Source organism: Rhizobium sp. 25PS6, from assembly GCF_032464655.1.
In the GTDB taxonomy this organism is placed as follows: domain Bacteria; phylum Pseudomonadota; class Alphaproteobacteria; order Rhizobiales; family Rhizobiaceae; genus Rhizobium; species Rhizobium laguerreae.
This window is the reverse complement of sequence record NZ_JAWDIV010000018.1, coordinates 1-56,834: the sequence shown is the minus strand read 5'-3', so window position 1 is coordinate 56,834 and position 56,834 is coordinate 1. Positions and strand designations below refer to the sequence as shown.

54 protein-coding genes, 1 tRNA gene and 1 pseudogene (1 of these 56 running past the window's edge) are annotated in these 56,834 nt (G+C 61.8%); 35 read left to right on the top strand and 21 right to left on the bottom strand.

All coding sequences use genetic code 11. The annotated features are described in order from the left end of the window. Positions 1-670, bottom strand: the beginning of a protein-coding gene (parE, locus tag RWK44_RS24405) for a DNA topoisomerase IV subunit B (protein ID WP_316029509.1). The gene continues 1,433 nt to the left of window position 1, outside the view; only the first 670 of its 2,103 coding nucleotides appear in the window; its start codon is at positions 668-670; its stop codon lies beyond the left edge, outside the window. 219 nt (positions 671-889) lie between these two features. On the opposite strand from parE, the gene RWK44_RS24400 reads away from it, so the two are divergent. The 5 genes from RWK44_RS24400 (at position 890) to RWK44_RS24380 (ending at position 5,653) form a co-directional block, all read left to right on the top strand. Further along, positions 890-1,789 carry an alpha/beta hydrolase gene (locus RWK44_RS24400; RefSeq protein WP_316029508.1) on the top strand — a complete coding sequence of 300 codons (900 nt, stop codon included), beginning with the start codon at positions 890-892 and terminating at the stop codon, positions 1,787-1,789. A 126-nt stretch (positions 1,790-1,915) separates the two neighbouring features. Continuing rightward, complete coding sequence (gene tpiA, locus RWK44_RS24395) at positions 1,916-2,686, top strand: triose-phosphate isomerase (RefSeq protein WP_131665322.1); 771 nt, start codon at positions 1,916-1,918, stop codon at positions 2,684-2,686. Positions 2,687-2,817: 131 nt separating this feature from the next. Next, positions 2,818-3,339 (top strand): preprotein translocase subunit SecG, encoded by a 522-nt coding sequence (secG, locus tag RWK44_RS24390; protein WP_062944292.1) that lies wholly within the window; start codon positions 2,818-2,820, stop codon positions 3,337-3,339. A 143-nt stretch (positions 3,340-3,482) separates the two neighbouring features. Beyond that, entirely contained in the window at positions 3,483-5,111 is a 1,629-nt protein-coding gene (locus RWK44_RS24385; RefSeq protein ID WP_012757532.1) for a CTP synthase, read from the top strand. Positions 5,112-5,182: 71 nt separating this feature from the next. Continuing rightward, on the top strand, positions 5,183-5,653 hold the full coding sequence (locus RWK44_RS24380) for an SRPBCC family protein (protein ID WP_131665323.1): 471 nt from the start codon (positions 5,183-5,185) through the stop codon (positions 5,651-5,653). 38 nt (positions 5,654-5,691) lie between these two features. On the opposite strand, the gene RWK44_RS24375 is transcribed toward RWK44_RS24380, so the two are convergent. After that, a complete protein-coding gene (locus tag RWK44_RS24375; protein ID WP_131665324.1) occupies positions 5,692-6,780 on the bottom strand; it encodes a citrate synthase/methylcitrate synthase in 1,089 nt (362 codons plus the stop codon). Between the two features lie 83 nt (positions 6,781-6,863). On the opposite strand from RWK44_RS24375, the gene RWK44_RS24370 reads away from it, so the two are divergent. From RWK44_RS24370 to RWK44_RS24345, 6 genes are all read left to right on the top strand, one after another. After that, positions 6,864-8,009 (top strand): citrate synthase, encoded by a 1,146-nt coding sequence (locus RWK44_RS24370; protein WP_131665325.1) that lies wholly within the window; start codon positions 6,864-6,866, stop codon positions 8,007-8,009. Positions 8,010-8,162: 153 nt separating this feature from the next. Then, complete coding sequence (locus RWK44_RS24365; RefSeq protein WP_020050035.1) at positions 8,163-8,681, top strand: FecR domain-containing protein; 519 nt, start codon at positions 8,163-8,165, stop codon at positions 8,679-8,681. 5 nt (positions 8,682-8,686) lie between these two features. Beyond that, positions 8,687-10,543, top strand: a complete 1,857-nt coding sequence (locus RWK44_RS24360) for a CHASE2 domain-containing protein (protein WP_131665326.1) — start codon at positions 8,687-8,689, stop codon at positions 10,541-10,543. A gap of 99 nt (positions 10,544-10,642) precedes the next feature. Next, positions 10,643-12,613, top strand: a complete 1,971-nt coding sequence (locus RWK44_RS24355; protein ID WP_131665327.1) for a DEAD/DEAH box helicase — start codon at positions 10,643-10,645, stop codon at positions 12,611-12,613. A gap of 65 nt (positions 12,614-12,678) precedes the next feature. Beyond that, positions 12,679-13,113 (top strand): GNAT family N-acetyltransferase, encoded by a 435-nt coding sequence (locus RWK44_RS24350; protein WP_222011741.1) that lies wholly within the window; start codon positions 12,679-12,681, stop codon positions 13,111-13,113. Between the two features lie 25 nt (positions 13,114-13,138). Then, positions 13,139-13,843 carry a class I SAM-dependent methyltransferase gene (locus RWK44_RS24345; protein ID WP_222011740.1) on the top strand — a complete coding sequence of 235 codons (705 nt, stop codon included), beginning with the start codon at positions 13,139-13,141 and terminating at the stop codon, positions 13,841-13,843. On the opposite strand, the gene RWK44_RS24340 is transcribed toward RWK44_RS24345, so the two are convergent. Genes RWK44_RS24340 through RWK44_RS24320 form a run of 5 tightly spaced genes read right to left on the bottom strand, consistent with a single transcriptional unit; the run spans position 13,812 to position 19,270 of the window. Continuing rightward, positions 13,812-15,035: a molybdopterin molybdotransferase MoeA gene (locus RWK44_RS24340; protein WP_316029507.1), complete on the bottom strand. Its 1,224-nt coding sequence runs from the start codon at positions 15,033-15,035 to the stop codon at positions 13,812-13,814. The genes RWK44_RS24345 and RWK44_RS24340 overlap by 32 nt on opposite strands. Then, positions 15,032-15,529 (bottom strand): cyclic pyranopterin monophosphate synthase MoaC, encoded by a 498-nt coding sequence (gene moaC / locus RWK44_RS24335; protein ID WP_316029506.1) that lies wholly within the window; start codon positions 15,527-15,529, stop codon positions 15,032-15,034. Before moaC ends, RWK44_RS24340 begins: the two co-directional genes overlap by 4 nt. A gap of 1 nt (position 15,530) precedes the next feature. Continuing rightward, the gene (trpC, locus tag RWK44_RS24330) at positions 15,531-16,343 is read right to left on the bottom strand and encodes an indole-3-glycerol phosphate synthase TrpC (protein WP_316029505.1); all 813 of its coding nucleotides are present in this window, start codon (positions 16,341-16,343) and stop codon (positions 15,531-15,533) included. A gap of 9 nt (positions 16,344-16,352) precedes the next feature. Then, positions 16,353-17,369, bottom strand: coding sequence for an anthranilate phosphoribosyltransferase (gene trpD / locus RWK44_RS24325; protein ID WP_316029504.1), 1,017 nt, complete (start codon positions 17,367-17,369; stop codon positions 16,353-16,355). Positions 17,370-17,377: 8 nt separating this feature from the next. Then, a complete protein-coding gene (locus RWK44_RS24320) occupies positions 17,378-19,270 on the bottom strand; it encodes a peptidylprolyl isomerase (RefSeq protein ID WP_168287292.1) in 1,893 nt (630 codons plus the stop codon). Positions 19,271-19,489: 219 nt separating this feature from the next. On the opposite strand from RWK44_RS24320, the gene RWK44_RS24315 reads away from it, so the two are divergent. Next, positions 19,490-19,771 (top strand): hypothetical protein, encoded by a 282-nt coding sequence (locus RWK44_RS24315; RefSeq protein ID WP_025394620.1) that lies wholly within the window; start codon positions 19,490-19,492, stop codon positions 19,769-19,771. A gap of 99 nt (positions 19,772-19,870) precedes the next feature. Here the strand turns inward: RWK44_RS24315 and RWK44_RS24310 are convergent, their stop codons facing one another. After that, a complete protein-coding gene (locus RWK44_RS24310; RefSeq protein WP_020050024.1) occupies positions 19,871-20,125 on the bottom strand; it encodes a GlsB/YeaQ/YmgE family stress response membrane protein in 255 nt (84 codons plus the stop codon). A gap of 837 nt (positions 20,126-20,962) precedes the next feature. Between RWK44_RS24310 and RWK44_RS24305 the strand changes: the two genes are divergently transcribed. From RWK44_RS24305 to RWK44_RS24295, 3 genes are all read left to right on the top strand, one after another. Next, the gene (locus RWK44_RS24305) at positions 20,963-21,115 is read left to right on the top strand and encodes a hypothetical protein (RefSeq protein WP_025394619.1); all 153 of its coding nucleotides are present in this window, start codon (positions 20,963-20,965) and stop codon (positions 21,113-21,115) included. Between the two features lie 494 nt (positions 21,116-21,609). Next, positions 21,610-22,482, top strand: a complete 873-nt coding sequence (locus RWK44_RS24300) for a transglutaminase family protein (protein ID WP_025394618.1) — start codon at positions 21,610-21,612, stop codon at positions 22,480-22,482. A gap of 176 nt (positions 22,483-22,658) precedes the next feature. After that, complete coding sequence (locus tag RWK44_RS24295; protein ID WP_077978192.1) at positions 22,659-23,486, top strand: transglutaminase-like domain-containing protein; 828 nt, start codon at positions 22,659-22,661, stop codon at positions 23,484-23,486. 26 nt (positions 23,487-23,512) lie between these two features. Here the strand turns inward: RWK44_RS24295 and RWK44_RS24290 are convergent, their stop codons facing one another. After that, positions 23,513-23,734, bottom strand: coding sequence for an alkylphosphonate utilization protein (locus tag RWK44_RS24290; RefSeq protein ID WP_020050017.1), 222 nt, complete (start codon positions 23,732-23,734; stop codon positions 23,513-23,515). Positions 23,735-23,836: 102 nt separating this feature from the next. Next, the gene (locus RWK44_RS24285) at positions 23,837-24,733 is read right to left on the bottom strand and encodes a LysR family transcriptional regulator (protein ID WP_077978191.1); all 897 of its coding nucleotides are present in this window, start codon (positions 24,731-24,733) and stop codon (positions 23,837-23,839) included. Between the two features lie 143 nt (positions 24,734-24,876). On the opposite strand from RWK44_RS24285, the gene RWK44_RS24280 reads away from it, so the two are divergent. Beyond that, positions 24,877-26,301, top strand: coding sequence for an MFS transporter (locus RWK44_RS24280; RefSeq protein WP_316029503.1), 1,425 nt, complete (start codon positions 24,877-24,879; stop codon positions 26,299-26,301). A gap of 344 nt (positions 26,302-26,645) precedes the next feature. Here RWK44_RS24280 and RWK44_RS24275 read toward each other — a convergent pair whose 3' ends face one another. Both RWK44_RS24275 and RWK44_RS24270 read right to left on the bottom strand, forming a co-directional pair. Continuing rightward, positions 26,646-27,371, bottom strand: a complete 726-nt coding sequence (locus RWK44_RS24275; protein WP_316029502.1) for a 3-keto-5-aminohexanoate cleavage protein — start codon at positions 27,369-27,371, stop codon at positions 26,646-26,648. Positions 27,372-27,776: 405 nt separating this feature from the next. Next, positions 27,777-27,866: transfer RNA gene (locus tag RWK44_RS24270), tRNA-Ser, on the bottom strand. A gap of 271 nt (positions 27,867-28,137) precedes the next feature. On the opposite strand from RWK44_RS24270, the gene RWK44_RS24265 reads away from it, so the two are divergent. Further along, the gene (locus RWK44_RS24265) at positions 28,138-28,464 is read left to right on the top strand and encodes a GYD domain-containing protein (protein ID WP_029874139.1); all 327 of its coding nucleotides are present in this window, start codon (positions 28,138-28,140) and stop codon (positions 28,462-28,464) included. Positions 28,465-28,653: 189 nt separating this feature from the next. On the opposite strand, the gene RWK44_RS24260 is transcribed toward RWK44_RS24265, so the two are convergent. From RWK44_RS24260 to RWK44_RS24245, 4 genes are all read right to left on the bottom strand, one after another. Beyond that, positions 28,654-29,601: a formylglycine-generating enzyme family protein gene (locus RWK44_RS24260; RefSeq protein WP_316029501.1), complete on the bottom strand. Its 948-nt coding sequence runs from the start codon at positions 29,599-29,601 to the stop codon at positions 28,654-28,656. A gap of 113 nt (positions 29,602-29,714) precedes the next feature. After that, positions 29,715-30,245: a hypothetical protein gene (locus RWK44_RS24255; RefSeq protein WP_077978176.1), complete on the bottom strand. Its 531-nt coding sequence runs from the start codon at positions 30,243-30,245 to the stop codon at positions 29,715-29,717. A 71-nt stretch (positions 30,246-30,316) separates the two neighbouring features. Further along, positions 30,317-31,954: an arylsulfatase gene (locus RWK44_RS24250; protein WP_077978175.1), complete on the bottom strand. Its 1,638-nt coding sequence runs from the start codon at positions 31,952-31,954 to the stop codon at positions 30,317-30,319. 386 nt (positions 31,955-32,340) lie between these two features. Beyond that, positions 32,341-32,544 (bottom strand): hypothetical protein, encoded by a 204-nt coding sequence (locus RWK44_RS24245; RefSeq protein WP_221943330.1) that lies wholly within the window; start codon positions 32,542-32,544, stop codon positions 32,341-32,343. A 403-nt stretch (positions 32,545-32,947) separates the two neighbouring features. On the opposite strand from RWK44_RS24245, the gene RWK44_RS24240 reads away from it, so the two are divergent. The 4 genes from RWK44_RS24240 to RWK44_RS24225 all read left to right on the top strand — a co-directional run bounded on the left by RWK44_RS24240 (position 32,948) and on the right by RWK44_RS24225 (position 37,165). Continuing rightward, a complete protein-coding gene (locus RWK44_RS24240) occupies positions 32,948-34,054 on the top strand; it encodes a septal ring lytic transglycosylase RlpA family protein (protein ID WP_222061194.1) in 1,107 nt (368 codons plus the stop codon). A gap of 71 nt (positions 34,055-34,125) precedes the next feature. Then, positions 34,126-35,319 carry a D-alanyl-D-alanine carboxypeptidase family protein gene (locus RWK44_RS24235; RefSeq protein WP_222061196.1) on the top strand — a complete coding sequence of 398 codons (1,194 nt, stop codon included), beginning with the start codon at positions 34,126-34,128 and terminating at the stop codon, positions 35,317-35,319. 131 nt (positions 35,320-35,450) lie between these two features. Further along, a complete protein-coding gene (gene tmk / locus RWK44_RS24230) occupies positions 35,451-36,131 on the top strand; it encodes a dTMP kinase (RefSeq protein WP_222011728.1) in 681 nt (226 codons plus the stop codon). A gap of 8 nt (positions 36,132-36,139) precedes the next feature. Beyond that, positions 36,140-37,165: a DNA polymerase III subunit delta' gene (locus RWK44_RS24225; protein WP_222011727.1), complete on the top strand. Its 1,026-nt coding sequence runs from the start codon at positions 36,140-36,142 to the stop codon at positions 37,163-37,165. A gap of 39 nt (positions 37,166-37,204) precedes the next feature. Here RWK44_RS24225 and RWK44_RS24220 read toward each other — a convergent pair whose 3' ends face one another. Continuing rightward, entirely contained in the window at positions 37,205-37,993 is a 789-nt protein-coding gene (locus RWK44_RS24220; protein WP_163880048.1) for a sulfite exporter TauE/SafE family protein, read from the bottom strand. Positions 37,994-38,227: 234 nt separating this feature from the next. On the opposite strand from RWK44_RS24220, the gene metG reads away from it, so the two are divergent. From metG to RWK44_RS24205, 3 genes are read left to right on the top strand one after another with little or no spacing between them, the layout of a single operon-like run. Then, entirely contained in the window at positions 38,228-39,778 is a 1,551-nt protein-coding gene (metG, locus tag RWK44_RS24215; RefSeq protein ID WP_316029500.1) for a methionine--tRNA ligase, read from the top strand. A 4-nt stretch (positions 39,779-39,782) separates the two neighbouring features. After that, on the top strand, positions 39,783-40,565 hold the full coding sequence (locus RWK44_RS24210) for a TatD family hydrolase (protein WP_168283627.1): 783 nt from the start codon (positions 39,783-39,785) through the stop codon (positions 40,563-40,565). 4 nt (positions 40,566-40,569) lie between these two features. Continuing rightward, positions 40,570-41,388: an MBL fold metallo-hydrolase gene (locus RWK44_RS24205; RefSeq protein ID WP_077978167.1), complete on the top strand. Its 819-nt coding sequence runs from the start codon at positions 40,570-40,572 to the stop codon at positions 41,386-41,388. On the opposite strand, the gene RWK44_RS24200 is transcribed toward RWK44_RS24205, so the two are convergent. Further along, positions 41,385-42,011: a TerC family protein gene (locus RWK44_RS24200; protein ID WP_316029499.1), complete on the bottom strand. Its 627-nt coding sequence runs from the start codon at positions 42,009-42,011 to the stop codon at positions 41,385-41,387. The two genes, RWK44_RS24205 and RWK44_RS24200, sit on opposite strands and share 4 nt — an antisense overlap. Positions 42,012-42,268: 257 nt before the next feature. On the opposite strand from RWK44_RS24200, the gene RWK44_RS24195 reads away from it, so the two are divergent. Further along, positions 42,269-42,946, top strand: coding sequence for a hypothetical protein (locus RWK44_RS24195; protein ID WP_316029498.1), 678 nt, complete (start codon positions 42,269-42,271; stop codon positions 42,944-42,946). 66 nt (positions 42,947-43,012) lie between these two features. Further along, positions 43,013-43,390 (top strand): hypothetical protein, encoded by a 378-nt coding sequence (locus tag RWK44_RS24190; RefSeq protein WP_168283631.1) that lies wholly within the window; start codon positions 43,013-43,015, stop codon positions 43,388-43,390. Positions 43,391-43,493: 103 nt separating this feature from the next. On the opposite strand, the pseudogene RWK44_RS24185 reads toward RWK44_RS24190, so the two are convergent. Then, positions 43,494-44,745 (bottom strand): annotated as a pseudogene (locus RWK44_RS24185) (MgtC/SapB family protein). Positions 44,746-45,056: 311 nt separating this feature from the next. Between RWK44_RS24185 and RWK44_RS24180 the strand changes: the two are divergent. After that, on the top strand, positions 45,057-45,878 hold the full coding sequence (locus tag RWK44_RS24180) for a universal stress protein (protein WP_168283633.1): 822 nt from the start codon (positions 45,057-45,059) through the stop codon (positions 45,876-45,878). 83 nt (positions 45,879-45,961) lie between these two features. Here RWK44_RS24180 and RWK44_RS24175 read toward each other — a convergent pair whose 3' ends face one another. Beyond that, entirely contained in the window at positions 45,962-46,486 is a 525-nt protein-coding gene (locus RWK44_RS24175) for a PAS domain-containing protein (RefSeq protein WP_168287283.1), read from the bottom strand. 300 nt (positions 46,487-46,786) lie between these two features. Between RWK44_RS24175 and RWK44_RS24170 the strand changes: the two genes are divergently transcribed. The 5 genes from RWK44_RS24170 (at position 46,787) to RWK44_RS24150 (ending at position 51,187) form a co-directional block, all read left to right on the top strand. Continuing rightward, the gene (locus RWK44_RS24170; protein WP_316029497.1) at positions 46,787-47,566 is read left to right on the top strand and encodes a LamB/YcsF family protein; all 780 of its coding nucleotides are present in this window, start codon (positions 46,787-46,789) and stop codon (positions 47,564-47,566) included. Positions 47,567-47,677: 111 nt separating this feature from the next. Next, positions 47,678-48,385 (top strand): 5-oxoprolinase subunit B family protein, encoded by a 708-nt coding sequence (locus tag RWK44_RS24165; protein ID WP_170268500.1) that lies wholly within the window; start codon positions 47,678-47,680, stop codon positions 48,383-48,385. Further along, the gene (locus RWK44_RS24160) at positions 48,373-49,329 is read left to right on the top strand and encodes a biotin-dependent carboxyltransferase family protein (protein WP_025394593.1); all 957 of its coding nucleotides are present in this window, start codon (positions 48,373-48,375) and stop codon (positions 49,327-49,329) included. Before RWK44_RS24165 ends, RWK44_RS24160 begins: the two co-directional genes overlap by 13 nt. Positions 49,330-49,440: 111 nt before the next feature. Next, a complete protein-coding gene (locus tag RWK44_RS24155) occupies positions 49,441-50,133 on the top strand; it encodes a DUF599 domain-containing protein (protein WP_316029496.1) in 693 nt (230 codons plus the stop codon). A 160-nt stretch (positions 50,134-50,293) separates the two neighbouring features. After that, positions 50,294-51,187, top strand: coding sequence for a LysR family transcriptional regulator (locus RWK44_RS24150; RefSeq protein ID WP_316029495.1), 894 nt, complete (start codon positions 50,294-50,296; stop codon positions 51,185-51,187). 7 nt (positions 51,188-51,194) lie between these two features. On the opposite strand, the gene RWK44_RS24145 is transcribed toward RWK44_RS24150, so the two are convergent. Beyond that, positions 51,195-52,142 (bottom strand): alpha/beta fold hydrolase, encoded by a 948-nt coding sequence (locus RWK44_RS24145; protein ID WP_316029536.1) that lies wholly within the window; start codon positions 52,140-52,142, stop codon positions 51,195-51,197. Positions 52,143-52,444: 302 nt separating this feature from the next. On the opposite strand from RWK44_RS24145, the gene RWK44_RS24140 reads away from it, so the two are divergent. The 3 genes from RWK44_RS24140 to RWK44_RS24130 all read left to right on the top strand — a co-directional run bounded on the left by RWK44_RS24140 (position 52,445) and on the right by RWK44_RS24130 (position 56,559). Beyond that, positions 52,445-52,888 carry a VOC family protein gene (locus RWK44_RS24140; protein WP_168287279.1) on the top strand — a complete coding sequence of 148 codons (444 nt, stop codon included), beginning with the start codon at positions 52,445-52,447 and terminating at the stop codon, positions 52,886-52,888. A gap of 67 nt (positions 52,889-52,955) precedes the next feature. Then, the gene (locus tag RWK44_RS24135) at positions 52,956-54,266 is read left to right on the top strand and encodes an epoxide hydrolase family protein (RefSeq protein WP_316029494.1); all 1,311 of its coding nucleotides are present in this window, start codon (positions 52,956-52,958) and stop codon (positions 54,264-54,266) included. 139 nt (positions 54,267-54,405) lie between these two features. Beyond that, positions 54,406-56,559, top strand: a complete 2,154-nt coding sequence (locus RWK44_RS24130) for a mechanosensitive ion channel family protein (RefSeq protein WP_316029493.1) — start codon at positions 54,406-54,408, stop codon at positions 56,557-56,559. The last annotated feature ends 275 nt before the right edge of the window (positions 56,560-56,834 follow it).

Sequence of the window (56,834 nt, the reverse complement as noted above, 5' to 3'; positions counted from 1 at the left end):
CGCGGGTGCCGCGGCGATTGTGGACGTCGCCCAACTCTTCGAGACCGCCCTGCGGCAGGCCGCGGGAGAAGCGCTGGCGGTAGAGCTTGCGGTTTCGCGCCACCTCGACCTCGAGGTCGTCGGAGAGCGCGTTGACGACCGAAACGCCGACGCCGTGCAGGCCGCCCGAGGTCTCATAGGCCTTGCCGTCGAATTTGCCGCCGGCATGCAGCTTGGTCATGATGACTTCGAGCGTCGACTTGCCCGGCACCTGCGGATGGTTCTCGACCGGGATGCCGCGGCCGTTGTCGGAGACGGTGAGATAACCCTCGAGGTCGAGATAGACCTCGATGAAATTGGCGTGCCCGGCGACCGCCTCGTCCATCGCATTGTCGATGACTTCGGCAAAGAGGTGGTGCAGCGCCTTTTCATCGGTGCCGCCGATATACATGCCCGGGCGCATGCGCACCGGCTCGAGGCCTTCGAGGACGCGGATCGACGAGGCGCCGTAATCATCGGAGTTCGATGCGGCGGGCGCCGGGCGCGCGGAGGCTCCGGCAGCAGGGGGTGCTGGCGCTGCGGCGGGCGCAGCCGTCACCGGCGGCCGTTCGGCGGGCGCAGCAGGCTTCTGCGCCTCCTCGCGTTTTTCAGAGAGGGGCATTCCGGAAAAGAGGTCGTTGCTATCGTCCATGGAGCCGTTCAGATCTTCATCCTGTCTTAGGTCGGGCTTGGGCGGGCATCCGCCGCCGACCCAAAATCACCGCATTTCATGCCACGTTTGCGAATCAGGCAGATTTTGCCAGAAAGCACCTCTATACGCGACACCGCCTGATTTGGCGGGCTTTTCCCAAATGATTTGCGTTGCCGGGCGCAGAATGGCAAGCGGCGGCAGGCTTCAGGAACCATCCGAATGCGAATGTCCACAAGTCATTGCACCATCATCACCGCAATTACGGCGTTTTTCTTGTCCGCGGCCATCCTGTCCGCTGTTGGCCCGGCAGAGGCGGCCGACGCTTTGCCGCCTTTCAAGGACGACCTGTTTTCCAAGCAGGCCGTGCTGCAGACAGGCGACGGCGGCGCCTTCGAGGTCATCGACTATGACGAGATGCGCGATATCAACGGCCGCGACCAGATCCCGCAAAAGCGGGTACAGCAGAAATATGTGTCGCTCGGCATCCGCAAGGCGCAAGCGGACGAGACGCTGTCTCTCGACGGCATCAAGCTCGATGTCACCAGGCTGGGACCGGCCGGGAATGCCGCCTTTACGGTGATTTTCATCCATGGCCGCGACGGTGACCGGCGGCTCGGAGCCAACGACTACAGCTTCGGCGGCAATTTCAACCGCCTCAAGAACCTCGTCGCCGGCAATGACGGCGTTTATTATTCGCCGACGGTCAAAAGCTTCGACAGCAGCGGCGTTGCGGCGATCGCCGGCCTGATCCGCTATGCCAGCGCGCAATCGCCCGGCCGGCCGATCATCCTTTCCTGCGCCTCGATGGGCAGCCAGGTCTGCTGGGGCGTTGCGCGCGACGGTGACAGCGTCAAGCGGCTGAAGGGCATGCTTGTTATGAGCGGGGTCACCGATCCCGATTTCATCAGAAGCGCCTTCTACAAGGCGAAGCTGCCGCTGTGGTTCGCCCATGGCAGCCGCGATCCGGTCTATGCCGCCGCTAACCAGCAGGCGCTGTTCGAAAGCCTGCACAATGCAAAGTATCCGGCGCGTTTCACGCTGTTTCAGACCGGCAATCACGGGACGCCGATCCGGATGATCGACTGGCGTAAGGTGTTGAACTGGATTCTGGCTGCTTAGCGGACGATTTTCGGCAGAAATATGCGCGAGATCGCAGAGATTCCCCTTACGTCAAGGGCATGATGCTTTTCTTTGCTGCAAGCTTTTGATATTGCCCAAGGCATAAGCAGATTGTGGAAGGCCGGCATGACACCTGATGTACGCCCGCTTGTGGCGGGAAACTGGAAAATGAATGGCATGCGTGCCTCCCTGGATCAGATCAAGACGATCGCCGAGGGTGTTCGCCCGCCGCTGGCCGACAAGGTCGAAGCGCTGATCTGCCCGCCAGCGACGCTGCTCTACGTGGCGACGGCGCTGTGCACCGACAGCCCGCTGGCGATCGGCGCTCAGGACTGCCATCAGAACCCATCAGGCGCGCATACCGGCGACCTCTCGGCCGAGATGATTGCCGATTGTTTCGGCACCTATGTCATCGTCGGCCATTCCGAGCGGCGCACCGACCATGCCGAAACGGATCATCTGGTGCGCGCCAAGGCGGAGGCTGCCTTCGCCGCAGGGCTGACGGCGATCATCTGCATCGGCGAGACCGCGGATGAACGCCGGACAGGCCAGGCGCTCGACGTCATCAAGCGCCAGCTTTCCGCCTCGGTTCCGGACGGCGCCACCGCTCAGAGCACAGTCATCGCCTACGAGCCGATCTGGGCGATCGGCACCGGCGTGACGCCGACATCAGGTGATGTCGAAAAGGCGCATGCCTTCATGCGGGCAGAGCTTGCGGCCCGCTTCGGCGACCAAGGCCGCAAGATGCGTCTTCTCTATGGCGGCTCGGTCAAGCCGGCCAATGCCCATGAGCTGATGGGCATTGCCAATGTCGACGGCGCGTTGATCGGCGGAGCGAGCTTGAAAGCGGCCGACTTCCTCGCCATCTACCGGGCCTATGAGGCGCTGCTCGCCTGAGGCATTTTTTATTCCTGGGTTTATTCCCGAGTTTATTCCTGGCTGAAGGGCTTGGAATAGATGAAAGCCTCATGTAAAGAGCCGCCAGAATTCTTAACTTTGTCCGTCTCCAGGCGGGCAGGACTGGACCCATGCAGACCGTATTGATTGTCATCCATCTCATGATCGTGCTCGCCCTTGTCGGCGTCGTGCTCATCCAGCGCTCGGAAGGCGGCGGCCTCGGCATCGGCGGCGGTTCCGGCTTCATGTCGGCCCGCGGCACGGCCAATGCGCTGACGCGCACGACCGCGATCCTTGCGACCCTGTTTTTCCTGACCTCGCTCGGCCTCGGCATCCTGACGCGTTACGAGGGCCGTCCGAGCGATATTCTTGATCGCATTCCGGCAACAGGCGGCCAGGGCAACGGCATTCTCGATTCGCTCGGCGGCGCACAGGCTCCGGCAACCCCGCCGGCCGGCAACGGCGTTCCGAGCAGCGGCGCGGCAGCACCCGCACCGCAGGCTCCCGCCGCTCAGGCGCCAGCAACTGGGGCGCCGGCAACTGGCACTCAGGCCCCGGCGGCCACCGCGCCTTCAACGACCGCTCCGGCAACGCCCGCAGCTCCGGCCGCGCCGGCACCGGCTCAGCCCTCCGGCGTCCCGACGGGACAGTAAACAGGTCTTCGACATAAACCGCCGGCAGGCCCTCGGGTCTGCCGGTTTTCTTTTGTTCAGATTCCTGCGCCACGCATCGAAAGTTCTGGAAAAGAATTTTTGGGCTGGTGGAATCGTTTTTGAAAAGGTATCCGGTGAATCCCATGGCGCGATACGTATTCATCACTGGCGGCGTGGTTTCCTCTCTCGGAAAAGGAATTGCGGCCGCGGCTCTCGGAGCGTTGCTGCAGGCCCGTGGATATCGGGTTCGGCTTCGCAAGCTCGACCCTTATCTGAACGTGGATCCGGGCACGATGAGCCCGACCCAGCATGGCGAGGTGTTCGTCACCGACGACGGCGCGGAAACCGATCTCGATCTCGGTCACTACGAACGCTTCACGGGGCGTTCGGCGACCAAGACCGACAACATCACCACCGGCCGCATCTACAAGAACATCATCGACAAAGAACGGCGCGGCGACTATCTCGGCGCGACGGTGCAGGTCATCCCGCACGTCACCAACGAGATCAAGGATTTCGTCATCGAGGGCAATGACGACTACGACTTCGTCATCTGCGAGATCGGCGGCACGGTCGGCGACATCGAAGCGATGCCGTTCATGGAGGCGATCCGCCAACTCGGCAACGACCTGCCGCGCGGCACCGCCGTCTACGTTCACCTGACGCTGATGCCCTATATCCCGGCGGCCGGCGAGCTCAAGACCAAGCCGACGCAGCATTCGGTGAAGGAACTGCAGGCGCTCGGCATTCATCCCGATATCCTGCTGGTGCGGGCTGACCGCGAAATTCCGGAAGCCGAACGCCGCAAGCTCTCGTTGTTCTGCAACGTTCGCCCGTCTGCCGTCATCCAGGCGCTCGACGTCGCCAACATCTACGATGTACCGATAGCCTACCACAAGGAAGGCCTCGACGACGAAGTGCTCGCGGCCTTCGGTATCGAGCCGGCGCCGAAGCCGCGGCTCGACCCGTGGGAAGAGGTCTGCAACCGCATCCGCACGCCGGAGGGCGAGGTGACGATCGCGATCGTCGGCAAATATACCGGCCTCAAGGATGCGTATAAGTCGCTGATCGAGGCGCTGCATCACGGCGGCATCGCCAATCGCGTCAAGGTCAACCTTGAATGGATCGAGTCCGAGGTCTTCGAAAAAGAAGATCCGGCGCCCTATCTCGAAAAGGTGCACGGTATCCTCGTGCCGGGCGGCTTCGGCGAGCGCGGTTCGGAAGGCAAGATCCACGCTGCCCGCTTTGCCCGCGAGCGCAAGGTGCCGTATTTCGGCATCTGCTTCGGCATGCAGATGGCGGTCATCGAGGCGGCGCGCAATCTCGCCGACGTGTCCGGTGCCTCCTCGACCGAATTCGGCCCGACGAAAGAGCCGGTGGTCGGCCTGATGACCGAATGGGTCAAGGGCAACGAGTTGCAGAAGCGCACGGCAGCCGGGGATCTCGGCGGCACGATGCGCCTCGGCGCCTACAAGGCGGCGCTGAAGAAGGGCACGAAGATCTCGGATATCTACGGTTCCACCGATATTTCCGAGCGTCACCGCCACCGCTACGAGGTCAATATCGACTACAAGGACCGGCTCGAAAACTGCGGCCTCGTCTTCTCCGGCATGTCGCCGGACGGCGTGCTGCCGGAGACGATCGAATATCCCGATCATCCCTGGTTCATCGGCGTACAGTACCACCCGGAACTGAAGAGCCGGCCGCTCGACCCGCATCCGCTGTTTGCCAGCTTCATAGAAGCGGCGACGGAACAGAGCCGCCTCGTCTGATGCATGCAAACCAGATCGCGTTGTTTGAGGCGCGATCTGGATAACATCCATGCCTGCGCTAACTTGCCGGCATGACCCCTTCACGCAGCACGACCGTCTCACGCTTCATCGCAGCGCCGCGCGAGCGCATCTACGGCGCCTTCCTCGATGCAGATGCGGTCGCCACCTGGCTTCCGCCCGATACGATGAAGGGCATCGTCCATGCCTTCGAGGGTAGGGAAGGCGGCGCCTTCAGCATGTCGCTCGTCTATCCCGACGACGAGACATCGCAGCCGGGCAAGACCTCCGACAAGACAGACAGGTTCGAAGGCCGCTTTGCCAAGCTCGTGCCGGATGAACGAATCGTCTGGGCAACGGTCTTCGATTCCGAGGACGAGGTTTTTTCCGGCGAGATGACCGTCAGCACGATGTTGTCGCCTGTGGATGGAGGCACCGATGTGACGATGGTCTGCGACAATATTCCGCCCGGGATCCGCCTCGAAGACAATGAGGAAGGGTGCCGCTCGACGCTCGGCAAGCTGGCCGCTTTCGTCGGCGGTTGAGAATCGGCGGCAGGACATGCTGCCGCCGAATTCAACCTTCACGCAGCGGCCGGCAGCGGCCCGATATAGACCGAGCGTGGCCGGATCAGCCGGCCGTCGAGCGCCTGTTCGCGCGCATGCGCCAGCCATCCGACGGTGCGGCCGACCGCGAACACGCCGGTGAAGGCCTCGCGGGGAAAGCCGAGGGTTTCGAGCAACAGCGCGGTATAAAATTCGACATTGACGTCGAGCGGCCGGTTCGGCTTGCGTGCCTTCAGGATTGCCAATGCAGCAGTCTCCACGGCTTCCGCCAGAGCGCCGCGGGCGCTGTTTACCTGTCCGGTTGATATCAGCGGCTTCAGCGCTCCCTTCAGCGCATCGGCGCGCGGATCGCGGACGCGATAGATACGGTGGCCGAAACCCATCAGCCTTTCGCGGCGGTCGAGTGCTTCCTCGAGCCACGGGTGAGCATTCTCCGCCGTTCCGATCGCATCCAGCATGTCGAGCACGGGACCGGGCGCGCCGCCATGCAGCGGCCCTTTCAGCGCGCTCAGTGCGGCAAGCACGGACGACGTGAGGCCGGCCTGCGTCGAGGCGATGACGCGCGATGCGAAGGTCGAGGCATTGAGGCCATGGTCCGATATCGTCACGAGATAGGTGTCGAGTGCTGACGTCTGCTCCCTGGTCGGCAATTTTCCGGTCAGCATGCGCAGGATATCGGCCGCCTGCGGCAGCGAGGCGTCCGGCGCGATCGGTCTTTTGCCGCGTTGCTTGCGAAGGATCGCCGGCAGGAAGACGGCGGGCGCCGCCAGAAGGTTGAGAGCGGTATCGAAATCCTCGCCGTCGGGCAGGCGGGCGATCAACGCCCGCATCGCATCAACAGGAGGCAAAGCGAGCAGGGCGGCATCGGCGGCCTTGATATGGCCGAAAATCCTTGTTCGCGCCTGCGCCAACCAGTCGCGCAATTCCGCTTCGTCGAAGCTTTTTTCCATCAGCCCATCGAGCAATAGGGCGGCGACGCCTTCATAGGTGCCGTTTGCAACCAGGTGATCCAGCGATACGCCGCGGATGATCAGTCGCCCCGCTTCGCCATCGACATCCGAAAGCTGTGTTTCGGCAGCAATGACATCTTCCAAGCCGTTTTTCATGTTGTTTCTCCTTTACGGCCCGGATGATCCGACCTAGTCTCATTGACGTCAATCTTGATGCAATTGATCAACATGAGGTTCCGATGTCGTGGCTGACTGCCGAGGAGGCGCTGCGGGCACTGAAGACCAAGCCGCAGACGCTTTACGCCAATGTCAGCCGCGGGCGCATCCGCGCCAAGGCGGATCCCGCCGACCCGCGCCGCAGCCTCTACCAGGCTGCCGACGTACAGCGGCTTGCCGAACGCCATGCCGGCCGCCGCAAGACCGAAACCGTCGCCGCCGAGGCGATCCGCTGGGGCGATCCAGTTCTGTCCTCGGCAATTTCCACCATCATCGGCGGACGGCTTTTCTATCGCGGAAAAGATACGGCCGGTTTCGCTGAAGTCGCGACGCTGGAGCAGACGGCGGCGCTGCTGTGGAACGGTGCGGAGCCACTCTCCCCCGGCAGCGAGACCAGACATGCCTCTCCGTCGCTTCAGGCGGCGTTCCTGGCGCTGGCAGGGCGAGTGACATCGGATCTGCCGTCGCTCGGCCGCTCGCAGGCAGCACTTCGGCGTGAAGCAAGCCGGGTTCTCTACACGGTCGCCGATGCGCTGGCGCCTGGGCCTTCCGACCGGCCGCTGCATCTCAGGCTTGCGGCAAGCTGGCAGCGGCCGGAGGCTGCCGATTGCCTGCGCCGCGCGCTGGTGCTGCTTGCCGATCACGAACTCAACGCATCCGCCTTCGCGGCGCGGGTCACGGCATCGGCGGGTGCAGCACTTTCAGCCACCGTGCTGTCTGGTCTGGCGACGCTGACAGGGCCGCTGCACGGCGGCGCCTGGCAGGGCGTCGACGCTTTGATCGAGAACGCCTCCACTCTTGGGGCGGCGCAGGCGATTCGCCGCACGCTTGCCCAGGGCAATCGCCTGTCAGCCTTCGGTCATCCGCTCTATCCCGATTGCGATATCAGGGCCTTAGCGCTGCTTTCGCACTTCCCCCTTCCGCCGCAGTTTGATGAGGTCCGGCGAGTGGGCGAGGAGATGGTCGGCGAGAAGGTCAACGTCGATTTCGTGCTTGCGGCGATGGCCGCCGCTTTCGACCTCCCGAGGGAGGCGCCGATCATCCTGTTCTCGCTTGCCCGTTCTGCCGGTTGGCTTGCGCATGCGATGGAACAGATCGACAGCGGCGAATTGATCCGGCCGCGGGCGCGTTATACCGGACCGACGCCTGAAACGGATAGTAGAGCGTAAGAATTCCTCCGGCGATTGCGCCGAACTGCTTTTTTTGCCTAGGGAAATATTTGAATTCGGCTATCATGCCTTAAATCGAAAAAGACAGTTGGGAAGAAGACGGTTGGCGGGCGCTTTCGAAAAGACCTGTTCGCACGGTCAAGGGGACTTTCCATGAATACGACGCTTCGCAATCTTTTTGCCGCCGCACTCGCTGCCGGCCTCATTCCGCATGGGGCGGCCTTTGCGCAGTCTGCCGGCTGCACGGTATCGCGTGATGCCGGCGCCCGCCAGGTGCTCAGTTGTCCCGGCGGCGTGACGGTGACAGCGGAGGCCGGCGCGGCCTACAGCCTCGTCGATCGCAACCGTGACGGCAGCCCCGATTCGGCATCGGTGCGCCGCAAGGCAATTCTTGTCGATGTCGATAACGCCCAGCACGCCGGTGGTTTCCAGGTCGTGACGCCGCAGGCGATCGCAGCCGTGCGCGGCACCCAATGGGCTGTCGATGTCGCAGGCGGCCAGACCTCGGTGCTGGTCGTCAGAGGCAGCGTCGCGGTTCGCCGGCCGGCCGGCGAGCCGGTGGTGTTGTCGCCGGGCGAGGGCGTCGACGTTACCGCCGGAACCGAACCCCTCGTCGTGCGTCGCTGGCCGGCGCCGCGCGCCGCTGCCCTTCTTGCCCGTCTCGGCCAATAAATCCCATGAACCATCGCCTGTTGACTGTGATCGCGCTGCTGCTCGCCGGTCTTTGGGGGGCTGCGCTCGGCTATGTCAATTTCAATGCCGGAAGCGGCCTTCTCGACCGGATGGAGGCCTCGCTTGCCGATATCCGCAGCGCCATCGTCGGGGCGAAGACGCCCCCTCCGGTCGTCTCGATCGTCGCGATCGACGACCGCACCGCTGGGGCGCACGGCTATCCGCTCGATCGGGCGACACTTGCGCGCCTCGCCAACGCGATCACCGCGTTGAAGCCGAAGGCCCTGGCGATCGACATTCTGCTGGTCGATCCGGGGCCGGAGGCAGGTGATGCGGCGCTGACATCAGCCCTTCGCCAGGGGCCAAGCGTGATTGCGGCCGCGGCCACCTTTGCGCAAAGCAGCCAACGGGTCACCGATGCGGCCGAGGATCCGCTTGCCGCCATCCCGGAGGCAAACCAGCTGCTGTTGCCGCTTCCCCGCTTTGCCGAGGCCGCCGCGGTCGGCATCGTCAACGTCGCAACCGACCAGACCGGCACGCCGCGCTTCATTCCGCTGATCTCGCGTGCCGCAGACCGGCTGGATCCGGCTTTTCCGCTGCGTGCCGCGTCGGTGGCGCTCGGCGTCGATCCCACCATCGAACGCGACGCCATCATGCTCGGAAAGCTGCGTATTCCCACTGATATCGGCCAGCGCCTGCCGGTGACATTCTATGGCGGCCACGGCAGCATCGCCACCTTCAGCGCCGCCGATGCGCTGGATGGCAAGCTTTCGGCGGATGCGGTGGCAGGCCGCATTGTCGTCATCGGTTCGACTGTCACCGGCGGCGGCGACGTCTTCCCGACGCCGTTCGATCCCGTCATGCCCGGCGTTGAGGTGATGTCGACGGCGATCACCCATCTTGTTACCGGTGACGGCATGGTGCGCGACCGCAGGATGCGGCTGATCGATGCCGCCACCGCCGTCGGACTGCCGATCGCGCTCGTGTCGCTGGTCGCCTGGCGCCGGAGCGCGGCAGGTTATGTCATCATCGTGCTGACGCTGATCGTCTGGGCGATGCTCAATCTGTCGGCCTATGCGCATGGCTACTGGCTGAGTGCGGCGCTGCCGATCGCCGCAGCGCTGCCGCCGGCGCTGGCGTTCGGCGCGGCCGAACTCTTGCTCGACCGTGGCCGCGCCCGTCATTTCGCCGAGCAGAGCGCGCTCCTGCAGCGCATCGAGGCGCCCGGCCTCGGCGAGTGGCTCGCGCGCGATCCGAATTTCCTCGCCGCGCCGGTGCGCCAGAACGCCGCCGTCATCTTCATCGATCTCTCGGGCTTCACGGGCCTCAGCGAAAATGTCGGGCCGGTGGCGGTGAGCGAGATGCTGAGCGGCTTCTTCGAACTGGTCGACGAGGAGGCGCGCGCCCATGGCGGCGCCATCACCAGCTTCATGGGCGACGGGGCGATGATCCTGTTTGGCCTGCCACAGCCTGCCGATGACGACGCCGCCCGCGCCGTTGCCTGCGCGGTCAGCCTCTGCGAGCGCACAAGGGCCTGGCTTCAAGCGCAAGCGGGCTTTGCCCAGAAGAAGATCGGCTTCAAGGTCGGCGCCCATTGCGGCCCGATCGTTGCCTCGCGACTAGGCACCGGCGACCGGCAGCAGATCACGGCTGCAGGCGATACCATCAATGTCGGCAGCCGGCTGATGGAGGTCGCCGCCCGCCATGGCGTCGAACTGGCGCTGAGCGCCGAAATCGTCCGCGCCGCCGGTCCCGATAGCGTGCTTACGCAGTCCGGCCGCATGGAGGGACCGTTGGAAACGGAGCTGCGCGGGCGGGCAAGCCGCATCGACGCCTGGCTGTGGCGGAACCGCACGCTTTGACAATCGCCGCGGGAGCGGCTAGGAACGGCGCAAATACCCCGCCGGCTGGCTCCGGCCATGGCGCATCAACGCGCCTGACAGCTCCGAAAGATCGAACTCATGACAGAATTTAACGGCGTCGTTCCGGCGATCGCCAAGGCGTTGCAGAAGCGCGGTTACGCCGAACTCACCCCGGTGCAGAAGGCGATGCTCGATCCGGCGCTCGCCGCTTCCGACGCGCTGGTTTCGGCCCAGACCGGTTCCGGCAAGACCGTCGCCTTCGGACTGGCGCTGGCGCCGACGCTGCTTGAAGGCAGGGAGCGCTTCGGCAATGCCGGCGCACCGCTCGCCCTCGTCATCGCCCCGACGCGCGAGCTTGCCCTGCAGGTCAAGCGCGAGCTCGACTGGCTCTTTGAGATGACCGGCGCGGTGATCGTCAGTTGCGTCGGCGGCATGGACATCCGCAGCGAACGCCGGTCGCTCGAGCGTGGCGCCCATATCGTCGTCGGTACGCCCGGCCGGCTTTGCGACCATATCCGCCGCAGGGCGCTCGACATGTCGGAACTGAAGGCCGCCGTGCTCGACGAGGCCGACGAGATGCTCGATCTCGGTTTCCGTGAGGATCTCGAATTCATCCTCGATGCGGCGCCGGACGAACGCCGGACCCTGATGTTTTCGGCAACGGTGCCGGCTGCGATCGCCAAGCTGGCCAAGAGCTACCAGCGCAATGCCGTGCGCATCAGCACCGCGGCCGAGGAAAAGCAGCATATCGACATTGAATATCGCGCACTGATGGTCGCCCCGAGCGACCGCGAGAACGCGATCATCAACGTACTGCGCTACTACGAGGCGACCAATGCCATCGTCTTCTGCTCGACGCGCGCGGCCGTCAATCATCTGACGGCGCGGTTCAACAACCGCAATTTCGCCGTGGTGGCGCTGTCTGGCGAACTGACGCAGAACGAGCGCACCCACGCGCTGCAGGCGATGCGCGACGGGCGCGCCCGGGTCTGCATCGCGACCGACGTTGCCGCCCGCGGCATCGACCTGCCGGGGCTCGATCTCGTCATCCATGCCGACCTGCCGACCAATCCGGACACGCTGCTCCACCGCAGCGGCCGCACCGGCCGAGCCGGACGCAAGGGCATCAGCGCCATGATCGTGCCGCTGAATGCACGGCGCAAGGCAGAGCGCCTGCTTGAGAATGCCGGTATTTCGGCTGCCTGGGCGCGCCCGCCTTCGGCCGAGGAGGTCAGTGAGCGCGACGACCAGCGTCTGCTCGCCGATCCGATCTTCCACGAAACGCCGCAGGAGGAAGAGCAGGGGCTGGTACAGCAGCTTCTCGCCAGCCATGGCGCCGAAAAGCTTGCCGCCGCTTTCTTACGTCTTTACCGCACCAATCACTCGGCGCCGGAGGATCTGCTCGAGGTCACCGTGCAGGACGATCGCAGCCGCAAGCGCCGCGACAATGCCGAGCCGTACGAGCCGGCGCAGAAGGGACCGCGCGAAGATTTCGGCGCCAGCGTCTGGTTCTCCGTCTCGGTCGGGCGCAAGCAGAATGCCGAGCCGCGCTGGCTGATCCCGATGCTCTGCCGCAACGGCAATGTGACGAAGCGCGAGATCGGCGCGATCAAGATGCAGCCCGAGGAAACTTTTGTGGAGATCGCCGCGGCGAGCGCCGAAAGCTTCCTGGCGGCGATCGGTCCGAACAAGGCGCTCGAACGCGGCATCCGCGTGACCAAGCTTTCCGGCACACCGGATTTCAGCCGGGCGCCTGCGCCGAAGCCTTATGCCGGCAAGCCATCCCGCGACGAGCGGCCCGACGACGCGTTCCGCGCCGAGCGGCCGAAGAACAAGTTCGGCAAGGGTCCGGGCGGCGGATATGCCGCGGCCGACAATAGCGGCGGGGACAAACGGGATAGCAAGCCCTGGAGCAAGAAGCCGGGCACCCCCCCTTTCGATGGCCCGAAGTCCGACAAGCCGAAATACGACAAGCCGAAATTCGAAGGCCCCAGATCCGACGCCCCCAAATATGAGGGTAAGGGCGGCGCCGGACCGAAAGCTAAGTTTTCAAAGAAGAAGCCCGGCTGATTTTGCCGGCAGCCCTTCGCCGGTCTGGCGGAGGGCTTTGGGCCGTATCCCTTAGGGAGGCAAGGATGGTGATGGAAACGGCGATCCTCAGCGTCCCGGTTTTCAGTACGCTCTGCAATGAGGCCTTCCGGCTGCGGCGCGCCGTTTTCGTGCATGAGCAGAAGGTTCCCGAAGCCGAGGAATTCGATGCCGACGATCTCAGCGCCCATCATCTCGTCGCCGTCACGGCAGGCGAGGTCTCCGGCACATTGCGGGTCATTTACGCCGAGGAACATGTGAAGATCGGCCGGGTTGCGGTTGCCGGCCAATGGCGCGGCCAAGGCATTGCGGCCGCAATGATCGGGCGTGCAATGGAACTGCACAGCGTTGCCCGCGACAACCGCTTCTATCTGACAGCGCAGGCCGATAAGCTGCCGCTCTACGAGCGTTTCGGCTTCGTCGCCTATGGCGCGGAATTTCTTGACGGTGGCATGCCGCATCTTGCCATGAAGAATTACTGAGCTTCGCCGGCAGGAGCAGACGACGATGAAACGCACGCGCACGCCACAACCCGATCTGGCCGCCTTCATCAAGGCCAACCTGCCGATATCACCCGTTCCATCCATCCCCGAGATCTGTCTCCATACGGCAGGACCTGCGAGCGGGCTCTGGCGGCTTGCCGGTCGCAGAGAGGCCGATCCGCCGCCTTACTGGGCCTATCCCTGGGCCGGCGGCGCGGTGCTTGCCCGCCATCTGCTCGACCGGCCGGAAATGGTGAGCGGCCGCCGGGTGCTCGATCTCGGCGCCGGCTCCGGGCTCGTGGCCATTGCCGCGGCGAAGGCCGGCGCAGCCACGGTGACCGCTATCGACATCGATGCCAATGCCATTGCCGCGATCGGCCTCAACGCAGCGATCAACGGTGTGAACATCGTGGCCTGGGCCGCCGATATCATCGCGGATCAGCCACCAGCGACTGACCTTCTGGTGGTCGGCGATCTGTTTTACGATCCCTCGCTTGCCTTGCGGGTGATGGCCTTCTTGCGGCGTTGCCAGGCGAGCGGCGTCGAGGTGCTGATCGGCGATCCCGAGCGCGCCTACCTGCCGCGGGGTGAACTCAGCCGGATCGCCACCCATGCGGTTGCGGATTTCGGCGGGGACACTGGCGGAGGTGCCGTGCCGGCGGGCGTCTTTGCCCTCTTCGGCAAAGCTGGAGGCGAGATTATGCCAGGAGGTCGGGCCGCAACAGCATGACCGGGCAGGGCGATCCGGCCGGCAATTCCGGCGCATGCGGTGGGCGGATGACGAGGCAGTCGGCTTCGGCGAAGACCTTCATCATCGAGGAATCCTGCTTGCCGAAAGGCTCGGCGAGCCAGTGGCCGGCGGCGGATTTCGAAAGTTTCGCCCTGATATAGTCCTGCCGGTGGTCGTTGGCGCGCAGTGTGACGGCCGTATCCACCGTTACCTCGCGCCGCACCGGCGGCAGGGAGGCGAGCTTGCGGATCAGCGGCTCCAGGAAGAGCAGAGAACAGACGAGGCTGGAGACCGGATTGCCGGGCAGGCCGAGCACATGGATCTCGCCGAAGCTGCCCACCATCAGCGGTTTACCGGGGCGCATGGCGATGCGCCAGAAATCGAGCTGCATGCCGGCCTCGATCAGCGTGGCCTGCACCAGATCATGGTCGCCGACCGAAGCGCCGCCAAGCGTGACGATCACATCGACCTTGGCGTCCCGCGCTGCGTCGATCGCCGCGCTGATCCTGGCCTTGTCGTCAGGCACGATGCCGAGATCGAGTACATCGGCGCCGGCTTTGCGGGCAAGGGCTGCAATACCAAACGTATTGGATGCGATGATCTGCGAAGGGCCGGGCGTGCTTCCGGGCGGCAGCAGTTCGTCGCCGGTTGCGAGGATGGCGATCAGCGGGCGCCGCAGCACTTCGACATCTGGCCGGTTCATGCAGGCAGCGACCGTCAGCCGCGAGAAATCGAGCACGGTGCCGGCCGACAGAACGGCTTCGCCTTCGGCGAAATCCTGACCGCGCGGACGCACATGCTGGCCCTGCCGCACAGGGAAATTGGTTCTGATTCCGCCCTCGATTTTCTCCGCATCCTCCTGCAGCAGGACGCTATCGGCGCCTGACGGAACAGGCGCGCCGGTGAAGATACGGACGGCTTCACCCTGGCCGACGCTTCCCTCGAAGCCGTGGCCGGCGGAAGACGTGCCGATGACCTTCAGCTCGGCGCCCGGCTCCGGCGCGTCTTCGCGGCGTAGCGCATAGCCATCCATGGCGGAGGCATTGAAGGGCGGCTGGGTCAGGCCGGCCGTCAGATCGACGGCCAGGACGCGGCCCTCAACCTCGGCAAGCGGCAGCGTCTCGGACGCAGCAATGGGCTTTGCGCTGGAGAGCAAGCGGTTCAGGGCCTCGGCGACCGGGAGTAGGTTCATCTCGCCTCCGGATGACGGAAATCGCCGGATTTTCCGCCGGACTTTTCAAGAAGTCTGATGCCGCCGATCTCCATTGCCTTGTCGGCCGCCTTGGCCATGTCGTAGATCGTCAGACAAGCGACCGAGACGGCTGTCAGCGCCTCCATCTCCACACCGGTCTTGCCGGTGAGCTTGGCGGTTGCCGTAACGCGCAGGCCAGGTAAGGCGGTATCGTCCTCGATCTCGACCGTGACCTTCGTCAGCATCAGCGGATGGCAGAGGGGGATGAGATCGGCGGTGCGTTTTGCCGCCATGATGCCGGCAAGGCGCGCGGTGCCGATGACATCGCCCTTCTTGGCATTGCCTTGGCGGATGAGAGCAAGCGTTTCCGGCGCCATCTTCACATGGCCCTCGGCAGTGGCGATGCGCACCGTCTCAGCCTTGTCGGAGACATCGACCATATGCGCCTCGCCCGAGGCGTCGATATGAGTCAGACCGGGCTCTGCGCCGCTCATATCATTCGGCCGCGATGGCGGCTTCGCCAAAGAGCAGCGCGCGGGTGGCTGCGGCGACGTCGTCCTTGCGCATCAGACTTTCGCCGACAAGGAAGGTATTAATGTCGACGGCCTGCAGGCGCTTGCAATCGGCATGGGTGAAGATGCCGCTCTCGCCGACCAGGAGCCGGTCATCAGGCACCATGGGGGCAAGCGCCTCGCTGACGGTGAGGCTGACCTCGAAGGTACGCAGATTGCGGTTGTTGATGCCGATGAGCGGCGAGGAGAGTTTTAGCGCCCGCTCCATCTCCTCGGCGTCGTGGACCTCGACCAGCACGTCCATGCCGAGGGCGAAGGCCTCGTCCTGCAGGCGTTCGGCTTCACCGTCCGATAGCGAGGCCATGATCAGCAGGATGCAATCGGCGCCCCAGGCGCGGGCCTCGTGCACCTGATAGGTCTCGAACATGAAATCCTTGCGCAGCGCCGGCAGCGCGCAGGCAGCACGGGCGGTGGTCAGAAATTCCGGCGCGCCCTGGAAGCTCGGCCTGTCGGTCAGCACCGAAAGGCAGGCGGCACCGCCGGCCTCATAGGCGCTCGCCAGCGACGGCGGATCGAAATCCGGGCGAATGAGACCCTTCGAGGGGCTCGCCTTCTTGATCTCGGCGATCAGGCCGAAGCGGCCGGCATCACGCTTGGCAATGAGCGCCTTGTGGAAGCCGCGCGGCGCGGACTGGCCGGCCTGCATTGCCTTCAGATCGGCAAGCGACACTGCCGCCTTGGCAGCGGCGATCTCCTCGCGCTTGTAGAGTTCGATCTTCTTCAGGATATCGGTCATCGGGCAATCCTAGTCGATATCGTTGGAAACGGCGATGAGTTTGTCGAGGGCGAGCGCGGTGGAGCCACTATCCAGCGACTGCGTGGCCAGCGTCATGCCGTCGCGGATCGTCTCGACCTTGCCGGCGATGACGAGCGAGGCGGCGGCATTGGCGAGCGAGACATCGCGATAGGCATTCCTGGCGCCGCCGAGCACTTCGCGAAGCGCTGCGGCGTTGGCGACACCGTCACCGCCCTTAATGTCGGCGAGCACGCAAGGGCTGACGCCGAAATCGGCGGGCGAGAGCTCGAAGGTGCGGATCTTGCCGTCTTCGAGGGCTGCGATTTGTGTGATGCCGGTGGTGGTGATCTCGTCGAGGCCGTCGCCATGGACGACCCAGACGCATTCGGAGCCGAGATCGCGCATGACTTCGGCAAGCGGTACCAGCCATTGCGGCGAGAAGACGCCGAGCAGCTGGCGGCGGACGCCCGCCGGATTGGAGAGCGGCCCGAGCAGGTTGAAGATCGTCCGCGTGCCGAGCTCAACCCTTGAGGGGCCGACATGGCGCATGGCGGAATGATGCAGTTGCGCGAACATGAAGCCGACGCCGGCTTCGGCGATGCAGCGGGAGATGATCTCGGGACCGACGTCGAGCTTGACCCCGAGTGCGGCCAGATTGTCGGCTGCGCCCGATTTCGAACTCAGTGCCCGGTTGCCATGCTTGGCGACGGGCACACCGGCGCCGGCGACGATCAGCGCCGCCAGCGTCGAGATATTGTAGGTGCCGCTGGCATCGCCGCCGGTGCCGACGATGTCGATCGCATCGGCCGGCGCCTCGACGGTCAGCATCTTCGAGCGCATCGCGGTGACCGCGCCGACGATCTCATCGACGGTTTCGCCGCGCACCCGCAGCGCCATCAGGAGGCCGCCGATCTGCGAGGGTGTCGCCTGGCCCGACATCAGGATGTCGAAGGCGGCTCGGGCCTCGTCACGCGTCAGCGGCTCGCGGCTTGCGGCCTTGGCCAGGAACGGCTTCAGATCGGTCATAAAGCCTCCTAGCGGACCGTCGCCTGTTCAGCGAGCGTCTGGTTGATCTGAGCGCCGTACTGCGTCTGCAGCAGGTTGACCATCTGATCGAGAATATCGTCGCCGGCGGCATTGGCCATGGCGGTGATCTGGGCATCGCGATTGTTCAGCACTTCGCCGGTCGGCTGGGTGTTGACCTCGGTGACCTTCAGCAGGATCTGCGTCGAGGGATCGGCGCCGACAGCACTCGCGACCGTGTCGACCGGACCCGAGAAGGCGGCTGTGACGCCGGCGCGGCCGAGGACTGCATCATCGGTGGAGCGGGTGACACCGCTCTTGCTTTCGACGGCAATGCCGAGCGGCGTTGCGATATCGGCAAGAGCAGTGCCTTTCTTCGCCTCGGCCTTCAATGCCTCGGCCTTCTTATAGAGCTCGGCCTTCTGCTGCTCCGCCGTCCAGTCCTCGACGGCCTTCTCGCGCACTTCGGCCACCGGGCGGTCGCGGTCCGGCGTGATTTCGCGGACGTTGAACCAGACATAGCCGTCGTTACCGATCGGCAGCGGCGGCGCATCGACGCCGACCTCGGTCTTGAAGGCTTCGCCGAGCAGCTGCTGCCTGGCTGGGATATCCTTGACCTCTTGGCCATCCTTGTCGGCGCCGGTCATATCGACGTCATCGACAGTCACGGCGGTGAGCTTCAGCTGGCCGGCAATATCCTCGAGCGTCGAACCGCCCGCGCGCAGATCCTCGATGCGATCATGAACGTTGATCACTTCCTGAGAGGCGTTGGAGAGCGCCAGCTGCTTACGGATATCCTCCTTCACCTCGTCGAAATTCTTCGTCGTTTCCGGCTTGATGTTGGTGACGCGCAGGATGACGGGGCCGAAGGAGCCGTCGACGACAGGCGTCGTGCCGCCATCGCGCGAAACCGTAAAGGCCGCATCGGCAACGGCCTGGTCGGGAACCTTGTCCTTGGTGAACTCGCCGAGCAGCACGTCGCTTGCCGTCTTGCCCTGGTCGGAGACCAGCTGGTCGAAGCTGGTGCCGCTCTTCAGCGCCGTTTCGGCAGCGGCGGCGAGATCCTTGCTGGCGAAGGTCAGCTGCTCGATGGTGCGGCTTTCCGGCGTGCGATAGATATCCTTGCTCTTGTCGAAGGCTTCGTGGATCTGGTCGTCGGTGACGGTCGCGGCATCGGCGATATCGGCAGGCTGCAGCTTTAGATAGACGAGCTTGCGGTATTCGGGCGCCCGGTAGCGCTGCTTGACGCCTTCGAACCACGTCGCCAACACGTCGTCGGCCGGTGCCTTGATCGGCTCGATATTGGCATTTGTGAGCAGCAGGTATTCGATGCTGCGGCTTTCGTCACCATAGAGCTTCAGGGCGTCGACCAGCGTCTTCGGTGCGGTGAAGCCGTTGGAGATGGCATCGACCACCTGGCTGCGCACAGCGACCTTGCTGCGCTCCTTGATGTAATCGTCTTGACGGATGCCGGCATTTTGCAGGCGCGAGATGAAGAGTTCGCGGTCGAACCGGCCGTTGACGGCCTTGAAAGCCGGATCGTCAGCGATCAGCTGGGCGAGGCGGTCTTCGGAAAGGCCGAGGTTCATGTCCTCGGCGAGCTGGTCGAGCGAGGCGCCGGCGACGAGCTGGGCGAGCACCTGCTGCTCGACGCCGAAGGCGCGGGCCTGCTCGGGGGTTAGCCGCGTGCCGAACTGCTGGCTGAGGCTTGCCACCTGGCGCTGATAGGCGAGGTGGAATTCGTTGACGTCCACATGCTGATCGCCGACGGTCACGACCGCGGTGCTGTTGCCGCCTGACAGCAGCTCATGCGACACGCCCCAGACGCCGAAGGACGCGACGAGCAGGAGCAGGAGGAGCTTGGCAACCCAGGTCTGAGCAGCTCTTCTCAGGATATGGAACATAGAAACGCAAACCTCGCAGTATCATTGACCCGCGCGCGGGCGGACATTCGACGTTCCTTAAAACAAACCCGACAGGAAATGAAGGGTTTGTCGCGCGAAAAGCTGCACAAGGCGGCGGCTTAACCGCGGCGGCTTTGCGGCGAACAAAAGATCGGTCGCGGCGGAACCTTTCGGCCCGCCATTTCGTTGAAGCGGCATCCCATGAAACAGGAGCAGACCATGGCAGAATTGAAAACCGCTTCCGCCGAATCCACCGCTGCGCGCGTCAAGGCTGATATTGCAGCAGACGATCTGTCGGCGCAGGTCGCAGCCCTTCGCAACGATCTCTCCCGGCTGACGGAAAGCGTGGTCGCGCTGGGGCAGGGGGCGAAGTCGGCAGTGACCGACGAGGCTTCGCTGATGACGGAACGGCTGCGCGACAAGGTGCGCGAAGAACCGCTCGTGGCACTCGCCGTGACGGCAGGCATTGCCTACGTGTTCGGCCTGCTCAGCCGTCGCTGAACGGGAAATTCAGGGTAAGGAAAAGCCGGACGTCATGAACGCCCGGCTTTTAATATTTCCGACGACCGGCAAAAGCGCCGGAGGCCAGCTATCACCGAGTTAGCGGCGGATGACGCGCCCGATCGCAATCAGGATGCAGGCACCGATGAAGCCGGTGATCAGATAGCCCAGCCAACCGGCGAGCGGCTGGATGTTCAACAGACCCAGGATCCAGTTGGCGACGATGGCGCCGACGATGCCGAGCAATATGTTCATGAGCAAGCCCATGCTGCTGCTCATGACTTTTTCCGCCAGCCATCCGGCGATGCCGCCGATGATGATGGCTGCAATCCAACCCACGCCTGCGTTTTCCATGGTTATCTCCCTCCTGGCAAAACGAGTCACAGAATGCACGAAACGAAAGGAATTTCCACTCCCAGTTACCGAGATTGCGTGCGCGTTCAGCAACTTATGTGACTCACGGCTGCAGCAGGGTGACCGGGGAGTGCAGCGTGTGGGAGACAATCTGGAACAGCAGGCCGGCAATGGCGAGCATGGCAAAGCCGAACGGCATAATCAGGCTCTTCCTAAACATCTTCCCTCTCCCCTTTTGCGTAAAGCATAAGCGGAAGCGGACGGAGCGCAACAATATTGTTAACGGATAGTTAAGCTTGGCAATTAATTAAAATGAAATACATCCAAGATCGCAAAAAATACTTGCGGATGTTGAAAGTTTTGTTTTGCATCTTTCCCGTGTTGTTGGCGGATCATCTGTGATCTATGCGCGCCAGACCTTCCGATCTCCCCTTGTCGTCGAAGCGGAAAATGGTGCTGCTATCTCTCCGGATCGCAAACAATAAGGCGCGGAACGCGGTCGGCACCGGTCCAGTGTCACGCCTTAGGGCCAATCCATTTGCCGCGGCGCAATCAGGTCCGGTGGACGATCAGCATGAAGACGAGGAAGGACGCCGTTGCGACCGTCGCGGCGAAGGCAATCTGGTAGTCCATGTCGTAAACCCCATTGGATGGCTCCCGTAAACGCCTGTGTCGTCACCGAGTTCCATGTCGCGAGTTCGCGCATCGCCTGCGGATTGATTTTGGCGAAGAATGCGTCATCTTCTAAATTTAAGAGTTAGAGCATGATGTCGTCCGAAAACCGCTCACACTTTTCGGCATCATGCTCGAATCACTTTTCATTCGGGGAAACACTTGATGCCAAAAGCTGCAATCGCCATCGCCTGTATCTGCCTGCTGACCCTTTCAGGCTGCGGCAATACCGCATACGGGCTGAAGAAGGACGGACAGGAAGCAAGCCACGCCATGGACAATGCGACACATCGGGTGCTTTCGGCCGGCGCCAAGTAGTGATGCAGGCGATGGAATAAAAAAGCCCGCCTGGGGTGAGGCGGGCTTAGGATTAACAGGGAGAATGGACGGATAGGCTCCGCCTCAACTAATAAAGCATTTTCTTAGGCGCATGACTTTACGTCATTCGACGTAACGGCGACGGGCAACGACCAATGCGGCCATGATTCGCAATCGAATCAGACATATCCGGATCGAATCAGAAGTTGCCCCAGTTCTGAGCGCGGGCACGAGCGCGAATAATCCGGTATTCGCGACCGCCATAGAGCGAGCCGATCGTCAGCAGAAGTGTCAGAACGTCCCAGAAGATATGCATGGTGCCCTCTTAAGGTTGGACGGCTCTGCCGTCGATCGGTGAAGATACAATAGCAATCTTTCGCACGTGCTTATATGACAAGAAATCGGGATGAGCGGGAAAGCCGGCAGCGCTTCCGCAGAAGAGAGGCGGCGTTGCCGCCTTGGAGCAGCACAGTGAACAGATTAGACGGTGGCTTATGACGATTTTCTCCGTCCGCCACATCACGTCCTATCGGTACGTCAGGGACGTCGATTTCGGCGAGCATCGCTTGATGTTCCGGCCGCGCGACAGTTTCGACCAGCGACTGATCGAAGCGTCGTTGACGATCTATCCTGAGGAAAGTCATGTGCGCTGGATCCACGATGTTTTCGGCAATTGCGTGGCGCTCGTCGACTTTTCGAGGCCGGCGTCGGAACTTCGTTTCGAAACCTGGATCACGCTCGATCATACGCCGCAGGTCGCCCTGGATCTGAAGGTCGACGAGGCGGCCCTGACCTATCCATTCTCCTACGACAAGGATGAGATCGCCGATCTGACGCCGGCGATGCAGCGCCATTATCCCGACCCGAACGACGAGGTCGGACGTTGGGCCCGCCAGTTCGTCCGCCAGGGGCGACCGACGGAGACCGGGCATCTGCTGATGACGCTCTGTTACGCCATACGGGAAAGCTTCGTCTATGCGCGGCGCCATGAACATGGAACGCAGACGCCGGTGCAGACCTTGCGGCTTCGCTCCGGCACCTGCCGGGATTTTGCGCTTCTGATGATGGAGGCGGCGCGCATCCTCGGCCTCGCGGCGCGGTTCGTCACGGGCTATGTCTATGTTCCCGACCGGGACGGTTCCACCGTGCTCGGCGGCGGTTCCACGCATGCGTGGTGCCAGATCTATCTTCCAGGCGCCGGTTGGACGGAGTTCGATCCGACCAACGGCATCGTCGGCAACCGCGATCTCATTCGTGTCGCGGTTGCCCGCGATCCGCGGCAGGCAGTCCCGTTGAGTGGCAGCTATGATGGGGACGGGAAGGATTTCGACAGCATGACGGTGCAGGTCAACGTCACTACGAGGTAATCTCGATTGCCTCCGAAATTTCCTTTGATCACAATGAGATAATCGTGATTATTCCGAGGTGCCTTGATTACCCCCGAGGCAGCAGCGCGGAGACGGTCGTGTCTGCGGGAACCGGGTAGCGCGATCAACGTTCCATACTCACTCCACCTCTGCGGAGACGCGATAAGGAAGCCACCATGAAGATACGCGCCGGGTTTCATCTGGGCTATGAATGCACGCAGCAGACGCCGATGCTGCTCGTCCTCAATATCCATCCCTCCCGCCGCGCCGATCTTCTCAGCGATCAGACCCTGACATTCGACCGGCCGATCGAGGCCTGGGGCTATACCGATGTGTTCGGCAATGCCTGCAGCCGGATCGTCGCTCCGCCGGGGCTAACGACGATCTCGACGGAGTTCGAGATCTACGACAGCGGCCAACCCGACATCGTTCCCGACGATGCCGTTCAGCACGCGATCAATGACCTGCCGGACGATGTGCTGGTTTTCCTGCTCGGCAGCCGCTATTGCGACACCGACAGGCTTGCGGATTTTGCCTGGGCCAGGTTCTCGTCGACGCCGCTCGGCTGGGCGCGTGTCCAGGCGATCTGCGATTTCGTCCATGACCACATCACCTTCGATTACCTGAAGGCCGACGTCCTAAGGACCGCGCATGGCGGCTTCACCGACAAGGCGGGCGTTTGCCGCGACTTTGCTCATCTGGCCATCGCGCTTTGCCGATGCATGAATATCCCGGCCCGATATTGCACCGGCTATCTCGGCGATATCGGCGTTCCGATCGATCCCAATCCGATGGATTTCAGTGCCTGGTTCGAGGTCTTTCTCGGCGGCCACTGGCATACGGTCGACGCCCGCCACAACACGCCGCGCATCGGCCGGATCCTGATGGGAACCGGCCGCGACGCCACCGACGTCGCCATGTCGACGGCCTTCGGTCCGGCAACGCTCTCCCGCTTCGAGGTAATCACCGAGGAAGTGCCGCAGGAGGCGGTGAAAGCTGATTGATCGGCGGGTCGTGACCGAGGGAAACTTTATGCCTTCTTCAAAAACTCGGTTTTCAGCACGAGGCCTTTGACCTGCTTGGTGCTGCACTCGATCTCGCCCGGATTGTCGGTCAGGCGAATGCCCTTGACTAGCGTTCCACGCTTCAGCGTCTCCGAGGTTCCCTTGACCTTGAGGTCCTTGATCAGCGTCACGGAATCGCCGTCGTGAAGCTGGCTTCCGTTGCTGTCCTTTACAATGATGTCGGTCATAATGTCCCCGCTTGGTGATCCCGGACGGGAAATCATGGCGACGCGGGATAGTCAACCACACGAACGGATCAATCGGCCTGACATCAAATCCGACGCAGCCCTTCAATCAGCTCGCGCGCAGGTGTCCCGAACGCAGCCGCGCAGCCAGCGATGGGCCGGATCGGCATCCATCCTGGGGTGCCAGAGCAATGACACCGTGATCTCAGGCGTCGGGACGGGGAGGGGAAAACTATGCATTCCCGCGCGCAAGGCTCCGGTGTGCCGTTCGGGTACGCTGGCGATCAGATCGGAGTTCCGGGCGAGCTGCAGCGCCGTGGAAAAACCGCTGACGATGGTGGCGATCTGCCGTTCCAGCCCGAGCGCATTCAAGGCGTCATCGATCGGTCCCTTGTCGAGGCCGCGCCGCGAGACGTAGATGTGCTGGCCGCCGGCATAAAGGGAGGGCGTCATCTCGCGCTCGCAAAGCGGATGCCCCAAGCGCACGACGCCGATGAAACGATCGCGGAACAAGGCCTGCGCCCGCACCTCCGGCCCGGTCGTCCCGCCGACGACGCCGGCTTCCAGATCGACGGTCCCGTCGCGAAGCGGGGCGCTGTCCTTGTCCGGCTTCTGCACGAAGCGCAGCCGCACGCCGGGCGCTTGCCGGCCGAGGCGGGCGATGAGATCAGGTCCGAAGCTCTCGGCAAAGCCTTCGCTGGTGCGCAGCGTGAACGTCCGGACCAGTTGTCCAAGATCGAGCGCCTCGGCAGGACGCAGGACCGCCTGCGCGTCCTCGACAATCCGGCCGACCCGCTCGCGCAGTTCGAGCGCGCGCGGCGTGGGGACGAGGCCGCGGCCGGCCCGCACCAACAGCGGATCGCCCGTCGTCTCGCGCAATCGCGCTAAGGCCCGGCTCATCGCCGACGGGCTGAGCCGCAGCCTTTGCGCCGCACGCGCAACGCTGCCTTCGGCAAGCAGCACATCGAGGGTGACAAGGAGGTTGAGATCGGGTGTCGACATGCATCAAGTATAACACGCTTTCATCGTGATGTGGCGTCAGACGCATGAATGAAGTGCAAACCATGCGCCTTTCGCCATATCAAGCAGAGGACTAGGTTTCACCAGTTCCATTCGGGGAACTAAGAGAAAACGGAGTTCACGGGGTGAAATCGATCATTGCAGAGCGAAGCGAGGCCATCGCCGAACAGGCACCCTCCGTACGATGGGCGCTTGCCAGTCTTTCCCTCTCGATGTTGCTGCCGTCACTCGGCACCAGCATCGCCAATGTCGGCCTGCCGAGCCTGGCGCAGGCGTTCGATGCCGCCTTCCAGGATGTGCAATGGATCGTTCTCGCCTATCTCCTTGCCATCACCACCCTGATCGTCAGCGTCGGACGGCTCGGCGACATCACCGGCCGACGCCGGCTGCTGCTCATCGGCATCCTGCTCTTCACGCTGGCCTCGATCCTCTGCGGCGTCGCGCCGACGCTGTGGCTGTTGATTGCCGCGCGCGCTGTGCAGGGCCTGGGTGCGGCCATCATGATGGCTCTGACCATGGCCTTTGTCGGCGAAACCGTGCCGAAGGAAAGAACCGGGAGCGCCATGGGGCTGCTCGGAACGATGTCGGCGATCGGCACCGCTCTTGGGCCCTCGCTTGGCGGCCTGCTGATCGCCGGGCTCGGCTGGCCGGCAATCTTTCTCGTCAACGTGCCGGTCGGCGTTCTGACCTTCGTTCTCGCCTATCGCCATCTGCCCGCCGATATCAGCAAGGGGAAGACGGATCGGAAGGACTTCGACATGGCGGGCACACTGCTGCTTGTGTTGACGCTTTCGGCCTATGCGCTGGCGATGACGATTGGGCACGGCCGCTTTGGCCTATTGAACATCGCTCTGCTCTCGTCCGCCGTCTTCGGCACCGGTTTGTTCGTCTTCGCCGAGGCGAGAGCGGCATCGCCGCTGATCCAGTTCACGGTGTTCCGCAATCGCGTGCTCACCGCCAGCCTAGCGATGAACGCGCTGGTTTCGACTGTGATGATGGCGACGCTGGTAGTCGCGCCGTTCTACCTCTCCCATGCGCTCGGGCTCAATCAAGCTCTCGTCGGCATCGTCATGTCGATCGGCCCCGTCATCTCCATCTTGAGCGGGGTCCCGGCCGGCCGGCTGGTGGACCGTCTGGACGCGGCATTCGTGGTTGTCGCAGGGCTCCTCGCCATGGCGGCAGCCTCCGTCGCCATGGCCGTGCTTTCTGGGATATCAGGCTACATCGCCGCCATCGCCATGCTGACACCCGGCTATCAGCTGTTCCAGGCGGCCAACAACACCGCCGTCATGGCAGATGTCCGCTCCGAGCAGCGGGGCGTCATCTCGGGCATGCTCAACCTGTCGCGCAATCTCGGGCTGATTACCGGCGCATCCGTGATGGGCGCCGTCTTCGCGTTCTCTTCGGGAACACCCGATATCACAGCGGCGCATCCCGAAGCCATTGCCTCAGGCATGCGGATGACCTTCGCCCTCGCGGCAGCACTGATTGTCGCCGCGCTCGTCATCGCGGCCGGGGCTTACCGCCGCCGAGCGCTCGGGGAGAGTTGAGTCCGGCACTGATCGGCGCGAGCGAAACCCAGACCAAGGTCCGATCCATCCCGGACTTCGTGCCCATAGCAACTTGCCGTCGATGCAATAGGTTGCTTCGGCATGCGTGGAGGTGCTCGGAGTTTTGCAGTGACTAAAATGATCGTTGCGGGGATGATACTGGCGCCGCTCATCTTCTGGGGTTCTATCGGCGTCCTGATATACGCGTACTTCTCGTGAGGGCTGTCCGGCGAAACATCGACATCGCCGAGCCCGTATTTCGAAACATTCTGCGCCTTGACGATACCGGCCTCGATGGCGCCGAAGAGGTTCCGGGCTGCCGCCTGACCGCCCACATATCAGGATCAGTTCGAGTGGCCACGGAAGATCGCAACGGCCGCAGTGACGAGCGCGGCATTGTCGTTGGCAATCGTCCCATCCGGGAGGTACTTGCCATCTTCCAGGCCGATACGGGTCGAGTAGCGCCGCTCGCGCGCCAACCTGACGAAGGGCCAGACGGTGTCGTCGAAACCGTGCAGAAGAATGGGCCGACTGACCCGGCTATCCCTGAGCACCTTGATAATGCCGTCCGCGATATCGCATGCGCGCTGCAGATCCAGTTCGTCATCGAGCTCGATGAGCACGCGAAAGACCCGCTCATGATCATCGAGGCCGATGTAGCGCTCCGCATCGGCGACCGATGCCAGTCCGACTTCAATGCCAACACCCTTCTGCCGCAGCAGCTGCATGACACCGGGCGCATCGTCTTCCGACAGGTTCACCGAGGCATAATCCGGCAGGACGGACCAGCGGCGGATGGCTTCGCGCGTTTTCTCCCGATCGCCTTCGATCCACGCACCGGTGGACACACCGATCAGCGTTCCCGGACAGACGCGGCGGATCGCGCCGACAGTGTCGTCGACGGCGGCAAGGCTCTCCTTACCATCGGCTCCGCGCGGATGAACGTGGAGCTCCGCAGCGCCGGCAGCAACCGAAGCCGCGGCATCACGCACCATGGTATCGATCGTTACGGGAAGAAGGGGATGAAAATCGCTCGACCGCGCGCCGTTGATGCAAGCTTGAACGATCATAAAAGGAGCCTCGCGCTTGTTGGGCCGCTTAAGACAGCGGGCATACCAAATGGGAAACCTGAAGACCTAGGGGCGCTGCTGACAAAGTCATTTCCCTTGCCGTTGCCGCCCAATAATATCAAATCAGTCGAGATAGCCGACTGCTGCTTTCGTGCAGGGTCAAGCTGCGCGCACGCCGACCAGAGGACGGCCACGTGATCTCGTGGCAGCGACGTGACGTCAATCTGCCGCCCGACCCCATTCTTAAGTTAATGGCGGTCGCGTCCCGTTGCTGCCTGTATATCATCTCATCGTCAACGCAAAGGAGGAGGCGTGAAACTCATCTATTGCCGCAGGGAAGGCCAACCTTCTCGACGATTGCGATGACGGATGGATCTCGTGCGAATTTTCGGAAAAAACGGCATATGGCGGAAGAGGTGGGATTCGAACCCACGGTACGGTTTCCCGCACGCCGGTTTTCAAGACCGGTTCCTTAAACCACTCGGACACTCTTCCATCTCATTGACAAGGTTGAGACATCAACATTCTGTCGATTTCTGCGAACCGGCCGTTGCTGCCGATTTGCTACCCAATCAGTCGATGGCTGGCCTTTTAGCAGCTTTGATCGCAGCGTCAACTTGCTCTGCAGTATTTGCCGGCATCCTTGGCGCAACGCGCGAATAAGCTCGAGCATGAGCCGAGGCACGTCCGTTCCGCACATTGGAAATGACTCGCGTTCTCCCCAGCTTGAGCGTTTACTGTATTGTCCTGGCGGAGGAAACAAACCATGGCCATGTATCTCACGCGCTTCAGCTACACGCCCGAGACCTGGGCGCGAATGATCGAAAACCCCGAGGATCGCCGAGAGGCGGCACGCAGTTACATTGAATCTGTGGGCGGAAAGCTCCATGGCTTCTGGTACGCCTTCGGCGAGCATGATGGTTGGAATCTGTGGGAGGCTCCTGACAACGTCTCGATGGCGGCTGTCGCACTTGCGATCGGCGCAGGAGGCGCGCTCAGCTCCATGGAGACCACCGTCCTCCTCAGCGTCGAGGATACGATCGCGGCCTTGGAAAAGGCGAAGTCGGTTCGGTACCGTCCACCGGCGGCGTAGGTGCGGCACACCACTTCCGATCATGTTGAATGAGCGCTTCGCAGCATCGTCCCGGCGCAAGCTTTCCGTGAATTGCGGCGAAGGCAACCAGGTGTCCCTATTGGACCAGCACCGCCGTTTATAGCCGACGCAGGTGTCTATCTCCGATTTGTATCCTTCAGCCAGCGCCATCAGCGGATCGCCGCTGCATTATGAACGGACAATACATCGGAAGCCTAGATGGCAAGTTGCTGTATCGACGGGTTGCGCCATGCGTGCGGCCGGCCGGTAACGGCGGCAATAATTGGGCGCGCAAAGATGTGAGCCGCCCTTCATGACTTTGCGTGGAATGCTGATCTGCGGTTGGCGCGGATCATAGCTGTTGGAGAGTTCAGCGCCGACAGGATTCGAGATCGTGCAGCACGGGCTGTCGATCATGCCATGCTCTTGATACCAGTCGGTCGTCCATTCCCAGACATTGCCGGCCATATCGAACAAACCGTAGCCGTTGGCCGGAAAGCTCCCCACGGGAGATGTGCCCTCGAAACCGTCCTCCCGACTGTTTTGCACGGGAAACTCGCCCTGCCAGGTGTTGGCCATATGCCGACCGCCGGGCAACATTTCCTCTCCCCATACGTAGTCCGCCGCCTCAAGCCCCCCGCGTGCGGCAAACTCCCATTCTGCTTCGGTTGGCAGTTCCTTGCCGGCCCAGGCCGCATAGGCTTGTGCGTCCTCGAAGGTGACATGGACGACCGGGTGCTCCAATAAGCCCTTGATCGTGCTTGCCGGCCCTCGCGGATGCCGCCAGTTTGCTCCGCGCACATATTTCCACCAGTTGTAGTGGTTCGTCAGATCAACGGGCGACTTTGGTTTGATGAAAACGACTGATGATGGTGCCAGCATCTCCATAATGGCACCCGGATAGTCAGCCGGGTTGGCCGGCCGCTCCGCCGTGGTGACATAGCCGGTCGCCTCGACAAAGGCGGAAAAATCCCGGTTCGTCACTGGGCATGTGTCCACCCAGAACCCATCGACACGAACCCTGTGCGCCGGGGCTTCCTCCCGATAGTGGCGATCCGAGCCCATCAGGAAATCGCTGCCGGGGATCCATAACATACGACCGCTCGCACGCGCTTTCAAAATCGGTGGTTCCAACATGGCTTCGCCTTGCGTTCAACCCTTACTCATCATATTCGCAAAGACCTTCACTCAAATGACCCCGGCTGGTTGCCGTCATCAACCTCTGGAAGAGAACTCGTCTTCGCCGGCCTTCATCCGCATTTACTGCCGCGATGTTCGAAGAACAAACTCCAAAGCCTTCCTTTGCCGAGTGCCACTCCCAATTCCCTCGATGCCAGATAAGGGATCAAGATCAACAGCATGATTGCGCTCATGGCCAGGAGCTCGGGCAGCCGACTGGCTATATCAGCGATGACAAACGAGAGTGCCCTGCCATGAAGGAACCCAACGACGCACTCTTCAGCAAGCGACATGACGAGGATCAGGGACAGATAGAGTGCCGCCTTGTAGGCCACGACGCCGACGAGTCTCGAACTGCCGGACCGCTCTCCGAGGCCGATCGTATGACCGAGCAGGATGAACTTTCCGAGAATGAGAGCCTTGATTGCGGGTATGCCGAACACGAGAAATTCCACACCCTGACTACCGAGGACGGCCATTTTGTAGAGGAGGATTACCGCGAAACAGACATAGAGATAGGCGCAGAGGAAGGCGTACTCCTTTATCTCGTGCTTCGCTCGCTGGAGGATAGTCGTCGCTTGTCCGTTCTCATTCGCATTCATCGATCTTTTCCGATCACAGGCGGATGGCGCCGAACATTAACGGCGCCATCCTGGCCTTCGTCAACGTCTGATCACTGTCCGCCACCCTGCTGGAGTTTCTCGAGCACATGGTCCAGCGAGAAGCTTCCCGGCGCCTGGCGAGGCGGATATTTTACGTAGGTTTGAAGGTGTTTGGCCACAAATGCCTGGGCCGGAACCAGCGCAAAGGCATGTTCCACGCGCCATCTTGCATAATCCCCAGCTGCATGCTGGGCAATCTCGAACGGATCGGCGCGAAGGTCGATTAGTTTTGGAAATCTCAGTGTGATCAGAGGATCCTGCCACACGTCCAACCCTTCTGCTCGTTGTTCCATGAACACCAGCTTCCACCGGTCGTAGCGCAATCCTGCCAGGTTCCCCTCATCAGTCCAGTAAAAATACTCCTTGCGCGCCCCAGGCCCTGTGCCGTCAAACAGGTTGCGTTGATTGTAGCCGTCAAGATGCACGTTGAATGTCTTGCCCGCCGCTTCATAGCCGGCCAGAAGCTTGGCTGCGATGTCAGGCTCACCGGCTGCTGCAACCAAGGTCGGCAGCCAATCTTCGTGGGAAACAATCTCATTGATCTCGGTTCCCGGCTTGACGATGCCCGGCCAGCGGACCATCCCAGGCACGCGGTAGCCACCTTCCCAATTGGTATTCTTTTCGCCATGGAAAGGCGTTGTGCCGCCATCAGGCCAGGAAAACACCTCTGCACCGTTATCGGTCGTCCAGACAACGATGGTGTTTTCGGCGATGCCAAGTTCATCGAGCTGGTCGAGCAGTTGGCCAACCATACCGTCGAATTCAGCCATGCCGTCGGCAACGATCCCCAAACCCGTCTTGCCTTTCGACTCCGCCTTAAGGTGCGTATAAATATGCATCCGGGTCGCGTTGAACCAGCAAAAGAACGGCTTTTCGGCTTTGGCGCTGCGGTCGATGAAGTCCTTGGCAGCGCCTAGGAATTCCTCGTCGACGGTCTCCATGCGTTTTCTGGTGAGCGGTCCCGTATCCTCAATCGTCTGCTTGCCCACTCTTCCGAAACGCGGATCTTCGGTCGGATCGTCTGTCTCGCTCGCTTTGCATTTCAGCACGCCACGCGGTCCGAATTTTGCGCGAAACTGTGGATCCTTCGGGTAATCGGGGTTCTCCGGTTCTTCTTCGGCATTGAGGTGATAGAGGTTGCCGAAGAACTCATCGAAGCCGTGGACGGTTGGCAAAAATTCGTTTCGATCGCCGAGATGGTTCTTGCCGAACTGGCCGGTAACGTACCCTTGCGGCTTGAGCAGTTCGGCGATCGTCGGATCCTTCTCAGACAGGCCTTCCTTGGCTCCGGGAAGCCCGACTTTGAGCAGCCCCGTGCGAAAACAGCTCTGGCCGGTAATAAAGGCCGCTCGCCCCGCCGTGCAGGATTGCTGCGCGTAGAGATCGGTGAAGATCGCACCTTCGTCGGCGATACGGTCGATATTTGGCGTCTGGTATCCCATCTGCCCGCGATTGTAAGCGCTGGTGTTCCACCAGCCGATGTCATCGCCGAAGATCACAAGTATATTCGGCTTCTTTGCTCCTGCCTGGGCAAGCGCCGGAATGCTGGCGACCGGACAGAATGCCGCTAATGCGATTGCCGAGCCGCCGCCCAGCAAGATTTGGCGCCGGGTACTATTGAGTTCCGTCTTTCCCGTTTTATCGCTCATCTCATGCCTCCCTAACTGTCACAGAGATTTGGCGTCAGAAAGCAACCTAACGCATTCGAATATCCGCGCTATTGCACTTAGGGGCAGTTGCCTTGGCCATGGATATCGTTCGAGGATAATCAGACGCTGGAGGCTGAGCTTGCTGCGCCTGCGTTATGAGCACGATGAAACTGAGTTCCTGGTGCAGAACGGAGGTTGACGGGGAATTGGTCCGACGAAGATCTGCACCACTCGGCCGCTATCGAAATGCCACGCGCATCTCTCGCGCAGACTATGCGCATTTCGACCGAGGTCGCCGCCATAAGCAAGATCGCTGACCTCTCAATGATAGAAGCTCAGCCGGCCCTGCAATGAGAAGGTGGCCTACAACGGGAGATTCAACAGACTTAGCTTCCGTCAGATCCAAGGCCCTTCGGACCGTTGAGCTGGTTCATATCCTCGCCGAGAGATCGAACCGCCTCCATCGTCACGGCGAGGGCCGACATCAGGATTGAGATGTCGTTGTCTTTCTCCGGCTGCGAAAGCTGGCGAGATCGGGCGCGCAACTGCTGGCTGACCGTGTCGAGCCGCGTCAGGGTTTCATCGTTCATGGTGATCCTCCAAAGGTCTAAACCTTCAAAGCCCGCGGCGGACAATTCGTTCCCATACAGAAGGAAGTGCCGCCCACTGCCGCTCGTCAAATACGCGCAGACCGTGTTTCAATATGGAGCTTTTAGGGCGTCCGGAAGCACCCGGATGTTCACCATATGCCCCGCATCGGCACGATGATTTCGGGCCTTATTGCGGCGGCGGAAGGGCGTGTGGAGAAGGCATCCGTTAGTGATTTATAAACCATAATCATTAGAATTGTCGCTATCGCTGCGAAATCGTTCGTAAATTTGCCACGAACTTAGCAAGATTAAAGCCTCGTTAGGCGGGCGGGAATAAGGCGCTATTGCCCCAAGATGGGGCAGGGTTCCTTAACCATAACGATCTTTGAGCGGCGTGGGGCATATGAAACTGGATTACGGGGCGGCGTCTTTCGCAACGACAGCACGGTGGCTGGCGATCTCGGCAATGTGTGCGACGGTTGCAGCTTGCGGCACGACGCAGGCGGTGCCGAAGAAAAAATCCCACGGCAAAGAGTATTTCTCCGAATCCGAATATGGCGTGAAGGCGAGCCCGCGGGTCGCCACCGGCAACAATATCCCGAAGGGCGGTGGCCGCTACATCGTCGGCAACCCCTACGAGGTGAAGGGCAAGTGGTATTACCCGAAGGAAGACTTCGCCTATAGCAAGGTCGGCGTCGCCTCCTGGTATGGTTCGGCCTTTCACGGGCGCCTAACGGCGAATGGCGAAGTCTACGACCAGATGCATCTTTCCGCCGCGCATCCGACCTTCCCGCTGCCAAGCTATGCGCGCGTTACCAATCTCGAAAGCGGTTCTTCCGTCATCGTGCGCGTCAACGATCGTGGTCCCTATCACGAAGGCCGCATCATCGATCTTTCCAACAAGACGGCCGACATGCTGGACCTGCAGCACAGCGGCACCGGCAAGGTGCGCGTGCAATATGTCGGCCGCGCCCGCATGGACGGCCACGACATGCCCTATCTGATGGCCTCCTACGCGCCGAAGGGCAGCCGCATTCCCGGCGTCAATCCGGAAGGCCAGATCGCAACCGGCGTGATGGTCGCCTCCAACAGCCGCAAGATCACCCGTGACCAGCTGCAGAGTTCGGAAGACTACGAGACGCCGGCCAACGTGCCGGTGCCGAGGTCGGCGACTTCCTATGCCGGCTCGACGCCGAGCGCGCGCTACAATGCAGCACCGGCCGCATCACCCGCTCTGGCACCGGCTGCCCATGTTCTGGTGGCGCCATCAGCGCCGTCCTTCAACAATGGCGCTCAGGCGATGGACCAGATGGTCGTGCTGCCAGAGATCGGTCCGATGCCCTACGAGCGGCCGCAGAATTCACTGGCGCTCGGTTATCAGAACGAAGAGGTGAAGACGGTGACCGTCGATCTCGCCTTCGATGCGGTGATGGTGCGCAATGACGGGCTGACCCAAGAGTCCATCCTTGCCGCGGCCAAGCGCCGGCAGGCAAAGTTCGCCGCGCGCTGAACTGGCAATTGCATCGGATTTCCTCGCGTTCTAACCTCTTGAAATACGCCGCTCGATCAATGGAAATTGCGATGCTGAAGCCCGCGCTTCGCCTGCTTGCATGCCTCACGTCGCTCACCACCGGCGCATTTGCAGCCGATGGCGGTGCCGCCGGTTTCGCCACCAAGGCGGCGCAGGCCTATATGATCGAGGCAGCCACCGGCACGGTGCTTCTCGCCAAGAATGAGGACCAGAGCTTTTCGCCGGCTTCGCTCGCCAAGCTGATGACGATGGATCTGGTCTTCGAGGCGGTGACCAAGGGCCAGATCACGTTCGACACCGAATATCCGGTTTCAGAATATGCCTGGCGGACAGGCGGCGCACCGTCGCGGACCGCAACGATGTTTGCCAGCCTCAAATCGCGCGTGCGCGTCGAGGACCTGATCAAAGGTGTCGCCATCCAGGGCGCCAATGACAGCTGCATCATCCTCGCCGAGGGCATGGCCGGAAGCGAGCAGCAATTTGCCGTGTCGATGACGCGACGCGCCCGCGAACTCGGCATGGAGAAGGCGGAGTTCGGCAATTCCACTGGCCTGCCCGATGGCAAGAGCAAGGTGACGGCACGCGAGATGGTGACGCTCGCCGCCGCCCTTCAGCAGACCTATCCGAACCTATATCCCTATTTCGCGCAGCCGGATTTCGAGTGGAACAAGATCTTCCAGCGCAACCGCAACCCGCTGCTCGGGCTCGATCTCGGCGCCGATGGGCTGGCGACGGGCTTTACCGAGGGCGAGGGCTATTCGATCGTCGCTTCGGTTGAGCGTGACGGCAGGCGGCTGTTTGTGGCGCTTGCCGGCATCGCCTCCGACAAGGAGCGGACGGAGGAAGCCAAGCGCGTACTCGAATGGGGGCTGACGGCCTTTGAGAACCGGCAGATCTTCGGCGAGAAGGAAGTGATCGGCGCCGCCAGCGTCTATGGCGGCACGGCGCGCACCGTCGATCTCGTCGCCAAGGCGCCGGTCAGCGTCTATATTCCGATCAGCAATCCCGATCGTCTGTCGGCGCGCATCATCTATCGCTGGCCGCTGACGGCGCCGGTCACGCCGGATACCCAGGCAGGCACGCTGAGGATTTTCGCCGGCAGCCGGCTGCTCAGGGAAGTGCCGCTTTATACCGTGCAGGCGGTCGGCGAGGGCTCGCTCAGCAGCCGGGCGGTCGACGCCATGCTGGAACTCGGCGAATCGCTGTTCTTCTCCTGGCTCTGGGACAAGCCCGCGCCCGTCTGACGAGCTGTTTCCAATGCAATTTGCCGGGAAAGGTTAAACTGTCGCCGCGGCGAAAGGTTTTCCTCCCTGATATCTTCGGATAGATAGAAGGAGCGGGGCGCGTGCGGCGCCTGGAATGCGGGAAGTTGTCATTGTCATCCGGTACGGGATTGTTCGTTACGTTTGAAGGCGGGGAAGGTGCTGGGAAATCCACGCAGATCCGCCGCCTCGCCGAGGCGCTGAAGGGCGAAGGTCACGACGTGCTGATGACGCGCGAACCAGGCGGATCGCCGGGAGCCGAAGCCGTGCGCCATGTGCTGCTGTCGGGGGCTGCCGAAGCCTTCGGTACGCGGATGGAGGCGATCCTCTTTGCGGCGGCGCGCAACGACCATGTCGAAGAGGTGATCCGGCCGGCCCTGGCCGCAGGCAAGGTCGTGCTCTGCGACCGCTTCATGGATTCCTCCCGCGTCTATCAGGGCATCACCGGCAATCTCGAGCCCGATTTCATCGAGACGCTGCAGCGCATCGCCATTAACGGTGTCATGCCGGATTGCACCGTGATCCTCGACATCCCCGCCAAGGTCGGGCTGGAGCGCGCGCAGAAGCGCGCAGCCGCCGACGGTCCCGATCGCTTCGAGAAGGAGCGGCTGGAAACGCACGAGAAACGGCGCGAGGCCTTTCTCGATATCGCCGCCCGCGAGCCGGAGCGCTGCCACGTGGTCAACGCGATGCAGACGGAAGAGGCGATCGCCGCCGAGATCCTGGCGATCGTCCAACAGTTGCTGTCGCCTGCAGGCCGTACGCGAATGCCGGAAGCCGCCCACCATGAGTGAGGCCCATCATGAGTGAAGAGAGGCCCGGACTGCTCGACGGTGCCATCTGGCCGGGGGAAAATACCAAGCTGTTCGGGCATAAGGAGGCGGAAGCCTTCCTTGCGCAGTCCTACCGGTCCGGCAAGGGCCACCATGCCATCTTGATCGAGGGGCCGGAAGGCATCGGCAAGGCAACGCTCGCCTTCCGCTTTGCCAATCACGTGCTCTCGCACCCCGATCCCGAGACAGCGCCGGAGACGATCGGCGATCCCGATCCTGCCTCTCCCGTCAGCCGGCAGATCGCGTCGGGCGCCTCGCACAATCTGCTGCACCTTGCCCGGCCGGTGGACGAAAAGACCGGCAAGGTGAAATCGGCGATAACCGTCGACGAGGTGCGCCGCGCCGGCAAGTTCTTCTCGCAGACGTCGGGCACCGGCAACTGGCGGATCGTCATCATCGACCCCGCCGACGACATGAACCGCAATGCGGCCAACGCCATCCTGAAGATCCTGGAAGAGCCGCCGAAGCGGGCGCTGTTCCTGGTGCTCTCGCATGCGCCGGGACGGCTGCTGCCGACGATCCGTTCGCGATGCCTGCCGCTGAAGCTGGCGCCGCTTGCCGATGACGCGCTCGTCGCGGCCCTTGCCCATCTCGGCATATCAGGCGAGGACGGGGCGGTGCTTTCGGCCGCCAAGGGCAGCGTCGGCGAGGCGCTGAAACTCCTGAACTACGGCGGCGGCGAGATCATCGCCGCCTATGACGAGATGCTTTCCGCCGAAGGGCCGACAGCCCGCAAGGCGATGCATCGGCTGGCCGACGCGCTCTCGGGTCGGGAAAGCGACACGATCTTCGATTTCTTCGTCAGCCATGTCGGCGACGACATCATGAACCGGGCGCGCGCGGCGGCCGGCGAGGGGCAGATCGCCGCGGCGGAGAGGCTGGCGCGGCTCTATTCCGAGATCACCGAGCGGCTCACCATTTCCGATGGCTACAACCTCGACCGCAAGCAGACGATCATCAGCATCCTTGCCGATATCAAGCAGCCGGGCCTTTAAAGCGCGTCACCGCTGACACTTTCCGGCACAGCGCTTTGATCAGCCGGTCAGCAGCTTCAGTGCGACGACGGCAAGCGTGGCGGCAAGGACGATGCGGATGGTGCGTTCGTGCAGCTTCGGCGCCAGAAGGCTGCCGATAATGATGCCGGGGATAGAGCCGATCAACAAGGCAAGCAGCATCGGCCAGTCGATCTCGCCGATCAGCCAATAGCCCGTGCCGCCGATCAAGGTTAGCGGTACCGCATGGACGATATCGGAACCGACGATCTCGCGCACATCGAGCCTCGGATAGAGGACCAGCAGGATCGTCACCCCCAGCGCGCCGGCGCCGACCGATGTCAAGGTGACGAGGACGCCGAGAACGAACCCGAGAATGACGGTGAGAGCGAGGATGGTTGTCGGCTTTGGCGGCGTGCGATCGCCGATGGCGCGGCGCGCCAGTTCGAGGATCGGGCCCCGGAAGACCAGCATGATTGCGGTCATGACGAGAAGCCAGCCGAGCGCCGTGGTGATGGTATTGGTCACGCCGATGCTTTTGCGATCGACGCCGGCCAGCAGCCAGAGCATCAGCAGGGCGGCCGGCAGGCTGCCGGCTGCGAGGCTGCCGACAATCTTCCAGTTGACGCGCCCGTGCATGCCGTGAACGGCCGTACCTGCCGTCTTGGTGATCGCCGCATAGAGAAGATCTGTGCCGACGGCGGTGGCTGGATGGACGCCGAAGAGAAGCACCAGCAGGGGCGTCATCAGCGAGCCGCCGCCAACGCCGGTGATGCCGACGAGAGCGCCGACGAACAGGCCCGAAAGCGAATAGAGCGGCTCGAATGTCAAGCAAGCGCCCCCGACGGCGCGCGGCCACGACCATTCCGGTAGATGAAAACTCGCACTTCGTTCTTGTCCCGCCCTCTTTCCCAAGACGGGTAGATTGGGCGAGAAGCTGAGTCAAGTTCACGACGCTATCGTGCCGTAAATCATCGACAACTGGAAAGTTGAGGTTTCGCTTGACGGTGACATGCGCTAAGAGCGGCTGACCATTTTTATAGAGTTAGCCGGACATTGGCCGCCATGACAGACAAGACACCCTTCTACATCACCACCGCGATTTCCTACCCCAACGGCAAGCCGCATATCGGCCACGCCTATGAACTGATCGCGACGGATGCGATGGCGCGTTACCAGCGCCTCGACGGCAAGGATGTGTTCTTCCTGACCGGCACCGACGAACACGGCCAGAAGATGCAGCAGACGGCGCGCGCCGAGGGGATCACTGCGCAAGCGCTTGCCGACCGCAACTCCGGCGAATTCCAGGCCATGGCGACGCTGCTCAACGCCTCGAACGATGACTTCATCCGCACCACGCAGGAGCGTCATCACGAGACGTCGCGGAACATCTGGAAGCTGATGGCCGACAATGGCGACATCTACAAGGACAGCTATGCCGGCTGGTATTCGGTGCGCGACGAGGCCTATTACCAGGAAAACGAGACGGAACTGCGCGCCGACGGCGTGCGCTACGGGCCGCAGGGCACGCCTGTCGAGTGGGTGGAAGAGGCAAGCTATTTCTTCAAGCTCTCCGAATATCAGGAGAAGCTGCTTGCCCATTACGAAGAAAACCCCGATTTCATCGGCCCAGCCGAGCGCCGCAACGAGGTGATCTCCTTCGTCAAGTCAGGCCTCAAGGACCTCTCGGTCTCGCGCACGACCTTCGACTGGGGCATCAAGGTGCCGAACGATCCGGCCCATGTCATGTATGTCTGGGTCGACGCGCTGACCAACTACATCACTGCAACAGGCTATATCGAGGACCGGAACGGCCCGCGGGCGAAATACTGGCCGGCCGACGTGCACATCATCGGCAAGGACATCATCCGCTTTCACGCCGTCTACTGGCCGGCCTTCCTGATGTCGGCGAAGCTGCCGCTGCCGAAGCGGGTCTTTGCCCATGGCTTCTTGCTCAACAAGGGCGAGAAGATGTCGAAGTCGCTTGGCAACGTCGTCGACCCCGTCAACCTGGTGAACCATTTCGGCCTCGACCAGGTGCGCTACTTCTTCCTGCGCGAAGTCTCCTTCGGCCAGGACGGCAGCTATAGCGAAGAGGCGATCGGCACCCGCATCAACTCCGACCTCGCCAACGGCATCGGCAATCTCGCCAGCCGCTCGCTGTCGATGATCGTCAAGAATTGCGACGGCAAGATCCCGGAATGCGGGGTGCTCAGCGACGAGGACAAGGCGATGCTGGCTGAGGTCGACGCGCTGCATGCCTCGACCCGCGAGGATATGGGCAAGCAGCAGATCCACCGGGCGCTCGCCTCGATCATTTCGGTCGTTTCCGAGACCGACCGTTATTTCGCCGGCCAGGCGCCGTGGGCGCTGAAGAAGACCGATCCGGTGCGTATGGGCACGGTGCTTTATGTGACTGCCGAAGTCGTGCGACAGATCGCCATCCTGCTGCAGCCCTTCATGCCGGAATCTTCGGCCAAGCTGCTCGATCTGGTCGCAGCACCCGACGACAAGCGCGACTTCGCCGCTCTTGGGCAAGCCGGCCGCCTCATTGCCGGAACGGCACTCGAAGCGCCGACGCCGGTCTTCCCGCGCTACGTGGCTCCGGAGGCTTGAGGCCGTGCTGATCGACACGCATTGCCATCTTGATTTCGCCGACTTCGAGGCGGAGCGGGACGAGATCGTCGCGCGCGCGCATCAGGCTGGCGTCGCGCAGATGGTGACGATCTCGACGCGGGTGCGCAAGCTCGAGACGCTGCTTGCCATCACGGAGAAATATCCTTCGGTGTTCTGCTCGGTCGGCACGCATCCGAACAATGCCGACGAAGAGCTGGATATTGAGACGGACGAGCTGGTGCGGCTTGCCAATGCCCATGAGAAGGTGGTGGCGATCGGCGAGGCCGGTCTCGACTATTTCTACGACACGCAAAAGCCTGAGGATCAGCAGACCGGCTTTCGCCGGCACATCGCGGCGGCGCGCGAGACCCAGCTGCCGCTCGTCATCCACAGCCGCAGCGCCGACGAGGACATGGCCGACATACTGACCGAGGAAAGCGGGAAGGGGGCCTTCCCCTTCATTCTCCACTGCTTCTCCGCAGGCCCGGAACTTGCCAAGACCGGCGTCGCACTCGGCGGCTATATCTCCTTCTCGGGCATCCTGACCTTCCCAAAGTCGGACGAGCTGCGCGAGATCGCCAGGACGATCCCGCATGAGCGGCTGCTGGTGGAAACGGACGCGCCCTATCTGGCGCCGAAGCGCTGGCGCGGCAAGCGCAACGAGCCGTCCTATGTCGTCAACACGGCCGAAGTGCTCGCCGATACGATCGGCCTTTCCAGCGAGGAGGTCGCGCGGATCACTACGGAGAACGCTTTCCGGCTGTTCTCGAAGATGCCGAGGATCTAGCGGCGTGCTCTACCGGCGACGTTTCACCATTCTCGGCTGTTCGTCGTCACCGGGCGTGCCCCGCATCACCGGCGACTGGGGCGCCTGCAATCCCGACAATCCGAAGAACCGACGCACGCGTGCTGCCTTCATGGTGCAGCAATTCGCACCCGATGGCGGCGTGACGACCGTCGTCATCGACACCGGGCCGGATTTTCGCGAGCAGATGATCAGGGCAGGGGCTGACCATGTCGATGCCGTTCTCTACAGCCATCCGCATGCGGATCATATTCACGGCATCGACGATCTGCGCGGCTATTTTCACAACACCCGCCGCCGGGTGCCGATCTTTGCCGACCAATTTACGATGGACAGGTTGCGGGAAGCCTTCGGCTATTGCCTGGAAACGCCGCCGGGCAGCAATTACCCGCCGATCGTGCTGCCGATCGTCATCGAAAACCTCGACGCGCCCGTCGAAATTCATGGTCCAGGCGGGACGATCGCCTTCCATCCGCATATCCAGCAGCATGGGGATATCCACTCGCTCGGCTTCCGCATCGGCGATGTGGCTTATTGCAGTGATATCAGCGATTTCCCACCGCAGACCGTCGAGAAGCTTCAGAACCTCGACATGCTGATCATCGACGCGCTGCAATATACCTACCATCCGAGCCATCTGTCGCTGGAACAGTCGCTCGACTGGATCGGCCGGTTGAAGCCCAAACGGGCGATCCTTACCCATATGCACACGCCGCTCGACTACGACGTGGTGATGGCTGAGACGCCGGACCATGTGGTGCCGGCGTATGACCAGATGAGTTTTGAGACCGAGGTCAGGCTCTAAAGCTTGAACCCGCTCGCTTGCACGTAGGGCAGCAGTTCGACGCCGCCGCGGTGGATCATGTCAAGCGAGACATAGAGGATGATCAGCAGGCCGACATAGGCGATCCAGCGATGGTTGGTGAGCAACCGGGCGATAAAGTTTGCGGCAATACCCATCAGCGCGATCGACAGGGCAAGACCGATGACCAGCACGCTCGGATGTTCGCGCGCAGCACCGGCAACGGCCAGCACGTTGTCGAGCGACATCGAGACGTCGGCAATGACGATCTGGGTCGCCGCCTGGAAGAAGGTCTTTTTCGGCGCTCCTTCGCCACCCACCGCTCCGTGATGCTCGCCATGGCCGGCGCGAAGCTCGCGCCACATCTTCCAGCAGACCCAGAGCAGCAGCAGACCGCCGGCCAGCAGCAGGCCGACGATCGCCAGCAGGTAGACTGCGACGCTGGCAAAGAGAATGCGCAGAACGGTCGCGGCCACGATGCCGACGATAATCGCCTTGCGGCGCTGTGTCGCCTCGAGGCCGGCAGCAGCAAGACCGATAACTACGGCGTTGTCGCCGGCGAGAACGAGGTCGATAGCAATGACCTGCAGCAAAGCCGTCATACCGGCTGCCGTAAACATGTCCATATGAATATCCCCAATACGTCAAAGCCGTGCTAGCGTCTCGAAGGTTTGACGTCAACCGCTGAGCGATTTCGCAGGCGGCGTAATTTGCGCGTCTGCGCGTCGAAATGGCAGGCGGCAATGAAACAGCAGGCGATACAGCGGAGCATCGCCATTCCCTTGGAACATTCAACTCAGCCGCCGGTTCTTCAAGTCAGGAAACCAGACTTCGGCCAAACTTCGGATTGGCGGCTGGATCCAAACATCGAGAGGACAGTCCCATGGGCAGCATTTACAACGATACCAACCCGGCCTTTTCAGGCCCGACAGGCGGCAGCAGCCTTGCCGCATTTTTTGACAACCGATCGGACGCCGAATCCGCCGTCTCCCGTCTTGAAGACGCGGGTGTGCCGGTTGCGAGAATAAGGCTGATGCCCGGATATGAGGCGGATGGAAAGAATGCCGGCGCGATGAGCGACGACCGAAGCGGCTTTTTCGACGCGCTGGCAGACTTCTTCTTCCCCGACGAGGATCGCGCGGTCTACGCAGAAGGGCTGCGGCGAGGCGGTTTCCTCGTTCAGGTCAATGATGTCGATGACGCGCTCTACGAGACCGTCCACGATATTCTGGACGACGAGGGCAGCATCGACATGGATGAACGGGCAGATCTCTGGTCGTTGGAGGACAGACAGCAAGGCGCGTCCAATACCGGTTTTGCCGGATCGGCGCATGGCGGCAAAGCCTCGGAAGACCTCGCCGTGTCCGAGAGCGCATTCGACGATGCGCGCCCGGTGGCAATGCGGGACACCGCGCATGGAAGCGCCAAGGTGCGTGCCTATACCTTGCCCGACCCTGGCACGACGTCATCGGACAAAACCAATCGGCAATCCCAAGGCCAGTCCCAAACCCAATCGCAAGGCGGATCTCATCAGAGCCAGGGTTTCCGACGCGACCATTGATATCACGAGGCCCGGCCGCAATGCCGGGCCTCATTTCTTCTCGCTCAACTATTCGAGGACATGTCGATGCAATCATCCATCAACCGCCACGGCCTTCCGCCTGACCCCGACGAACTCATCGCGGAAGGTGATCCGCCCTTCGCCGACGCAGCGGAACAGACGGCGCGTGAGAAGGCCGACGAGAGCCTGAACGCCCTGCAGCATGAGGTCAGGCTGCTGAATGCCCGCATAGGCGTGCTGCGCGAGGATGCCGAAGCGGCGCTGAAAGCCAAGGCGGTATCGGTCGATGCAAGCGCTCATGTCCAGCTTGGCGATTATCCCTGGCTGAAACTTGCCGCGGCGATCGGCGCAACCTTCATTGCAGCCAGGCTGGTTCGGCGTCTTGCGCTCGGCGTCCTGCTTGCGGGATTTGTTGGTCATATCCAGGAGGCAAGACCGCGGTGACGATCGCCAATGGCGGCTACCTGGCGCGGACGAATATCGTTCCAGGCACCGATTTGAGTGGACGAACGTCATTGGAGCCGGTGATCGATATGCGAACAAGCGCTCATGTCAAAACCAAGCCGGCAATTCCGGCCAAGGTCGCGACACCGCCTGCGATCGCGAAACGAACCGCATAGGCGATGCTCCCCATACTTGCTGCAAGGACGGCTTTCGCAAGAAAATTGGCGAAAGCGGCGACCGCTATGGCGCGAGCGGCCGCATCCGCGGGCACCTGGATGGATGGCAATTTCGCAACGGCAAGCGTTATCGCCCAGTCCTGTGATGAATGCAAGGGCGATCAGCGACTGAGTTCCAAAGACGATCAAGGTCATTCGCGTCAGGACTGTCACGACGGCGAGAACGAGCGCGAAGCGCAGCACGACCATCACCTCGAGTGGGTTTCGGGGTGAAAAATCGGTGCTGTCATCCGGGCGCTGCAGCAATGCGGCGAAGCCGCCTGCTATGGCGAGGGTGGCAGCAGCCGGAGCGAGTAATGGAGCAAGATCCCTGAAAACAGCTGGTGCAATGACGCCGCAAATCAAAAGCACGCGGGCGAGAGAAACGGCTCCCGCCAGCATTGCTCCCGCTGAGAGGAGTGGGGCGAGGGCAGGCATCTGCTTCGACTGACGGGCGAAGGAAAGCGTCAGCGCCGTCGAGGAAACGATGCCGCCACTGGTCCCGGTCAGCAGTATTCCGGCGCGGGCGCCGCTCAGCTTGATGAGTATATAACCGGCAAAGGAAACGGCTCCCACCAGGATCGTCATCATCCAAAGCTCGAAAGGATTGATTGTCTGCCAAGGATCAATCGGTTCGTTGGGAAGGATCGGGAGGATGATGATCGTCATGGTCAGCAGGATCAGGGCGGCCCTGAGTTCAAGCCAGGTCAATCGGCGAAGAAATCCATGCAACGGCTCCCGCGCTGCAAGAAGGGCGGTTATTGCCACAGCGCTTGCGGCCGTTACCGTCATATCCGCCACAACCGCGCCAAAGCCCAGCGCAAAGACCGCCAAGGCCGCAATGGTGCCGGTGGCGCTGTAATCCTCTTCTTGTGCCGCCTGCATGCGGCTGAAGAGGAGAACCGTGATGCAAAAGAATATAAAGATAGCTGTCGGCAGAATCGGCCCTGTCACAGGCTGGAGGAAACCGCAGAAACCGCCGAGGAAACTTGATAAGCCATAGGTGCGGATACCGGCCACTCTTTTGCCTGGCGCAGCCTCACGATCCTGCCAGCCGCGCTCAATGCCGACAAGAATGCCGATTGCAAGCGCGAGGCTGAGGCGCTGGAATGCTTCTGTCGTCACCAATGATGTCATCATCCGACGGGTCCAAGCGCGCCAACCGATTCATCGAAGGCAGCTGCGCCGTATATGCCATTGCTGTTCACCCGCAAGCTGCTACTCAGCGGCGTCCGGACGGGTTTGCTCCGTGAAGTGCTGATATTCAATCGGGCTTCGCACTTCATCGCTTAACACGGATCTTTGCCGCTTCGCCCAACGAATTCCGCTTGCTTCCTAGGACGGTCAATATCACGCTCGCACTTTCGTGGTGGAGCGACCTTGATCTTCGTCAAAGCGCGGGAGACACCTCTGCGCTATAATAATCTCCAACCATTCGGAGGACATCGGCCGTGAAAGCGCAATTCCATTTACCGCTGGCCACCTATCCAGACGCAAGCTCTTTCTCGCTCCTTCAGAACGCTGTCGCTGTTTCCCTTCACCAGAAGGCCGGGTTGACGGCAAGTATACCGCTGGTCAGGATCGAACCCTTTCAGCCGCGATTTCCGTCACTCATTGACGTCGACAAAATGCGTGCGGAGGCGGAGCGCTTGAGTAAGGACAATGGAACCGTTCTCGGGCAGACGCTCCGTGATTATGCGAAAAAAGCCGAGGTCGAGGTCGAAATCCAGCCATTCGATGCGAGGGAGCCGTTTGTCGCACAAACTCTTGCCGAGCTGTCGCGCGCATATGATCTTTCCATTTTGGAAGCATCTGAGCTGATGAAGCGGCAGATCGAGAGCGTGCTGTTTGAAAGCGGTAGACCGCTCCTGCTTTTTCCTCCGGATAATTTCTGCGGCCGGATCGAGGCTGTTGCCGTCGCCTGGGATGGAGGAGCCACTGTTGCGCGGGCACTGACAGGCGCCAGATTGTTGCTGGAACAGGTCTCGCGTGTCGTCCTGATTTCCGTTACCGATGATAAGCAGATTGACGAGCGCGCCCGAGACCGCCTTGCAACCGCGCTCCGAAAGGCTGGTCTTGCCGTCGATATCGCAGCCGTGCAAGCGCAGGGAAACTCACCGGCCAGCGTCATTCAAGCTGCCGCCCTGGAACGCAAGGCAGACTTGCTCGTCGCCGGCGCATTCGGCCATTCGAAACTACGCGAATTCCTGTTGGGAGGGGTGACACGGTCGCTGTTGACCCACCTCGAAATGCCCACTCTCCTTTGTCACTAATTCAGAGTGCGCGCGGCGCGTCGCCGATAGCCGCAATCGCCATCACCGAAAGTCTGATGCCACAACCAAAGCTTTGGAACGAATCAATGAACCTTCGCGACGTCTGAAGGCATCGGCTTGGCAAGCTCCCTGACGATAGCTTCAAGCGCATCGGCCGTCGTCCGCAGGCCGGTTGACCGCGCAATTTTCAGTGCCGCATTGCAGTGAGCGGACAATTCGTCTTGCTCCCCGTGATCATTCGTCGGGAAGACGATACCCGCATATTGCGACGGGTTTCCGGCTTCATCCCTGAAGCAACGGCCCAAGGCCGCCACGGCGACTATTTGCCCGCTTCGATCAAATACCCGATAGTCACAGCGATACGGATTTCCTGTGATCACCGATTCTGAAATCGCCTTGGCCACAGATGGCTTGTCGTCCGGATGAATCCGGTCGAGGTATCTGATGACCGGCAACCCCGTGAGGGTCTCTTCCGGATCGAGCCCAAACAGATTTGCCAGCGCCGAATCCGCATAAACCTTGTCGCTCGCCAACTCCCAGGTGAAAATGCCAGGCTCGTCGGTAAAGGAAAATTCGGACGTTCCCAAAGCTCTGTTGACATGATTCATTTCCGCATCCCCGGCCTGCACTCCAATGCTGCCGGGTGGCTACGTCACCTGGCTCTCGAAAGAATACGATGCGCTCGATCAAATGACAGGGCGGTCGACCGTTTCGCCCCCAATCTTAGCCGCCTTTCGATCAGACGCAACGGCAAGGACAGTTTAGGTCGACAACGCACACAAGCTCGCTGCTCGCAGCCGACAGCGTCGTTTTCTTGACGCGCACGGCGAAGATGTGCTCCACCTCGGCTTCGACGTTCCAGCATGCGACGAAGCTGACAAGACCGGCGCGAAGGGTTGACGGAAATCATGACGAAAATCGATCTCAATTCTGATTTGGGGGAGGCGTTTGGACCTTGGCGCATGGGCGACGACAAGGCGATCCTTGACGTTGTCACCAGTGCGAACATCGCATGTGGCGGCCATGCCGGAGATCCGGCGACCATGGTGGAGACGCTTGCCTTGGCCAGCGAACGGGGCGTCGTCGCTGGAGCCCATCCGGGCTTTGCAGATCGCGAGGGTTTCGGACGACGCCTGATCCCCTTGAGCATCCGGGAGGTTGAGCAGCTTGTCGCGACGCAGACCGGCGCGCTGATGGGAGCTGCGGCTCTGGCGGGCGCCCGCGTCCGTTACATCAAACCACACGGCGCACTCGCCAATTGGGCGGCCGACGAACGGCCGGTCGCCGACGCCATCATCCGCGCAACCCGAGCGGTCTCGCCGGAACTTGCCATACTGGCGATCTCCGGGACAGAGCTGGAACATGCGGCCCGCGTTGCCGGGATGACCGTCTTCAGCGAAATTTTTGCCGATCGCGGCTATCTCTCCACGGGTCGGCTCGTTCCGCGTACCTTGCCGGGAGCGATGATCCATGACCCCGCGGAGGCGGCATCTAGATTGATCGGGTACCTATCCAGCGGCCTCATGCCGACGGTCGACGGCGTTCAGATCCCTCTCGATGCGCACTCGATCTGCGTTCATGGGGACAGCCCGGGAGCGCTTGCCATGGCCGTCCACGTGCGCCGGGAACTGCAGAAGGCAGGCATCGAGGTGGGTCCATTCCTTCAACAGACAAAGGAAAACAGGTGATGGCCAAAGGCTATCTTATCGCCCAGGCTGCCGTCACCGATCCGGAAGCCTACGGGACCTGCGCGCGGGCTGCGGATGCGGACTTCATTCTGATCGAAGGCGCCGACTGACGTGTCAGAGGACCCGTCCGCATCGTCCGGCAGCGTTCCGACCTACCGCCCGGTGGGCGGGCACGCGGTGCTCGTCGAATTCGGCGCGACCATCGATAAACGGATCCACGATCAGGTCGTCAAGCTGGATGCCGCCTTGAAGGCGGCACCCTTTGAAGGATTCGTCGAAGCCGTTCCGGCCTATGCCAGCATTCTCATATGCTTCGACCCGCTCGTGGCCGATCATCGGACGACGGAGGCGGCCATTGCCGAGCGTCTGACGGCCGAGGTTCCACAGACGATCGGAGCGATGCGCGAAGTCGACGTCTGCTACGATCCTGATCTTGCGCCCGATCTTGCCGCCGTCGCCGAGGCGAGTGGATTATCGCCGGAAGACGTCATATCCACCCATCTCTCCGGCGACTACAGCGTCTTCATGTACGGCTTCGCTCCAGGATACGCTTACCTCGCAGGCGTGCCCAAAGCCATTCAGCAGCCGAGGAAGCCGGCGCCTATTCGTGGCATCGCCGCCGGAAGCGTGCTGATCGCCGGTCCGCAATGCCTGGTGAGCACGCTCACCATGCCGACCGGCTGGTGGATCATCGGCCGCTCGCCGACAAAGATCCTCGACGCCGCGTCCAACGACCGTCCGTTTCTTTTCGACGTCGGCGACGCGGTGCGTTTCCGCCGCATATCCAGGGCCGAATTCGACGCGAGGTGCCTCGCATGAGCGAAGCCGTTCTTGCAATCAACTTCGCGGGTCCCCACGTCGCGGTCCAGGACGGAGGACGTCACGGATTGATGCGTTACGGCGTTCCGGCCTCCGGTCCGATGGACAGGACCTCGTTTGCAGCCGCCAACGCCGCCATCGGCAACCCTGCTGGTCAGCCGACAATCGAAGTCTCCATGGGCGGCCTGGTTCTCGACTGCATCTCGGGGGAGATTACGTTCGGCGTCGCGGGAGGAGGCTTCATCGTAGAGCATGCCGGCGACAAGCGCGGCGCATGGATGGTCGCCACCTTGAAGGCCGGGGAGCGGCTGGCAATCCGTCCGGGACACTGGGGAAGCTGGACGTATCTGGCCTTCGCCGGTCATATCGAGGCGAAGACCTGGCTGGGCAGCATGTCGACGCACAGTCTCTCCGGCCTCGGCGGCGGGCGCCTTGCAGCCGGACAGACGCTCACTATAGCCGATCCGGACGTGCGGGATGATCGACATGGTCCAATCACATGTCCGGTCATCGCAAGACCGCGATCCGAGCTGCGTGTGGTGGTCGGTCCACAGGATCGGTTCTTCTCGAAAGAAACTTTGTCGAATTTCCTTTCATCCCCTTTCCGCCTGAGCGACGCCTATGACCGCATGGGCGTACGCCTCCAAGGTCCGTCGCTTGCGCCAAGCGTCGCGCTGGACATGCCGTCGGAAGCGATCGTGCGGGGCTCGGTGCAGGTCGCCGGAGACGGTGTTCCCACCATTCTGCTGGCCGACCACCAGACGACTGGAGGATATCCCAAGATCGCCACGGTGGTGGATTCGGATCTGGACGCCTTCGTCCAGTTGCGCCCACGCGACCATATCGGCTTCCTGGCCGTGACACCGCAGCAGGCGATCGAACACATTCGGCTTCGGGCTTCGACGATGTCCCGTTACCTCGCGGCAGTCCGCGACGGACCATGACGCGCGAACATGGGCATGTCGATCTGAAGGGTAGGGCGGCGATAGGCGCTTGGAGCTGCGCTTAGCTCGAAGTACTGTTCAGAAAAAATCCACATTCGGTTCGGGGGCACCATGGATTTTCTGAACATCGCGGCGATCGTTTTCTTCCTTCTCGTCTGGGTGGCCGTCGAGCCTTTGATGGCAGCAGGGTGGCCGAGGAAGAACGACAGCCTTTCCGTTGACATGGTGCGCATTCGCGCGGCCTGGATGCGGGAGGTGCTGACGCGAGACAACAACTTCATCGGCGATGCCGCGATCCTCGGGCACACGATCAATTCGGCGTCCTTCTTCGGCTCCGCCAATCTTATCGTCATCGTCGGGCTCAGCGGCGCGCTGTTCATGGAGCCGAACTATGGATCGGGTGGCGGCCTGATCGCGATGTTTGCGGCTCAGGACCCGGCATGGTTTTTCCAGTGCAAGGTCCTCTTGATCATGGCGACGCTGCTGCGGGGCCTATCCGATTTCATCTGGGCGGTCCGGCAGATCAACTACTGCCTGGCGGCGATCGGGGCGAGCCCATCCCGCGATGAGGAGAGGGACATCGCCGGCTGGACGAACGCCCTGACCCTGGTTTTGAACCCGGCGCTTCGATCGTTCAGCGTCGGTGTTCGGTCTTATTACTTCACCTTCGCAGCCGCCTTCTGGTTTCTCGGGCCAATCCCCTTCGCTGTTGCGACCATCCTCAGCGTCGGCATTTTGATCTGGCGTCAATCCTGGTCGGATGCTGCAAAGGGGATCATGGCCATACGCAAGCTGCTTGACTAGAACAGGATGATTTCAGGCGCGGTCGGCCTAAAATTTGAATCCTGTTCTAAATCTAAGAGTTAGAGTATGATGTCGTCCGAAAACGCGCACACTTTTCGGCATCATGTTCTAAAGCCTAACCTTAGGCTGGGTTGCACATAAGCGGTATTGGCGGTGTCCGATGGATCGTCTCGAAGCGATGCGCATATTGCTGGCGGTCGTCGACGCCGGGAGCATCTCGGCCGGCAGCAGGAAGCTCAACGCGCCATTGCCCAGCGTCAGCCGCAAGGTAGCCGAACTTGAGCGGCAGCTTGGGGCAAACCTCATCGTCCGCACCAGCCGCAATCTGCAGCTCACCGATGCCGGGCGCGACTATGTCGACGCCGCTCGAAAGATCATGGCGGATCTCGATGAGGCCGAACGAAGGGCGTCCGGGGAATATCAAACGCCCCGGGGCGTGCTGACGATCACGATGCCGATCGAATACGGGAGCCGATACGTGCTGCCTGTTGCGCTGAGCTTCATGGACGAATACCCGGAGGTATCGCTGAACCTTCTGTCGGTCGACCGTACGGTTGATCTCGTGTCCGAGCAGGTGGATATCGCGATCCGTCTCGGCGACCTCGCCGACAGCGCCCTCCATGCCGCCAAGGTTGGGGAATTCTGCCTGCTGACCTGCGCGAGCCCTGCCTATCTCAAGCGGCATGGCATGCCCGAGCGTCCCGGCGATCTCATCGATCGCGACGGGATCATCTTCAACAAGCGAACATTCTTCTGGACGTTTGACGTCGACGGCACGCCGATAGAGGCGGCGCCTCGCAACCGGCTCGAGGTGAATACGGCGGCGAACTGTGTTGCGGCGGCCGTCGGCGGGGCGGGGATCGCGCGGCTGTTCGACTATCAGGTTCCAGACGAGCTGGCGTCCGGCGCGCTCGTTCCGATCCTTCGCGATTTCGACGGCCCACCCCAGCCCATCCATATCGTCTACGCGCGACAAGGGCTTCTCGCGTTGAAGGTACGGGCTTTTGTAGACTGGGCACTGCCGCGGCTGCGCGCGTTCCGTATGCGAAGATAATCCAATATTATCTGAATGATGCGATTATCTCTTCAGCCGTTTGTTTCGGATTCTGAAGGTGTGGAAAGTGGCCAATGCCTGGCAGGAGGTCGAGTTTCGCACCGATCTTGCCGGCGAACTCGATGCCCATTTCCTTTGTGATATAAATGTCTTTCTCGCCCCAGATCACCTTCATAGGCGTCTTCAGCCGGTCGAGGTTGGCCTCGAGATACTGCTGGTCGCGGGTGAAACTTGCATAGTAGTGCGCGAATGCATCCGCCGACGTGACGCCATCACGGCTCCATGACCGGATCATGTCTTGCTGGACGTCGATCCGCAGATCGAATTGTTCAGCGGGTGAGAGGCCGCGCCTGTGCACGTTCTGAAGGATCTCGTCGCTTGCCTTGTTCATGTAGGCACGGGTCGGCGAGGCGGTTGGCTCGGCTTTGAGATTCTGTAGGTTCTCCCACATGTGGTGCGGCCGGTCGAACGGCGCGAAGTCTCCGACGATGATCTGCCTGGCGATCGTCGGCTCGTCGAGAGCAAGCAGCAGGACGGGGAGGGCACCGATGTCAGTCGCGTAAATCACGAGCTTCGACCGGTCGATGCCTGCCCGCTCGATATAGGCCTTCAACACTCGGGCGTACGCCCTCGGCGCATAGGAAAACCGTTCCGAAGCCGGGCGCGACGACTGTCCGTAGCCTGGCCAATCGAAAGCATGGACGTCGTAGTCGTGAGCAAGCGTTGTCGCGATCTCCTTCCACACCGTCAGTGTTTCCGGAAACCCATGCAGGAAAAGCACTGGGCCTTTTGGCGTGGGGGCGCGGACAAACATCCTCCTCAGCGTCAGGACTTCGTCGATCTCGATAAAGTCGATGGTGTCTTGCGCGGCTTGCGTAGAAGCGAAGGCTTCAGCCGTGTGGGAAGACGGAGTTGCTGCGACTGATGCAGCATGTGCGGTTTTGTCCTTAGACATAGGATGTCCTTTCTGAACGGCGGTCAGCCAAAGCCCAAAAGCCGGCTGTCTCCACAAATAATTGAGCATGGCGTCAGCCCGCGGTAGCCGGAGAAAGTGAGAGGAATCCTCTCGACGGCGGCAGCGCTGCGACTCGGCTGCCCAAGGCTGACATCTGAGTGAGAGGGTGCCTCTCGCTTTCCCGAGGTGCCGGCCGGCCGTCGACCCGCCCAATATCCACCAACCGCCGATTTGAGACAGCTCGTTGGCGTTTGCTTGCGGACGGCAAAGCGTCGGCCGCGACAATATAAGGAAGAACTGATATGACTGACATTACCCAAAGCAGACAGGTTGCGGCCACCCCCGACAAGGTCCGCGGCCTCCCGGGCCACGTCACTGTCGGCACGAACGATCTGGATGCCGCCTCGGTATTCTACGACAAGCTTCTGGCCGTGTTCGGGATCGGACGAGTCCTCGTCCAGCCCAACCGAGCCATCTACTACGGACATCGCACGCTCGAATTCGGCATCATCAAGCCGTTCGATGGCCGCCCTGCCACCGTCGGCAACGGTGGAATGATTGCTTTCGAAGCTCCGTCCCGTTCAAAGGTCGACGAAGCCCATGCAACTGCATTGGCGGCGGGTGGCTCGGACGAAGGGGCTCCTGGTCCGCGTGGCGAGAACGGCACGGGTCCTTACTGCGCATATTTTCGCGATCCAGAAGGCAACAAGCTTCTGATCTTTCGTTCCGGAGCGGACCAGGCCTGACATTTTCGGCATTGAAGCGGGCAGTGCATCTTTTCCTCTCCTCGATATCACGAAAGGACACGGCATCATGGCAATGCTGAACGTTTTGAAACACCGCGACGTATCGCGCCGCTCACTGCTGTCAGGCTTTGCCGCGGCCGGCATAACCGCCGTTTTCCTTCCTCGCACGTCCAACGCCGCTGATGTTGTCGGCGTCGCGTCCGAGGAGGTTCGACCGTTCAAGGTTGAGGTCTCCGAGGCGGCGCTCGCAGATCTCAGGCGGCGTCTCGCCGAGACTCGGTGGCCCGATGGCGAAACCGTCATGGACCGTTCGCAGGGCGTCCAGCCCGACAGGCTGAAGGAACTGGTGCGCTACTGGCAGTCGCCCTACGACTGGCGGAAGGCGGAGAGCAGGCTGAACAGTTTTCCGCAGTTTCTCACCACTCTCGATGGACTGGACATCCATTTCGTCCATGTCCGCTCCCGTCATGAAAACGCGCTGCCGCTGATCATGACCCACGGCTGGCCCGGTTCGGTCTTCGAGCTGCTTGATGTCATCGGGCCGCTCACGGATCCGACGGCGCATGGCGGCACGGCTGATGATGCCTTCCATCTGGTGATCCCTTCGATTCCAGGGTTCGGTTTCTCCGGCAAACCTCCATCGGCGGGTTGGAATCCCCAGCGGATAGCCGCTGCCTGGGACGTGCTGATGAAGCGACTGCATTATGACCGCTATGTCTCGCAAGGCGGTGACTGGGGCGCGATCATCAGCGACGCCTTGGGCCGCCAGGCACCCGATGGGCTGCTCGCGATCCACGTCAACAGGATCGAGCGGGCCACGACGTTTCCAGCGGACGCAGCCCAGGCTCTCAAAGATGGAGGGCCGGCTCCCGACAGCTTGTCTCAGGATGAGAAGGTCGTCTTCGACGAAGCCCGGAACTTCCTCAACAACGGCTTCGGCTACGCAGCGATCATGAGCACGCGGCCGGAGACGATCGGTTACGGCATTGCGGATTCTCCGGTCGGTCTCGCCGCCTGGCTTTACGACAAGATCGCCGACTGGGTATATACACGCGGCGATCCGGAACAGGCCCTTGGCAAGGATGCCATCCTCGACAACATCACGCTGTACTGGCTGACGAACACCGGCCCTTCCAGCGGTCGCATCTATTGGGAAAACGTCATGTCGGGCGCCAAGCTCACGCCCGTCCAAGTCCCGGTCGCCGTCACGGTGTTTCCCGGCGAGGTCTACAAGCCGCCAAAGCACTGGCTGTCGAAGGCCTATCCGAAACTTATCTACTACAACCGCGCCTCCAAGGGCGGTCACTTCGCCGCCTGGGAGGAGCCGGAACTCTTTAGTCAGGAGATCAGGGAGGCCTTCAAAAACTTGCGGTCTTGAAGTCGCCTAGCCTTTGGTTCGCAGCCTGAATCCCAGAGACCGGTTCGTCGATTGACGTTGGTCGTGCAACGCTTCACAAAGTCCGAAGTTTCGACCAACTCAGCAAAAGCGACGACACCATCGCAGGGACCACGGCCACATGCGCATCATCGACGACAGTCATCCCCGCCGCCGCAGACTGTGCGTATTCCTGACGCTGATATTTTCAACGCTTCTGCTGGCGAGTGCAAACCCCGCCTCGGCGGCTGAGCCGACCAATTCCTCGGCGCCGATCCGGGTTATTATCGAATTGCCGAATGATGATTCCGGACGAGCGCTGGTCAATCGGATCGTCCCTAGCAATCAGAAACCGGCGCAGCCGGTAGCAGTCACGCAAGAGGCGGCACCGACGTCGATTGCCACGTCGCTACAGGATTTGCGCCAGAGGTTGCTCACACTCGTCGATGCCGTTCCGACCCTCCCCGGGCAGATCCAGTCGGCGATCCGGGTCTTCCAAACGGATGATCGTATCGAACCTGTCGGCCTGATCTTGGCGGTCATACTCTTCGTCGCAGGCGGGTTCGTTGCGCAGCGCCTCGCCTGGTGGTCAGGGCGAGGGCTGCTCCATTTTGTGCTGAACGCGCCCGCCGACACCGTCCGGCAGCGGATCAAGCTCCACGCCGCCCGGCTTTCAATGGGTCTTCTCGCCTTGGTCGGTTACCTGATCGGAAGCCTCGGCGCGTTTATCCTGTTTCCATGGCCTGCCGTGTTTCGCGATATCGCGCTGATCCTCCTATCAGCCGCGCTCATGGTGCGCCTTGGCGTGCTTGTGGGCCGCATTGTCATCGCGCCAGGCGCCCGCCTGCCGCATATGCGGCTTCTGACGCTTGTCACCTCGCTTGCCTGGTTCTGGTACTACTGGCTCCTCGGAATCGTCGCAGCGCTGGCGGCTGGCTGGGCCACCATTGAAGTGATCGGGACGATCGGGGCTTCACCTATCTTGGTCGACCTCTTTACCGCAGCATGGCTTGGTGTCGTTTCAATCGCTTTGGTCGTTATGATCTGGCTGCGGCACTTTCGTTCTGACAGACCGCCCGTGAGCCGGCTGATCTGTGTCGGCTTCAGCGCGAGCATCCTGCTATCGTGGCTGTTATGGGTATCCGGGCTCCGCGGTGCATTCTGGACAGTGGTCGTCATCACGCTGCTGCCGCTTACCGTTTCGGTGGCTCATGATATCATTCGTCGAATTGTACAATCCGGGGAGGGGGAGGCGGTCGAGGATCCGGCCATCGTCGGATGGTCCGTTGTCATCATGCAAACGCTGCGCAACGGTCTCATCGTGGTCGCTGCGCTGCTCATTGCCCGCGCATGGAATGTCAATCTCAGTGATCTCGCCGCTGCCGAAACGGTGACCACACGCTTGATCCGCGCCGGAATCCGCATCGTGATCGTGCTGCTGGTGACCGACGTAATCTGGAAGCTCGCAAGCACGCTGATCGACAGCCAGATGGCGGTGGCGTCGCGAAGCGAGCAGGAGGGACATCAGGATGGCCCCGAGGCGCGTCGGCGTCAGCGGTTGAATACTCTCCTTCCCATTCTTCGCAATGTACTCTTCCTGGCGATCGGCGCTGTCGGCTTCCTGATGATCCTGGATGCCGTTGGCATCCAGATCGGACCACTGCTGGCGGGCGCTGGCGTCGTCGGCATAGCGGTCGGCTTCGGTGCGCAAACACTCGTCAAGGACATCATCTCTGGCGTCTTTTATCTGTTCGACGATGCCTTTCGCATCGGCGAATACATCCAGGCGGCGAAATATAAGGGTACGGTCGAAGGTTTCTCGCTGCGATCGATCCGCTTGCGCCATCACCGCGGTCCGGTCACCATCGTTCCCTTCGGCGAACTCGGCGCGGTGCAAAATCTCAGCCGTGACTGGGTCATCGACATCATCACACTCACCCTGAATTATGACAGTGACCTCGAGGAGGTCCGCAAGACCATCAAGCGCATCGGCGCTGAGCTTCTGGAGGATACCGAACTCGGGCCCAACATCATCGAGCCCTTGAAAATGCAAGGGATTGAGCAGATGGCGGATTACGGCGTGCAGATTCGGCTGAAGTTCATGACGAAACCCGGCGAGCAGTTCGGCGTCCGCCGAAAGGCGCTCGCCATGCTCAAGAAGACATTCGCGGAAAAAGGCATCCAATTTGCAACGCCGACCGTCCATGTTTCCGGCGGTCCCGCTGATGCCGCGGCAACCGCTGCCGCCTCGGAGCTGCAAAGACCATCGAAAGTCATCCCGCCACTTGAGGAATAGCAACGGCGAGCTTTCCGTCAATACAGTCTGACCGGGACGTTGCCGCCAAGCACGCGTCGTCCGAGACACGGGTTTCGAAAGAGTCCGTTGGCTGGGATCAGCTGTTCTATGAGGGCACGTCCGCAGATGAACTCGTCGATGTGCTGGATCGTCCAGGCGCAAATTCGATCGGGGCGATTTTAAAAGAGTGGGCTATAAGATGGATGACGAAGGTATGCCATTGTAATCAAAAGGCATCCAATGGTTCCATAATCTATCTTATGCGATGTATGCTT

Bases quoted from the DNA above. Each gene is read 5' to 3' on its own strand.
- RWK44_RS24195 (WP_316029498.1), top strand. From the start codon at position 42,269: ATGGGCAGCATTTACAACGATACCAACCCGGCCTTTTCAGGCCCGACA.
- RWK44_RS24140 (WP_168287279.1), top strand. From the start codon at position 52,445: ATGACTGACATTACCCAAAGCAGACAGGTTGCGGCCACCCCCGACAAG.
- RWK44_RS24250 (WP_077978175.1), bottom strand. From the start codon at position 31,954: ATGAGCGATAAAACGGGAAAGACGGAACTCAATAGTACCCGGCGCCAA.
- RWK44_RS24360 (WP_131665326.1), top strand. From the start codon at position 8,687: ATGAACCATCGCCTGTTGACTGTGATCGCGCTGCTGCTCGCCGGTCTT.
- trpC (WP_316029505.1), bottom strand. From the start codon at position 16,343: ATGACCGATATCCTGAAGAAGATCGAACTCTACAAGCGCGAGGAGATC.
- RWK44_RS24355 (WP_131665327.1), top strand. From the start codon at position 10,643: ATGACAGAATTTAACGGCGTCGTTCCGGCGATCGCCAAGGCGTTGCAG.
- secG (WP_062944292.1), top strand. From the start codon at position 2,818: ATGCAGACCGTATTGATTGTCATCCATCTCATGATCGTGCTCGCCCTT.
- RWK44_RS24175 (WP_168287283.1), bottom strand. From the start codon at position 46,486: ATGAATCATGTCAACAGAGCTTTGGGAACGTCCGAATTTTCCTTTACC.
- RWK44_RS24265 (WP_029874139.1), top strand. From the start codon at position 28,138: ATGGCCATGTATCTCACGCGCTTCAGCTACACGCCCGAGACCTGGGCG.
- RWK44_RS24170 (WP_316029497.1), top strand. From the start codon at position 46,787: ATGACGAAAATCGATCTCAATTCTGATTTGGGGGAGGCGTTTGGACCT.
- RWK44_RS24315 (WP_025394620.1), top strand. From the start codon at position 19,490: ATGGCAGAATTGAAAACCGCTTCCGCCGAATCCACCGCTGCGCGCGTC.
- RWK44_RS24340 (WP_316029507.1), bottom strand. From the start codon at position 15,035: ATGAACCTACTCCCGGTCGCCGAGGCCCTGAACCGCTTGCTCTCCAGC.
- RWK44_RS24235 (WP_222061196.1), top strand. From the start codon at position 34,126: ATGCTGAAGCCCGCGCTTCGCCTGCTTGCATGCCTCACGTCGCTCACC.
- RWK44_RS24255 (WP_077978176.1), bottom strand. From the start codon at position 30,245: ATGAATGCGAATGAGAACGGACAAGCGACGACTATCCTCCAGCGAGCG.
- RWK44_RS24320 (WP_168287292.1), bottom strand. From the start codon at position 19,270: ATGTTCCATATCCTGAGAAGAGCTGCTCAGACCTGGGTTGCCAAGCTC.
- RWK44_RS24385 (WP_012757532.1), top strand. From the start codon at position 3,483: ATGGCGCGATACGTATTCATCACTGGCGGCGTGGTTTCCTCTCTCGGA.
- RWK44_RS24295 (WP_077978192.1), top strand. From the start codon at position 22,659: ATGAAGATACGCGCCGGGTTTCATCTGGGCTATGAATGCACGCAGCAG.
- RWK44_RS24275 (WP_316029502.1), bottom strand. From the start codon at position 27,371: ATGATCGTTCAAGCTTGCATCAACGGCGCGCGGTCGAGCGATTTTCAT.
- RWK44_RS24225 (WP_222011727.1), top strand. From the start codon at position 36,140: ATGAGTGAAGAGAGGCCCGGACTGCTCGACGGTGCCATCTGGCCGGGG.
- RWK44_RS24200 (WP_316029499.1), bottom strand. From the start codon at position 42,011: ATGGACATGTTTACGGCAGCCGGTATGACGGCTTTGCTGCAGGTCATT.
- RWK44_RS24345 (WP_222011740.1), top strand. From the start codon at position 13,139: ATGAAACGCACGCGCACGCCACAACCCGATCTGGCCGCCTTCATCAAG.
- RWK44_RS24365 (WP_020050035.1), top strand. From the start codon at position 8,163: ATGAATACGACGCTTCGCAATCTTTTTGCCGCCGCACTCGCTGCCGGC.
- RWK44_RS24145 (WP_316029536.1), bottom strand. From the start codon at position 52,142: ATGTCTAAGGACAAAACCGCACATGCTGCATCAGTCGCAGCAACTCCG.
- RWK44_RS24350 (WP_222011741.1), top strand. From the start codon at position 12,679: ATGGTGATGGAAACGGCGATCCTCAGCGTCCCGGTTTTCAGTACGCTC.
- RWK44_RS24380 (WP_131665323.1), top strand. From the start codon at position 5,183: ATGACCCCTTCACGCAGCACGACCGTCTCACGCTTCATCGCAGCGCCG.
- RWK44_RS24400 (WP_316029508.1), top strand. From the start codon at position 890: ATGCGAATGTCCACAAGTCATTGCACCATCATCACCGCAATTACGGCG.
- trpD (WP_316029504.1), bottom strand. From the start codon at position 17,369: ATGACCGATCTGAAGCCGTTCCTGGCCAAGGCCGCAAGCCGCGAGCCG.
- RWK44_RS24370 (WP_131665325.1), top strand. From the start codon at position 6,864: ATGTCGTGGCTGACTGCCGAGGAGGCGCTGCGGGCACTGAAGACCAAG.
- RWK44_RS24150 (WP_316029495.1), top strand. From the start codon at position 50,294: ATGGATCGTCTCGAAGCGATGCGCATATTGCTGGCGGTCGTCGACGCC.
- RWK44_RS24260 (WP_316029501.1), bottom strand. From the start codon at position 29,601: ATGTTGGAACCACCGATTTTGAAAGCGCGTGCGAGCGGTCGTATGTTA.
- metG (WP_316029500.1), top strand. From the start codon at position 38,228: ATGACAGACAAGACACCCTTCTACATCACCACCGCGATTTCCTACCCC.
- RWK44_RS24155 (WP_316029496.1), top strand. From the start codon at position 49,441: ATGGATTTTCTGAACATCGCGGCGATCGTTTTCTTCCTTCTCGTCTGG.
- RWK44_RS24240 (WP_222061194.1), top strand. From the start codon at position 32,948: ATGAAACTGGATTACGGGGCGGCGTCTTTCGCAACGACAGCACGGTGG.
- RWK44_RS24285 (WP_077978191.1), bottom strand. From the start codon at position 24,733: ATGTCGACACCCGATCTCAACCTCCTTGTCACCCTCGATGTGCTGCTT.
- RWK44_RS24300 (WP_025394618.1), top strand. From the start codon at position 21,610: ATGACGATTTTCTCCGTCCGCCACATCACGTCCTATCGGTACGTCAGG.
- RWK44_RS24290 (WP_020050017.1), bottom strand. From the start codon at position 23,734: ATGACCGACATCATTGTAAAGGACAGCAACGGAAGCCAGCTTCACGAC.
- RWK44_RS24190 (WP_168283631.1), top strand. From the start codon at position 43,013: ATGCAATCATCCATCAACCGCCACGGCCTTCCGCCTGACCCCGACGAA.
- tpiA (WP_131665322.1), top strand. From the start codon at position 1,916: ATGACACCTGATGTACGCCCGCTTGTGGCGGGAAACTGGAAAATGAAT.
- RWK44_RS24135 (WP_316029494.1), top strand. From the start codon at position 52,956: ATGGCAATGCTGAACGTTTTGAAACACCGCGACGTATCGCGCCGCTCA.
- RWK44_RS24310 (WP_020050024.1), bottom strand. From the start codon at position 20,125: ATGGAAAACGCAGGCGTGGGTTGGATTGCAGCCATCATCATCGGCGGC.
- RWK44_RS24375 (WP_131665324.1), bottom strand. From the start codon at position 6,780: ATGAAAAACGGCTTGGAAGATGTCATTGCTGCCGAAACACAGCTTTCG.
- moaC (WP_316029506.1), bottom strand. From the start codon at position 15,529: ATGAGCGGCGCAGAGCCCGGTCTGACTCATATCGACGCCTCGGGCGAG.
- RWK44_RS24130 (WP_316029493.1), top strand. From the start codon at position 54,406: ATGCGCATCATCGACGACAGTCATCCCCGCCGCCGCAGACTGTGCGTA.
- RWK44_RS24245 (WP_221943330.1), bottom strand. From the start codon at position 32,544: ATGAACGATGAAACCCTGACGCGGCTCGACACGGTCAGCCAGCAGTTG.
- RWK44_RS24305 (WP_025394619.1), top strand. From the start codon at position 20,963: ATGCCAAAAGCTGCAATCGCCATCGCCTGTATCTGCCTGCTGACCCTT.